51 protein-coding genes (1 of these 51 cut by a window edge) are annotated in these 57,099 nt (G+C 68.9%); 25 read left to right on the top strand and 26 right to left on the bottom strand.

Annotated elements, in window-relative coordinates; all coding sequences use genetic code 11:
- The 6 genes from IEW34_RS12300 to IEW34_RS12275 form a co-directional block, all read right to left on the bottom strand.
- Positions 1–456, bottom strand: the 5' portion of a protein-coding gene (locus tag IEW34_RS12300) for an efflux RND transporter periplasmic adaptor subunit (RefSeq protein WP_188609478.1). It extends 450 nt beyond the left edge of the window; the window shows 456 of its 906 coding nt (coding positions 1–456); its start codon is at positions 454–456; its stop codon lies off the left edge, out of view.
- Positions 453–662: a DUF1656 domain-containing protein gene (locus IEW34_RS12295; RefSeq protein WP_188609477.1), complete on the bottom strand. Its 210-nt coding sequence runs from the start codon at positions 660–662 to the stop codon at positions 453–455. Before IEW34_RS12295 ends, IEW34_RS12300 begins: the two co-directional genes overlap by 4 nt.
- Before the next feature lie 3 nt (positions 663–665).
- Positions 666–2,744 (bottom strand): FUSC family protein, encoded by a 2,079-nt coding sequence (locus IEW34_RS12290; protein WP_188609476.1) that lies wholly within the window; start codon positions 2,742–2,744, stop codon positions 666–668.
- Positions 2,741–3,220, bottom strand: a complete 480-nt coding sequence (locus tag IEW34_RS12285) for a MarR family winged helix-turn-helix transcriptional regulator (RefSeq protein ID WP_244641945.1) — start codon at positions 3,218–3,220, stop codon at positions 2,741–2,743. The genes IEW34_RS12290 and IEW34_RS12285 overlap by 4 nt, the downstream gene beginning before the upstream one ends.
- Positions 3,221–3,584: 364 nt before the next feature.
- A complete protein-coding gene (locus tag IEW34_RS12280; RefSeq protein ID WP_188609475.1) occupies positions 3,585–4,283 on the bottom strand; it encodes a Crp/Fnr family transcriptional regulator in 699 nt (232 codons plus the stop codon).
- Positions 4,284–4,429: 146 nt separating this feature from the next.
- Complete coding sequence (locus tag IEW34_RS12275) at positions 4,430–5,638, bottom strand: ABC transporter substrate-binding protein (protein WP_188609474.1); 1,209 nt, start codon at positions 5,636–5,638, stop codon at positions 4,430–4,432.
- Between the two features lie 249 nt (positions 5,639–5,887).
- Here IEW34_RS12275 and IEW34_RS12270 point away from each other — a divergent pair, with 249 nt between their 5' ends.
- Together IEW34_RS12270 and IEW34_RS12265 are read left to right on the top strand one after the other, a co-directional pair.
- Positions 5,888–6,667, top strand: coding sequence for an SDR family oxidoreductase (locus tag IEW34_RS12270; RefSeq protein WP_188609473.1), 780 nt, complete (start codon positions 5,888–5,890; stop codon positions 6,665–6,667).
- Between the two features lie 282 nt (positions 6,668–6,949).
- On the top strand, positions 6,950–8,602 hold the full coding sequence (locus IEW34_RS12265; RefSeq protein ID WP_188609472.1) for a long-chain fatty acid--CoA ligase: 1,653 nt from the start codon (positions 6,950–6,952) through the stop codon (positions 8,600–8,602).
- Between the two features lie 221 nt (positions 8,603–8,823).
- On the opposite strand, the gene IEW34_RS12260 is transcribed toward IEW34_RS12265, so the two are convergent.
- The 8 genes from IEW34_RS12260 to IEW34_RS12225 are packed head-to-tail and all read right to left on the bottom strand — an operon-like array spanning position 8,824 to position 15,500.
- Positions 8,824–9,687: a VOC family protein gene (locus IEW34_RS12260; RefSeq protein ID WP_188609471.1), complete on the bottom strand. Its 864-nt coding sequence runs from the start codon at positions 9,685–9,687 to the stop codon at positions 8,824–8,826.
- 23 nt (positions 9,688–9,710) lie between these two features.
- Complete coding sequence (locus IEW34_RS12255) at positions 9,711–10,577, bottom strand: VOC family protein (protein ID WP_188609470.1); 867 nt, start codon at positions 10,575–10,577, stop codon at positions 9,711–9,713.
- The gene (locus IEW34_RS12250; RefSeq protein ID WP_188609469.1) at positions 10,492–11,352 is read right to left on the bottom strand and encodes a TetR/AcrR family transcriptional regulator; all 861 of its coding nucleotides are present in this window, start codon (positions 11,350–11,352) and stop codon (positions 10,492–10,494) included. Before IEW34_RS12250 ends, IEW34_RS12255 begins: the two co-directional genes overlap by 86 nt.
- Complete coding sequence (locus tag IEW34_RS12245; protein WP_210324492.1) at positions 11,339–11,665, bottom strand: non-heme iron oxygenase ferredoxin subunit; 327 nt, start codon at positions 11,663–11,665, stop codon at positions 11,339–11,341. The genes IEW34_RS12250 and IEW34_RS12245 overlap by 14 nt, the downstream gene beginning before the upstream one ends.
- Entirely contained in the window at positions 11,662–12,459 is a 798-nt protein-coding gene (locus tag IEW34_RS12240) for an SDR family oxidoreductase (RefSeq protein ID WP_188609468.1), read from the bottom strand. Before IEW34_RS12240 ends, IEW34_RS12245 begins: the two co-directional genes overlap by 4 nt.
- 8 nt (positions 12,460–12,467) lie before the next feature.
- Entirely contained in the window at positions 12,468–12,965 is a 498-nt protein-coding gene (locus IEW34_RS12235; RefSeq protein ID WP_210324491.1) for an aromatic-ring-hydroxylating dioxygenase subunit beta, read from the bottom strand.
- Positions 12,966–12,976: 11 nt separating this feature from the next.
- Positions 12,977–14,269: an aromatic ring-hydroxylating oxygenase subunit alpha gene (locus IEW34_RS12230; protein WP_210324490.1), complete on the bottom strand. Its 1,293-nt coding sequence runs from the start codon at positions 14,267–14,269 to the stop codon at positions 12,977–12,979.
- Positions 14,270–14,288: 19 nt separating this feature from the next.
- On the bottom strand, positions 14,289–15,500 hold the full coding sequence (locus tag IEW34_RS12225) for an NAD(P)/FAD-dependent oxidoreductase (protein WP_188609466.1): 1,212 nt from the start codon (positions 15,498–15,500) through the stop codon (positions 14,289–14,291).
- Positions 15,501–15,763: 263 nt separating this feature from the next.
- Here IEW34_RS12225 and IEW34_RS12220 point away from each other — a divergent pair, with 263 nt between their 5' ends.
- Together IEW34_RS12220 and IEW34_RS12215 are read left to right on the top strand one after the other, a co-directional pair.
- Positions 15,764–16,810, top strand: a complete 1,047-nt coding sequence (locus tag IEW34_RS12220; RefSeq protein WP_188609465.1) for an amidohydrolase family protein — start codon at positions 15,764–15,766, stop codon at positions 16,808–16,810.
- The gene (locus IEW34_RS12215; protein ID WP_188609464.1) at positions 16,807–17,289 is read left to right on the top strand and encodes a hypothetical protein; all 483 of its coding nucleotides are present in this window, start codon (positions 16,807–16,809) and stop codon (positions 17,287–17,289) included. The genes IEW34_RS12220 and IEW34_RS12215 overlap by 4 nt, the downstream gene beginning before the upstream one ends.
- A gap of 77 nt (positions 17,290–17,366) precedes the next feature.
- Here the strand turns inward: IEW34_RS12215 and IEW34_RS12210 are convergent, their stop codons facing one another.
- From IEW34_RS12210 to IEW34_RS12195, 4 genes are read right to left on the bottom strand one after another with little or no spacing between them, the layout of a single operon-like run.
- Positions 17,367–18,080: a fumarylacetoacetate hydrolase family protein gene (locus tag IEW34_RS12210; protein ID WP_188609771.1), complete on the bottom strand. Its 714-nt coding sequence runs from the start codon at positions 18,078–18,080 to the stop codon at positions 17,367–17,369.
- A 14-nt stretch (positions 18,081–18,094) separates the two neighbouring features.
- Positions 18,095–18,556 (bottom strand): cupin domain-containing protein, encoded by a 462-nt coding sequence (locus IEW34_RS12205; protein ID WP_188609463.1) that lies wholly within the window; start codon positions 18,554–18,556, stop codon positions 18,095–18,097.
- Positions 18,541–19,110: an SRPBCC family protein gene (locus IEW34_RS12200; protein WP_188609462.1), complete on the bottom strand. Its 570-nt coding sequence runs from the start codon at positions 19,108–19,110 to the stop codon at positions 18,541–18,543. The genes IEW34_RS12205 and IEW34_RS12200 overlap by 16 nt, the downstream gene beginning before the upstream one ends.
- Complete coding sequence (locus IEW34_RS12195) at positions 19,107–19,868, bottom strand: SDR family NAD(P)-dependent oxidoreductase (protein ID WP_188609461.1); 762 nt, start codon at positions 19,866–19,868, stop codon at positions 19,107–19,109. The genes IEW34_RS12200 and IEW34_RS12195 overlap by 4 nt, the downstream gene beginning before the upstream one ends.
- A gap of 118 nt (positions 19,869–19,986) precedes the next feature.
- Here IEW34_RS12195 and IEW34_RS12190 point away from each other — a divergent pair, with 118 nt between their 5' ends.
- Positions 19,987–20,784 carry an enoyl-CoA hydratase-related protein gene (locus IEW34_RS12190; protein WP_188609460.1) on the top strand — a complete coding sequence of 266 codons (798 nt, stop codon included), beginning with the start codon at positions 19,987–19,989 and terminating at the stop codon, positions 20,782–20,784.
- A gap of 137 nt (positions 20,785–20,921) precedes the next feature.
- Here IEW34_RS12190 and IEW34_RS12185 read toward each other — a convergent pair whose 3' ends face one another.
- The 3 genes from IEW34_RS12185 to IEW34_RS12175 all read right to left on the bottom strand — a co-directional run bounded on the left by IEW34_RS12185 (position 20,922) and on the right by IEW34_RS12175 (position 25,004).
- Entirely contained in the window at positions 20,922–22,466 is a 1,545-nt protein-coding gene (locus IEW34_RS12185; protein WP_188609459.1) for a class I adenylate-forming enzyme family protein, read from the bottom strand.
- A 44-nt stretch (positions 22,467–22,510) separates the two neighbouring features.
- A complete protein-coding gene (locus tag IEW34_RS12180) occupies positions 22,511–23,668 on the bottom strand; it encodes an ABC transporter substrate-binding protein (RefSeq protein WP_188609458.1) in 1,158 nt (385 codons plus the stop codon).
- Positions 23,669–23,855: 187 nt separating this feature from the next.
- Positions 23,856–25,004 carry an acyl-CoA dehydrogenase family protein gene (locus IEW34_RS12175; protein WP_188609457.1) on the bottom strand — a complete coding sequence of 383 codons (1,149 nt, stop codon included), beginning with the start codon at positions 25,002–25,004 and terminating at the stop codon, positions 23,856–23,858.
- 174 nt (positions 25,005–25,178) lie between these two features.
- Between IEW34_RS12175 and IEW34_RS12170 the strand changes: the two genes are divergently transcribed.
- The 13 genes from IEW34_RS12170 to IEW34_RS12110 all read left to right on the top strand — a co-directional run bounded on the left by IEW34_RS12170 (position 25,179) and on the right by IEW34_RS12110 (position 39,003).
- A complete protein-coding gene (locus IEW34_RS12170) occupies positions 25,179–26,357 on the top strand; it encodes an ABC transporter substrate-binding protein (RefSeq protein ID WP_188609456.1) in 1,179 nt (392 codons plus the stop codon).
- A 31-nt stretch (positions 26,358–26,388) separates the two neighbouring features.
- A complete protein-coding gene (locus tag IEW34_RS12165) occupies positions 26,389–27,255 on the top strand; it encodes a branched-chain amino acid ABC transporter permease (RefSeq protein WP_188609455.1) in 867 nt (288 codons plus the stop codon).
- Between the two features lie 11 nt (positions 27,256–27,266).
- Positions 27,267–28,241: a branched-chain amino acid ABC transporter permease gene (locus IEW34_RS12160; protein ID WP_188609454.1), complete on the top strand. Its 975-nt coding sequence runs from the start codon at positions 27,267–27,269 to the stop codon at positions 28,239–28,241.
- A gap of 5 nt (positions 28,242–28,246) precedes the next feature.
- Positions 28,247–29,011, top strand: a complete 765-nt coding sequence (locus IEW34_RS12155) for an ABC transporter ATP-binding protein (RefSeq protein ID WP_188609453.1) — start codon at positions 28,247–28,249, stop codon at positions 29,009–29,011.
- Positions 29,004–29,717, top strand: coding sequence for an ABC transporter ATP-binding protein (locus tag IEW34_RS12150; RefSeq protein WP_188609452.1), 714 nt, complete (start codon positions 29,004–29,006; stop codon positions 29,715–29,717). Before IEW34_RS12155 ends, IEW34_RS12150 begins: the two co-directional genes overlap by 8 nt.
- Before the next feature lie 16 nt (positions 29,718–29,733).
- Positions 29,734–31,260 carry an acyl-CoA carboxylase subunit beta gene (locus IEW34_RS12145; protein WP_188609451.1) on the top strand — a complete coding sequence of 509 codons (1,527 nt, stop codon included), beginning with the start codon at positions 29,734–29,736 and terminating at the stop codon, positions 31,258–31,260.
- An 11-nt stretch (positions 31,261–31,271) separates the two neighbouring features.
- A complete protein-coding gene (locus tag IEW34_RS12140) occupies positions 31,272–31,484 on the top strand; it encodes an acyl-CoA carboxylase biotin carboxyl carrier protein subunit (protein WP_188609450.1) in 213 nt (70 codons plus the stop codon).
- Positions 31,485–31,595: 111 nt separating this feature from the next.
- Positions 31,596–33,131, top strand: coding sequence for a class I adenylate-forming enzyme family protein (locus IEW34_RS12135; RefSeq protein ID WP_210324489.1), 1,536 nt, complete (start codon positions 31,596–31,598; stop codon positions 33,129–33,131).
- Positions 33,132–33,183: 52 nt separating this feature from the next.
- Complete coding sequence (locus tag IEW34_RS12130; protein WP_188609449.1) at positions 33,184–34,563, top strand: acetyl-CoA carboxylase biotin carboxylase subunit; 1,380 nt, start codon at positions 33,184–33,186, stop codon at positions 34,561–34,563.
- A gap of 133 nt (positions 34,564–34,696) precedes the next feature.
- Positions 34,697–35,647 (top strand): hydroxymethylglutaryl-CoA lyase, encoded by a 951-nt coding sequence (locus IEW34_RS12125; protein ID WP_188609448.1) that lies wholly within the window; start codon positions 34,697–34,699, stop codon positions 35,645–35,647.
- The gene (locus IEW34_RS12120) at positions 35,647–36,753 is read left to right on the top strand and encodes an alkene reductase (protein WP_188609447.1); all 1,107 of its coding nucleotides are present in this window, start codon (positions 35,647–35,649) and stop codon (positions 36,751–36,753) included. Before IEW34_RS12125 ends, IEW34_RS12120 begins: the two co-directional genes overlap by 1 nt.
- Before the next feature lie 214 nt (positions 36,754–36,967).
- On the top strand, positions 36,968–37,681 hold the full coding sequence (locus IEW34_RS12115; protein ID WP_188609446.1) for a TetR/AcrR family transcriptional regulator: 714 nt from the start codon (positions 36,968–36,970) through the stop codon (positions 37,679–37,681).
- Between the two features lie 143 nt (positions 37,682–37,824).
- Positions 37,825–39,003, top strand: coding sequence for an epoxide hydrolase family protein (locus tag IEW34_RS12110; RefSeq protein WP_188609445.1), 1,179 nt, complete (start codon positions 37,825–37,827; stop codon positions 39,001–39,003).
- Between the two features lie 80 nt (positions 39,004–39,083).
- Here the strand turns inward: IEW34_RS12110 and IEW34_RS12105 are convergent, their stop codons facing one another.
- From IEW34_RS12105 to IEW34_RS12085, 5 genes are all read right to left on the bottom strand, one after another.
- Positions 39,084–40,514, bottom strand: coding sequence for a DUF1254 domain-containing protein (locus IEW34_RS12105; RefSeq protein WP_188609444.1), 1,431 nt, complete (start codon positions 40,512–40,514; stop codon positions 39,084–39,086).
- A 185-nt stretch (positions 40,515–40,699) separates the two neighbouring features.
- A complete protein-coding gene (locus IEW34_RS12100) occupies positions 40,700–41,056 on the bottom strand; it encodes an HdeA/HdeB family chaperone (protein WP_188609443.1) in 357 nt (118 codons plus the stop codon).
- Positions 41,057–41,214: 158 nt separating this feature from the next.
- Entirely contained in the window at positions 41,215–42,192 is a 978-nt protein-coding gene (locus IEW34_RS12095; RefSeq protein WP_188609442.1) for an AraC family transcriptional regulator, read from the bottom strand.
- A gap of 287 nt (positions 42,193–42,479) precedes the next feature.
- Positions 42,480–43,016 carry an NUDIX hydrolase gene (locus tag IEW34_RS12090; protein WP_188609441.1) on the bottom strand — a complete coding sequence of 179 codons (537 nt, stop codon included), beginning with the start codon at positions 43,014–43,016 and terminating at the stop codon, positions 42,480–42,482.
- 137 nt (positions 43,017–43,153) lie between these two features.
- Complete coding sequence (locus tag IEW34_RS12085; RefSeq protein ID WP_188609440.1) at positions 43,154–43,975, bottom strand: IclR family transcriptional regulator; 822 nt, start codon at positions 43,973–43,975, stop codon at positions 43,154–43,156.
- A 121-nt stretch (positions 43,976–44,096) separates the two neighbouring features.
- On the opposite strand from IEW34_RS12085, the gene IEW34_RS12080 reads away from it, so the two are divergent.
- From IEW34_RS12080 to IEW34_RS12050, 7 genes are all read left to right on the top strand, one after another.
- Positions 44,097–45,782, top strand: a complete 1,686-nt coding sequence (locus tag IEW34_RS12080) for an FAD-dependent oxidoreductase (protein WP_188609439.1) — start codon at positions 44,097–44,099, stop codon at positions 45,780–45,782.
- Between the two features lie 7 nt (positions 45,783–45,789).
- Positions 45,790–46,017 carry a DUF2783 domain-containing protein gene (locus IEW34_RS12075; RefSeq protein ID WP_188609438.1) on the top strand — a complete coding sequence of 76 codons (228 nt, stop codon included), beginning with the start codon at positions 45,790–45,792 and terminating at the stop codon, positions 46,015–46,017.
- 22 nt (positions 46,018–46,039) lie between these two features.
- The gene (gene maiA, locus IEW34_RS12070) at positions 46,040–46,672 is read left to right on the top strand and encodes a maleylacetoacetate isomerase (RefSeq protein WP_188609437.1); all 633 of its coding nucleotides are present in this window, start codon (positions 46,040–46,042) and stop codon (positions 46,670–46,672) included.
- Positions 46,673–46,704: 32 nt separating this feature from the next.
- Positions 46,705–47,685: an MBL fold metallo-hydrolase gene (locus IEW34_RS12065; RefSeq protein WP_188609436.1), complete on the top strand. Its 981-nt coding sequence runs from the start codon at positions 46,705–46,707 to the stop codon at positions 47,683–47,685.
- Positions 47,686–47,700: 15 nt separating this feature from the next.
- The gene (gene hmgA, locus IEW34_RS12060; protein WP_188609435.1) at positions 47,701–49,050 is read left to right on the top strand and encodes a homogentisate 1,2-dioxygenase; all 1,350 of its coding nucleotides are present in this window, start codon (positions 47,701–47,703) and stop codon (positions 49,048–49,050) included.
- Between the two features lie 2 nt (positions 49,051–49,052).
- Positions 49,053–50,363 carry a fumarylacetoacetase gene (gene fahA, locus IEW34_RS12055; protein ID WP_188609434.1) on the top strand — a complete coding sequence of 437 codons (1,311 nt, stop codon included), beginning with the start codon at positions 49,053–49,055 and terminating at the stop codon, positions 50,361–50,363.
- A gap of 400 nt (positions 50,364–50,763) precedes the next feature.
- Positions 50,764–57,099 (top strand): autotransporter outer membrane beta-barrel domain-containing protein (locus tag IEW34_RS12050; protein ID WP_188609433.1); only part of this gene is annotated, 6,336 nt, incomplete at its 3' end.

The raw sequence follows: 57,099 nt of genomic DNA, 5'->3' as shown, positions 1-57,099 counted from the left end.
GCGCGCCAGATTGAGCTTGGCGAGGTCTCGGTCCGCGAGCCCCTCGCGATAGGACGCGTCGGCCTGGGCGACGGCGGCCTGGGCCTGCTCCACCCGCTGGCGGGAGGCGTAGTCGCCGAGGTTCTGCGAGCGGGCCAGTTCGCGCTGGGCGAGGTCGAGCGACGCCTTGCGGCCGGTCAAGGTCGCCTCTGCCTGCTCGAGCGCGATGGTGAAGCGACGGCGATCGACACGGAACAGCGCATCGCCGCGATGCACCGTCTGGTTGTCGTGGACGAGGACGTCCTCGACCAGGCCGGCCACATCGGGCGCGATCTCGACCACGTCGGCGCGCACGTGCGCATCGCGCGTCCACGGCGCGTTCATGTAGTAGTCCCAGAGGCCGCGGCCGACGAACGCGGCGACTGCCACGGCAGCCAGGGTGACGAGAAGACGTCCGGTTCCGATGAGATATGTCATGGGATGAGCTTTGAGGTGTACGAGAACAGGGCGTCGAGAACGATGACGTAGACGGCTAGGTCGAACAGGGCGCGATGCCAGACCAACGCATAAAAGCCGGTGCGGGCGGCCACGGCGCGCAGGCCGCGCACGATGAGGTAGGCCGCGAGCATCAGGCCGAAGACACCGGGCAGATAGACGCCGTAGAGATCGAGCTCGAGCGGCATGGGCTATTCCGCCGCGACGGCAAAGGCGGGCGGGGCGTCGAAGCCCGTCCTTGTCGGGTCGTGACCGCCAGGCCCCGCCGCCAGCGGAAACAGCGCCCGTCGCAGACCCACCAGCGCGTCCAGTGTGGTCCGGGCGGCTTGTCCCTGACCGCCGGTGGCAGCAGCTTGCAGCGCCCGGTCGATATCCCGCAGCAGGTGATCGGGCGCGGCGGTCCGCCGGCCGCTGACGAGGCAGGTGCGGAAGAAGGCTGCGACGCCCCCGAGCACGGCGTCGATCCGGTCCCCGGCGTCGCCCGGTAGAGCGCGGCGCTCGCCCTGCAGGGCGATGATATTGTAGCCCGTGCGCAGGTCCGCCAGGCCGTCGACGGCGCCGGGGCCGCCGTCCGCTTCGGCAAGGCGGGGCGTCAGCTGCCCCAGTCGATCCAGCGTGCGGCTCGCCAGGGCGGCATGATCGACGCGGCGGGATCCCGTCGCAAGATCGGCGAGATCGGCCCAGCCGGCCCTGACGAGGCGGCGCGCCGCCAGCTCGGCGCCGAACGGCTTCGTGACGAGGGTCCAAAGCACGGCGAAAAGGAGACCGGCGACGATCGCCAGCCCGCCGTCGGCGTAGGATGTGAAGTCGGTGCCGTAGCGTCCCTGCAAGCCCAGATCGCCGGTCAGATTGGCGGCCATCAGAAGGGCGACCAGCGTCAGCTCGGGGCGCGGCATGAGCACGCCGATCAGCAGAAACGGCGGGGCCAGCACCAGGGCCAGTATCTCGATGTCGTTGATGCGCGGCAGAATCGCGAAGAGGTAGACGCCGGTCAGCACATAGGCGACGACCGTCCACGTCAGCATCATGCGCATGGATGGCGCCGGCCGGTCGAGGGCACCAAAGAAGCAGCACGCGATGGCGACGAAGGCCACCGCGTTGGCGCCGTCGGACCAGCCGCTCCAGATCCAGAGCAACCCTGCGACAAAGGTCGCGACGATCGTCGAGCCCATGGAGAACAGCATCAGGCCACGGTCGTAGTGCTGCTCACGCCCGATCACCGGCCGATGACGGAGCGACGGCCTGCGCCGCGTCGCGGCCCCCCCGGCAATCAGACGCTGGAGGGCGAGGCAGTCCTGCCAGAGGTCGACGAGCTCGGCGAGCCGCGTGACCAGGCTGGCGTGCACCAGCCCTTGCCAATCGGCCGCGTCGCGCGGCGGCTGTCGCAGCGCGGCGAGTGCCGCCCGCAGCCGGTCCGGCTCCTCGGCGTCGCTGGACGCGGCCGGCGCCTCGAACCACGCGGCTATCCGGTCGGTGACGTCAGCGAGATCGGGCGGCCAGGCGCCCGGCTCCAGGCGGAGGGCATGCATGCGGTCGGCGATGGAGGACAGCAACGGCAGCAGAAGCAGCAGGCGTCCGCGGAGCGCTTCGGCCTGGTGCTTGACGTCACGCGTGCCGGCGTCGTGGGACAGCTGGCTGATCATGGCGGTGAGCGGCGACATGTCGGCCGCCAGCTGCTGGCGGCCCAGCGAGGCCGCCGGTTGCGAGCCCTTCGCCCGCAGCACCTCCCGTGCCCAGCCGCCGGCATCCTTGAGCCAGCCTGCAATACGCGCGTCGAGGACCTGCCCGATACTCTGCGGCCACGCGATGGTACCGATCACGGCGGCGACGACGATACCGACGATGATCTCTTCGCTGCGCGCCACCGCCACATCGAAGATCGTATCCGGCACGCCGACGTTGGGCAGGGCAATCAAGGGCAGCGTGTAGCCGGCCAGCATGAACACGTAGTTGCGCGGGGTCCTGTCATGGAGGGCAATGAAGAGAAAGAGGCCGGTCCACGACGCGACCGCGAGCATCAGCAGCTCCGGCGCGTTGACGAGAAGCGGCACCATCACTACCGCCCCCGCCGCGCCGAGCAGGGTCCCGAACGTGCGGTCGAGCGCTTTCGATACCGTCGCCCCCGACATCGGGTTGGAGACCACGTAGACCGCCGTCATCGCCCAGTACGGACGCGGCAGGCCGCAGGCCAAGCCGATGCAGAGGGCCGAGATGGCGGCAGCGTAGGCCTTGGCCGAGAACAACCAGTCGCGCCGCGACGGCCAAGTCATACGGGAGGGTCCAGGGGCGGGAGTGCGAGCTGGGCGCGCGAATCCCCGGCCGCCCGGTCGATCGCCGCGAAGACCCTGAGCGTCGCGTCCAGATCGGCGTCGCCCACGTCCTTCAGGACACGCTCGCGCAGTTCGCCCAGCGCGGCCTCGATGTGCTCCGCCAGCCGCTCGCCGGCCTCCGTCAGCCAGACGGTATTGGCCCGCCTGTCGTCCGGGTCGCTGCGGCGCTCCAAGAGGCCGAGCGCGCTCAGCTGATCGAGCAGGCGCACGATCGAGGTCCCCTCGATGCCGACGTACGCCGCCAGCGTGACCTGGCGGACGCCGCCGCCGAGGCGCCGCACCCACAGGAGCGCAGCGCCGCGAGCCTCGGAAATCTCATGCTCTGCCAGCACCTCCTGGGCGAGGCGGCGCCATTGGCGACCGGCCTGCAGCAGCGTCGAGGTCAGCAGGAAGCGTGGGTCGACCGATTTCATCATGTCAGGATAATATGCATATAAATAATGCGCTTGCGACCTATTTTATTGCAATGCAGCAAGTACCCGTACGCGGGGCGCCGCTGGTCTCTGCTCGACAATTCGGGCCCGGGCCTGTGCGTCGCGCCTCCGGTCAAGGCCGGACAGGAGGGATCGACGGCTCGGGGCGATGAGTAGGGTCCAAGCCCGCAACCGCGCGCGCGGCGCCGCTACGTCAGCGCTGCGAGAGCCGGCCGATGGGACAGGACGACGGGTCTCGGCGAGGTTAGAGCGTTTTCGAGCGAAGTGGACGCCGGCTCGCGTGAAGAAAACGCGACAAATCAAACAGATAGAGCATTTCGGCGATTCGAAGAAACGCGGGAATGCTCTAGGAGAACGGCAGGTTGCCGTGGCTCGCGACGGCCGACAGGACGGTGCGGTTGCGTACGATCACGCGACCATATTCCAGGCCGATGAGGTCCCGGTCCTCCCAGTCGCGGAGCAGCCGGTTGATGGTCTGGCGCGAGGCGCCCATCATCGCGGCGAGCTCCTCCTGCGTGATGCGCGAGCCCGGCAGCTGCGGCGGCGCGGCATCGGCGCACATGTCGAGCAGCGCATGGGCGAGGCGGGCCGACAGCGGCGCGGTCTTCATCTCGGCCAGCATGTCCATGGCGCTGCGGATATGGCGGCAGAGCAGATGCGTGAAGTTGAGGATGTAGCGCGGCTCGTCAGCGATGATGCCGTTGAAGGCGGCCATGCTGAGCAGCAGCAGCCGCGTCGGGCCGACCGTCAGCGCATCCTGGAAGCGCGGCTGCTGGTCGAGCACCGAGAGGTGCCCGAACCACATGCCCGGCTTGAAGATGCTGAAGAGGACGTGCTTGCCGTTGGCGGTGTGCGAGACCAGACGGATCTCGCCCGAGATCACCGCGAATTGCCCGGTCGGCGGGTCGCCGGTGGCGAAGACGAGGGCATCGCCGCCGTAGTCGCGCAGCACCGCCTTCTGCACGATCAGGCCGCGCAGCGGCTCCGGCAGGCCATGAAACCAATCATCGGTTTCCAGAAGCGATCTGATGTCGTCGGTCGCCATGCCGCTGCCTGCCCTCCCCGCTGCTGATCATAGCAGGTGGCGCGAGAAAGACAGGGGCTGCACGAGCTGCTCGAAACCCGGCTCGCGAGAGCCTGAGGCGCCGGCGGCGGTCTTCGCGCCTGCGCGTCCCGAAGCGACGGGCGCGATCAGTTGCCGGCCGGCGGCTCGACGCGGATCAGTCCACCGACAGGCGTCCAGCCGGTGCCGTCGAAGCGCGCCAGTTGCAGCTCGTGATAGAGCCGGTAGTCGCCCGGCGTATTGCTCACCCGGATGCCCGGCAGCAGCATGGGCAGCGAGACGTCCTTCAACGTCGTGGCCTGCTTCAGGAGGTTTTCACGGCTGAGGTCGTCCTTGCACCGGTCGAGCACGATGGCGGTCAGCTGCGCATTGAGATAGCCCGAGATGGCCATGGCATCGAAGGCGTTCTGCGCCGGCGCCCACTCCTTCATGAATGCCAGGAAATCGACGACATCCTTGTCCTTGTCCCAGGCCGGGTCGCCGACCTGCTTGTGGAAGACGGCGGTCATCACGCCGGTCGAGGCGGCGACCCCGGCGGGCACCAGCGTTCCCTGGATGGAACTCGCCGGGCTGGCGAGGTACTGCGACGGCGACCAGCCGATCGAGTGCGCCTTGCGGATCACCTGGGCGGCAAATTTCGGGGTGGTGAACTGCATCAGCACGGTGGCGCCGGCGCTCTGCAAAGCGAGCACCTGGGAGTCGACGGTGGGATCGGTCAGCGCGTAGCTCTGCTCGCCGACGATCAGCGATACCTTCGCCCCGAGGGTCTCCTTGAAGCCTTTCAGGAAATCGCGGCCGTAATCGTCGTTCTGATAGAGGATACCGATCCTGGCATCCGGCCTCGTGTCCAGGATGTGCTTGGCGTAGACGCTCGCCTCCATGTCGAAGGTCGGGTAGAACGGCACGGTCCAGGGAAAGTTCTTGGGATCGTTGAAGCGGCTGCCGCCGGCCGATATCAGCACCTGCGGCACTTTCTTGTTGTTCATATACTTCTGCACGGCCGCATTCGGCACGGTGCCGACGGTGCCGATCTCGGCCAGGACATCGTCCTCCTCCACCAGCTTGCGTGTCTGCTCCACGGCCTTGCTCGGATTGTAGCCGTTGTCGAGCGACAGGACGGTGATCTTACGCCCGTTGATGCCGCCCTTCTTGTTGATCATGTCGAAATAGGCGGTCCAGGCCCGCCCATAGAGTCCAAAGCCTGATGCAGGTCCGCTGTAGGGGATCGTTTGTCCGACCTTGATTTCCGTGGCGCTGGTGCCTGGACCGTAGGTCGGCCCGGCCAGCGCAGCCGTCGCCCAGAGCGATGCGGTCGCGATCACGGTGAGATGGCGCATGGGGTTCCTCCGCTTGATTGGCTGCCGTAGCGGCGAGGTCACGGCGCGCGCCAGGCGCGGACCGTCGCGACCGGCCGGGGACGTGGCATCCCTCTTTACAAGCAGGATGGACTGTCTTTTAATTCGACGCAACGGCTCAGTTGCGAACAGCTCCAGACTGGGCGACCGCCGGCCCGAGGCGCCGGCGCGCGACTTTGGCGGCGCCGGCCATGGCGCCTTCACGCGGCTGACAAGGGATGGAAACAAGCGATGAATTTTGGCCTGGAGGGGCGCAGAGCCCTCGTGTGTGCGGCGAGCAAGGGCCTGGGCAAGGCGAGCGCCATGGCGCTGGCCGAGGAACGCTGCGACGTCGTCATCGTGGCCCGGACGCCGGCCACGCTGGAAGAGGCCGCCGATGACATCGAACGGCAGGCCGGCCGGCGCCCGCGCACCGTCGCCGCCGACGTCACCACGCCCGAGGGGCGCGCCAAGGCGCTGGCCGCCTGCCCCGACCCCGACATCCTCGTGAACAACGCGGCGGGGCCGCCGCCCGGGGACTTTCGCAAGTGGTCGCGGGAGGACTGGATCAGGGCCCTCGACGCCAACATGCTTTCGCCCATCGAGCTGATCAAGGCGACGGTCGACGGCATGATCGCCCGGCGCTTCGGCCGCATCGTCAACATCACCTCGCACGCCGTGAAGGAACCGATCGACATCCTCGGCCTGTCGAACGGCGCGCGCTCGGGCCTGACCGGCTTCGTCGCGGGCCTCGCCCGCAAGACGGTCGCGCACAACGTCACGATCAACAATCTGCTGCCGGGCACCTTCGACACCGACAGGCTGAAATCGAACCTCGCCGCGCTGGCGGCGAGCCGCGGCCGTGCGGTCGACGAGACCGTCGCGCAGGTCAAGCGCGACAACCCCGCCGGCCGCTTCGGCGATCCCCTCGAATTCGGCTCGACCTGCGCCTTCCTGTGCAGCGTCCAGGCCGCCTACATCACCGGGCAGAACGTGCTGATCGACGGCGGAGCGTACCGGGGCACGTTCTAGAGCGTTTTTGAGCGAAACGGACGCCGGTTCGCGTAAAGAAAACGCGACAATTCAGACAGATAGAGCATTTCGGCGATTCAAAGAAACGCGGAAATGCTCGAAGCGGCCGCACGGCCGGCCGGTGCGCTTCACGATTGGGTGGAACCCACCCCATCGCCGAGAAACGCGCCAGATTCAAAGAACTGGAGCATGTCTTCGCAATTGTATGAGCTCCATCCAATTGCGAAGCGCTCCGGGCGCAACGACGCCCGGACGGAAGGCCAACACGCAAGGGAGGCGATCGTGCAAGGGCTGATGATGGACACACCGTTGCTGGTCGGCGGCATTCTGCGCCACGCGGCGACGGTTCACGGAAGGACGGACATCGTCGCGCGCACGGTCGCAGGCGCGGTCCACCGCTATACCTACCGAGACGCCTATGCGCGCTGCCGGCGCCTGTCGGCGGCCCTTCGATCGCTCGGCGTGGCGAGCGGCGACCGCGTCGGCACGCTGGCCTGGAACACCCACCACCATTTCGAGCTGTTCTACGGCGTTCCCGGCATCGGGGCGGTGCTGCACACGATCAACCCGCGCCTCTATGACGAGACGATCACCTATATCGTCAACCACGCGCAGGACAGCTGGATCTGTATCGATGCGGCGACCCTCGCCCTCGCCGAGCGGCTGGCGCCGGCGCTGCCGAGCGTGCGCGGCTGGATCTACATGGACCCGGCGAGCGATCTGCCCAAGACGTCGCTGACCAACGTCCACGCCTATGAAGCGCTTCTGGCCGCCGCAAGTCACGAAGCGGAATGGCCGGAGTTCGATGAGCGCCAGGCCGCCACCATCTGCTATACGTCCGGCACCACCGGAGCACCCAAGGGCGTCGTCTACACCCATCGCTCGCTCGTCCTCGCCGCGCTGCTGATGAGCACCGCCGACATGATCGGCGTGCTGCGCTCGGGCGACAGCGAGGCGGCGATGCCGATCGCGCCGCTGTTCCATGCCAACGGCTGGTTCATGCCGTTCACGGCGCCCATGAACGGGCAGAAGCTCGTTCTGCCGGGCCGCCATTTCGAGGCCGCGGCCCTCGGCGAGCTCATCGACGGCGAAGGCGTGACGGCCGCCGCCGCGGTGCCCACCGTGTGGTTCGGCCTGGCCGACCACTGGCACGGCCGGGGCGCCGGGCCGGCGTCGCTGCGCATCGCCCTGGTGGCGGGGAGCAAGGCGCCCCGCAAGCTGGTGGACGAACTGGCTGCCCTCGGCATTCCGGTCGGCCAGGTCTGGGGCATGACGGAGGTCGCGGGCTTGCGTTCGACGCTGCCGCCCGGCGCCGCTACCCGGCCGGCCGAGGAGCAACTGGTCTGGCGCATGCGCCAGGGCCGGATCGGCTATGGCACGGAGCTGCGGCTGCTCGACGACGACGGAGCCGAGTTGCCGTGGGACGGCGAAGCGGCGGGACACCTGGAGGCGCGTGGGCCCTGCGTTGCCGCCGGCTACTACAAGGACGCCGCGCCATCGACCACGGGCTGGCTCTCGACCGGCGACGTCGCCCGCATTTTTCCCGACGGCAGCATCGACATCGTCGATCGTTCCAAGGATGTGATCAAGTCCGGCGGCGAGTGGATCAGCAGCGTGACGGTCGAGAATGCCGCCCTCGACCATCCGGCCGTGCTGCAGGCCGCCGTCATCGGCGTCGAGCATGCACGGTGGCAGGAGCGTCCGCTGCTGCTCGCCGTGCTGCGGCCGGGTATGGAGACGCAGACGAGCGCCGACGACATCCTTGCCCACCTGCGGACGCGGCTGGCCAGCTGGTGGGTGCCCGACGCGGTGAGCTTCGTGGACGAGTTGCCGATGACCGCCACCGGCAAGGTCCGGAAGGCCGAGCTGCGGGAGCGTTATGGGCGCCCCCCAGTCGCCGACGGCGCCCCGGCGCAGCGCGCGGCGCTGGGCTGAGCGGTCACGTTCCGAGCCGTCATGGCCGGGCTTGACCCGGCGCACCCATCCGAACGTCATGGTCGGGCTGACCCGACCATCCATCTTCTTGGAAAACCTGCGAGCGTCCGCTGGCCTCTACAGCTTATTTACTTAGGGGATGGATGGTCGGGTCAGCCCGACCATGACGTGCGAGGGCACGACTGGGCAAGCTCGGCCATGATGGGGCGGCCCCGGCGCCCTCACGACGGCGGCAGCGGGATCGCGCCGCCCGGCTTGGACCCCCACATGCAGAGGCTCGAGGGCTCGAAGCCGAACTGGCGGGGGCGGTGGCTGGCCTCGTCCTCGATCGCGTCGACGCCGACGGAATATTCGAACACCATGTTGTTGGGCCCGAGGAAGTAGAGGAAGCGCGCCCCCGAGGTCGGGTGCCGCCCCGGCCCGAACACGATCGGCACGTTCTGCTCCGCCAGATGGTAGAACGAGCGCAGCACGTCGTCGTTGCTGGCCACCTGGTGGTTGATGTGCTGGATGCCCGGCCCCGAGGCCGGCGCCAGCGCCATGGTGTGGTGGATGGCGTTCACCCGCATCAGGGCGATGTCGCCGATGCGGTCGCTGACCCGGGCGTTGCACACCTGCGTCCAGAACCGCTCGTCGCGACGGGGATCGGTGGTGTTCAGCCCGATGTGGCTGAAGCCGGTGATGCCGGCATCGCGCGTCGGGAAGTAGCGCCGGCCGCTGCGGTCCGGCCGCACCACCAGCTCGATCTGGTTGCCGGTCGGGTCCTTGAAGGCGATGAAGGCCTTCACCTTGCGCGCCGCGCACTCGCCGGCCGTGCCCGCATGCACGCCGTGGCCGAGCCCCTCCAGCGTGCCCGCCGCGGCGTCGAGCTGGCCTGCGTCATCGATCTCGAAGGCCACCGTCTGGTCCTGCGGATCGCCTTCCACATAGCAGAGCGTATGGGCCCGGTCGTCGGAGCGCAGGTAGAGCGCCTTGGCGCTGCGCTCCGCCACCTGCAAACCGAGGCAGCGGGTGGCGAACGCCTCCGCCTGCTCCAGGTCCGGCGCGCCCAGCCGCGCATAGCTGACGTCCTTGAGCTCGATCATCGGAGGGTCTCCTTGCTGTGCGCTCATCCGGCCGCACCGGCGAGCTCGGGCACCTCGCTCGTGCTGCCCCAGGCGCACAGCGAGCCCGGCTCGGCCGCGAACTGGCGCGCCCGGTGCCGGCCCCGGTCGATGGTGGCCATGCCGTGGCCGTAGGCGAAGATCTGCTCCCCCGGCCCCTGGAAGCGCACGAACACCTGGCCCGACGCGGCCTCGCGCCCCGGCCCGTGCAGGACCCGCACCTGATGCTCCTGGAGGAAGTAATGGCTCTGCATCACCGCATCGAAGCTCTCGACGGCGTAGGTGACGTAGACGATGCCGGCCCGGGCAGCCGGATAGAGCGCGATGCGGTGATGGGCCTCGTCGAAGCCCAGATAAGTGACCTCGCCGGCCCGGTCGCTCACCGTGGCGCCCAGCAGCGCCGTCCACAGCGCCGTGTCGCGGGCAAGGTCGGTGCTGCGCAGGCCGACGCAGGCGAGGCCGGTGATGCCGGCATCGCGGCTGCCGAAGTAGCGCCGGCCGCTGACGGCAGGGCGCAGCACGAGGTCGACGGCGATGCCCTCGCCGATGGCGCAGATCAGGGCGCGGCGCACGAAGCGGCGCTCGCACTCGGCTGCCGAGGCCTCGCGGCAGCCATAGCCGGCCTGCTCCAGGGCGGCGGCGGCGGCGCCCAGCGCTGCCTCGTCCTCCAGTTCAACACCGAGGCTCGCGCCCCGCTCGGTGGACAGCGCCAGCGTGTGGGCTCGCGCGTCGGAGCGGAACACCACGTCCCCGCCCCGGCCCTCCCCCCGCTGCAAGCCCACGATCTCAGTCGCGAAGCGGGCGCTCGCCTCGAGGTCGTCGGTGCCCAGGCGAACGTAGCACAGCTGCACGATCCGGATCGGGTCCAACATTTGTCTCCTTGTCCTTGCCCGGCCGCTTGTCGGCCTGCCGCGGGCCGAGATGCGAGGCGAGGTATTCGCCGACGATCCTGCGCCAGACCTCGTAGAGGTGGCTGAAGCGCTCGGGATCGTCCTCGATGAACGTGCGGACGGAGAAGCCGCGCACGATACTGAGGGTCAGCGCCAGCACGTCCTCGGCGAGCTTGGGCGGCACGCCGGCCGCCACCAGCGCCTCGCACCACGCGGCCTCGACGGCGAAGCGGTTGTCGCGCGAGAGCTGGTAGGTTTCCCGGCGCAGTTCCTTGGCTTCGCCGTCGCCCATGCTGATGGCGAGCTGGACGAAGAAGAAATCGCTGAAGAAGAAGTCGTGCGCATCGGCGATGATGGCCGCGACAGCGTCGTCGGGGCCATGCGCGGCGCCCGCCCGCCGCCGGCTCTGCGCGGCGGCCTTCTCGTTGAGGTGGCGCAGCGTGGCGACGATGAGGTCGTGCTTGGTCGGAAAATGGTGGAGCTGCGCACCGCGCGAGACGCCGGCCAGTTCCGCCACCTCGCTGGTGCGCAGCCCGCCGTAGCCACGCTGCCGCAGCAGCCGGATGGCCGCATCCAGCACCTTCTTTTGCGTCGACTCGCTGCGCTCCGCCTGCGTGCGCCGGGGGCGCGGCCCCTGCCCCGCTCGCTCCGCCTTCGCCGCAACCTGAGCCGGCCGGCTGCGCCCGGAGCGCGGCGCGTCCACGACGACACCGCTCTGGGCCTGGGTCTTGGGACGGGTGAGCTTAACCTTGGACATACACATCCTCGTCGACGACTTCGACCGCATAGGTCTTCAACGGAATGGTACACGGCATGGCCGTGGCGCGGCCATTGGTGACGTCGAACGTGCCGAAGTGCCACGGGCATTCCACCGTGCAGCCCGTGAGGATGCCCTCCTCCGACAGCGAGGCCTCGCCGTGCGTGCACAGATCCGCCGTGGCGTAGATGCGACCGTCCACGTTGTAGACGGCGAGCGCCGTGCCGTCGGCCAGTGTCGCGGGACGGATCTCGCCCGGCGGATAATCCGACATCTTGCCGATACACGTCTTGTCCATCGCCGCGACCGTCATTGCATGGTGCTGCCGCCGTTGACGCTGATGACCTGACCGGTCACGAACGACGCCTCCTCCGAGGCCAGATACGCCACCATCGAGGCCACTTCCGCCATGGAGCCCGGCCGGCCGAGCGGCACCACGCTGACGAACTTGGCAACCCATTCCGGCACCGTCCGGCGCGCCGCCGTCACCTGCGGCGTCTCGATGATGCACGGCGCCACCACATTCACGGTGATGCCGTCCGCCGCGAATTCGCGCGCCAGGCCCGAGGCCATGGCGTGCACCCCGCCCTTGGCGGCGTTGTAGGCGGCGTGATCCCACAGGCCGTTGCGCACCGAGTCGGCGCCGATGTTGACGATGCGGCCGTAGCCCCTGCCCTTCATCTGCGGGACGGCATGCCAGGTGCACCACAGCGCGGTCCACAGGTTGCGGTCGATCGTCGTCCTCAGGGTCTCCGGCGTATGGCTGAGGAACGGCTTGATGATGCCGCCGCCGGCGTTGTTCACCAGGATGTCGAGCGCGCCGTGGGCCTCGATCGTGGCGGCGACGATACGGCCCGCGGCCTCCTCCTGTGCCAGGTCGCCGGTCTCGACGACGGGGCGGCCATGGCCGGCATCGGCGATGGCGGCGGCCACGTCCGCCACCGGCGAGCCGGGCACGTCGGCGAGCACGAGCTTCGCCCCGTCCGCCGCCAGCCGGTGGGCGATGGCCGCGCCGATGCCGCCGGCCGCCCCGGTGACCAGCGCCACCCGGCCGGCGAGCCTGCGGCCGTCGGCGGCGGCCGCTTCGTTGCGTTGCGTCTCGGCCATGGCGTCCCTCACAGCACGATCGAGATGCGGCCGCTGGGCCTCAGGCTGTCGCTGTCCAGCACACAGCGCTTGGAGCGGATGCGCAGGCCGTCGGCGGTGACGACCAGCTCGTAGTAGGCGGCTCCGACGTAGAGGTCGGTGACGCCGTCCTTGGTGCGGTAGGTGGCGAACACCGCCTTGGCGTCGACCTGGTCATCCTGCTGGGCGAGGACACGCACGTTGCCGATCAGGCGGCGCGTCTTGGAATGCGGGAACTCCGCGTGGGCCGTGCGCTTCATCAGCCGCTTGACGCGCTCGCCCAGGCGAAAGCGGTCGTCGGCGATGTAGAACAGGCTCTCGTCCGAGCGTGCGTCGGCCGGCAGGTCGGTGCACGGCACCTCGTAGGTGGCGTCGTCGGTGAACAGGCCGAGCCACTCGGGCAGGCGCCACTGGTCGAGCAGGTCGGCCTCGCTGAAGAGGAAGTCCTCCACCTCGGCGCGGCTCACACGGGTCATGGTCGCAGACATCTCATCCTCCCTCACGCGGCGGCCTGGGCCTTGTTCACGGTCGGCGGCGGGAACATGCGATTGTTCCATTGCGTCCAGAACGCCCGCATCTGCAGCTCGTCGTCGTAGGACGGACGCGCCTTGCCCATCCCCTTGGAGATGTCATTCCATTGGGCTTCCTTGTTGTTGGCGAAGCCGCGCTGGCAGTGCTCCAGCGCCTCTGCATCGTCGGGCGTGGCAAAGCCGCCCGGTCCCAGGAACTCCAGGAAGTTGTAAAGTCGGAACTTGCGCGCCCAGGCGGTCTCTTCGTTGGGCGCAACCGCCCAGGCATTGATCGTCATGTAGTCGGGCGCAACCGGATAGTAGGTGCGCACGGTGGTCGCCATGATGTCGTTGATGACCAGGTTCGGGAAGATGAACAGATTGCGGTTCATCTTGGCGATACGGTCGGCCCGCGCCTCCCCGTAATCGGCTACGAGCCTGGCATAGAGCCTGTCGATCTCCCGGCGGCCGTCCTCCCCCCAGGCCGGGATCCACTGCGCGACGGGCCGCCCCCACGGCGCACCGTATTCCAGCACCGCGTGTCCGTTGCCCAGGTCGATGCCGAAGCCGCCCATGCGCCCGCCCGTGAGCCCGTCGGTCGTGTTCATGAGGTAGTCGAAGTAGGTCGCGTGCGTCGTGGTGGCGTGGTAGCCGTCGATGCTGTTCTCGGTCAGCAGCTTCCAGTTGGCCCGGATCGAATACTCCTGGGTGCCCGCAACGATCGACATGCCGGACGCCGATTGGTCGCAGACGATGTCCAGATACTCCTTGGCGCCTGCCAGATATTCATCGAGCGGAACGACATCCCGATCGAAGCAGACGAAGTTGAAGCCGCGGTAGCTCTCGAAGCGTGGCACCGGCGTCATGTTCGACGACTCGCGGGCCTTGAAGCCCTCCGCATAGGAGGCCTCGCCCGGCTGGCTGCGCAGCCGGCCGTCGGCGCCGAACACCCAGCCGTGGTAGAAGCACTGGAACGACTTGGCGCTGCCCTTGCGCTCGCGGCAGACCTGCGCGCCGCGGTGCGGGCAGGTGTTGAGCAGCGCCCGAAGCTCGCCCTTGCTGTCGCGGGTGAACAGGATGCCGCGCCCGGCCACGGTGCGGGTGATGAAATCGCCCGGCTTGGCCACTTCGGACTCGTGGCCGAGGTAGAGCCAGCAATGCTCGAAAATCCGCTCTTTCTCCGCCTGCCAGATCTCCGGATCGACGAAGTTGCGCCGTGCGACCTTGAAGAACTTTTGCCCCTCGTCGACCCATATGGCGGGTTGTTCGCTTCGTTCCATCATCCCTTCCTCCCTTGTCTTCTTAGGCCTTGAGCGATTGGCGCAGGTCATAGGCCGGGTTCTGCCAATCGGAGAGCGCGATCCGCTTGCCGGCCGCGACCAGCCGGCGCAGGACGGCCATATCGCGCGCACCGTTCACAGTGATGCCGCCGACGATCTCGTCTCCGGCGAGGCTGAGCACGGCAAAGCGGCCGGAGGCGGGATCGCCGCGAACGAACTCCTCGCCGGCACCGGGATCGCCCACCACTTGGACATTGGCGTCGAACTGGTCGGACCAGAACCACGACGGGACGTCGTAGGACATGGCCTCGCCGGCCATGGTGCGGGCCGTCGCGATCGCCTGGTTCTGCGCGTTCGCCCAATTCTCCAGGCGCAGCGCGCGTCCGTGGCAGCGGCTCCATTGCAGCGCCACGTCGCCGGCGGCGTAGATGCCGTCGGCCGCGGTGGCGCCCGTGGCATCGACGCCGATTCCCTGACCGTCGCCGAGCCCGAGGGCGCGCGCCAGACCGAGCGCCGGCTCGACGCCGACGCCGATCAGAACGATATCGGCGGCGACGGAGCTGCCGTCCGACAGGTCGACACCGCCGCTGGTCTGGCCCATCGCGGTGACCCCGCAGCGAATAGCGACGCCGCGGTCACGATGCAGTTCGTCCATGAACCGGCTGAGTGATGCGGAGCCCACGTGCGGCATGAGGCGGGGAGCCGCCTCGACGACGGTGACGGTGCAACCGCGGCCCACCGCCGCCGCCGCCACCTCGAGGCCGATGACGCCGCCGCCGATGAGCACGACGCGGCGGCCGGGGGCCAGGGCGCAGCGCAGCACCAGGGCATCGTCGAGATCGCGGAGATAGAGGACCGGCAGCGGCCCCTCCTCCAGCGGCTCGAGCCGCCGCGGTCGCGTGCCCGTCGCGATCAGCAGCTTGTCGAACGCGTACTCGCGGCCGTCGGCGAGGCCGACGCGGCGCTGCCCCAGGTCGCCGTCGACCGCCGCAGCACCGACGACCAGATCGATCCCGAGCGCCGGCCAATCCGCGTCCGGCCGCATGAAGGCCGGAGCCGCCACATCGTCGAGCAGGATCGCCTTGGAGAGTTGCGGCCGCTCGTAGGGGGGGTGCCGCTCCTCGCCGAGCAGCGTCAGCGGGCCGCGGTGCCCCGCAGCGCGCAATGCCTCGGCCGCGCGGCCGCCGGCCTGGCCGGCGCCGACGATCAAGATGCGAGCGTCCGACGCGGTCACGGCCCGGGCTCGCGGCCGCGGCCGAGCCGTCGCGCGGCCGCCTCTGCCGAATAAAAAGCTCCTGGATCGGTATCCCGGTCTCGACCGGGGGCGGCCGGACGCATATCGTCCTCTCCCTGGCGGCTTCGAAACGGCCTCTGCAGCGTGCCTTGACGATCATTTAAAAGCAGTCCAGCTTGTTTGTAAAGAGGAGCTCGCCGGTGCCCGCACGGTTGCCGCCGCAGCTCCACGGAGATCCCACCGCGGATCCCAGGGAGGGCGTCTTGGGCCGGGCCATCGATGTTCACACCCACGTGGTGCCGCGGCTGGCCGCGGACGCCGCGCGCAGCCGGCACTGGCCGTCGGTCGAGGTGCGCGATGACGGCGTCGCCGCCGTCGTCATCGCCGGCAAGGTCTTTCGAATCATCGATTCCCGCTGCTGGGACGTGCCGCGCCGACTGGGCGACCTCGCCGAGGAGGGCGTGGAGGCGCAGGTGCTGTCGCCGATGCCCGAGCTTCTGTCGCACTGGCTGGAGCCGGCCGAGGCGGAGGATCTGGCCACCATCGTCAACACCGACATCGCGCGCATGATCGCGGAGGCGCCCGGCCGCTTCGCGGGCCTCGGCATGGTCGCGATGCAGGACACCGTCCGGGCGATTCGGGGCCTGGAGCAGGTCAAGGCGCTGGGGCTCGGCGGCATCGAGATCGGCACCCACATCGCGGGCGTGCCGCTCGGCGACGCGTCCCTGCAGCCGATCTACGAAGCGGCGCAGGCACTCGACCTCGGCGTCCTCGTGCATCCGCTGCACCCGGGGGGGCTCGACCGCATCGGCGGCCCGCCGGAGCTGGCCGCGGTCGCCGCCTTTCCCCTGGAGACCGCGCTCTCCGCCACCTCGCTCCTGACGAGCGGCACGATGTCCCGTTTCCCCGCGTTGCGCGTGATGCTGAGCCACGGCGGCGGCGCCCTGCCCTGGATCCTGCCGCGGCTCGACCGCGGCTTCGCGCTCGGCGGCGCCATGCGCAAGACAATGCCCGACAAGCCCTCGGTGCTGGCCACCCGCTTCTGGTACGATACGGTGCTCTACGACGGCGCGGCACTGCGCTTCCTGGCCGACGCGGTCGGCGAGGAGCAAATCGTGGTCGGCTCGGATTATCCGTTCGCCATCCGCCAGCCCGAGCCCGCCGCCTTCGCCGAGGCCGCGCTGGGCACGCGCCCCGCCATCGCCTGGGACAACGCCCTCGCCTTCCTCGGCCGGGCCGCCGGGGGAGCCCTGGCCGCCGCCGTCACGACCGCAACGCCTTCGCAACGACAACAGGGGTCATACACTTGAGCGACTGCTGCTCCCTGCCGCAAACAAGCCTGCTCGGGCCGGTGCCGCCGCGCACGCCGGGGCGCCCGGACGCGCAGGTGCCGAACGACCTGGCCGACGGCCCGGTCAAATACGCGCGCGTCCCGCACATCTACTTCTACGAGGCGGCGCCGCAGGATCACGCCGGCTTCGGCCTGCTCGACCTCGAGATCTCGCTGCAGCGACGGCGGGACGGCCCGGCCCGGGTGGAGCTCTACTGCATCGGCGACGGCTACCAGAGCGGCCACGGTTCGAGCGGCGGGTCGCCGCTGGTGATCGAGCTGCGCGCCGGTGAGCGCGTCGTCGCTGCCGTACGGTGGCCCTATCCGGACGTGCTGAACGGGCACATGGATCCCATGACGTTCGAGGCCGCCGTCGACTTGTCGGAGGCGGACTTTGCGGCGATCGACGCGATCTGGATCCCGCCGGCGCGCGCACTCGTCGAGGCCGAGCTGGCGTAAGAGGCTAAGGCCGCCCCGCCGTCATGGCCGGGCTTGGCCCCGGCCACGGCGGCTGAGAGGCGTTTCGGGCTTCGCCTTCACGTGTCGATCGCGACCGGGCGTGGGCCGATCCTGATATCGATGTCGCTCAATCCGGCGACGCCGCCGGTGACCGCATCGCCCGCAACCAGAGGGCCGACGCCGGCGGGCGTCCCGGTCATGATCAGGTCGCCGGGCCGCAGCGCCATGGAGCGCGACAGGATCGCGATGATCTCCGGGACGCTCCAGATCAGATCGGCGATATCCGCGTCCTGCCGGATGTCGCCGTTGACCGCGAGCCAGATGCGGCCGCTTGCGGGATGGCCGACCCCCTCGACGGGATGCAGCGGCGCGATCGGCGCCGAGCGGTCGAAGGCCTTGCCCCAGTCCCAGGGGCGGCCGCTGTCCCGCGCGGCGATCTGCAGGTCGCGGCGCGTCAGATCGATGCCGACGCCATAGCCCCAGACCAGGTCGAGGGCCTCGTGCGCTGCCACCTCGCACCCGGCCCGACCGATCGCCACGACAAGCTCGATCTCGTGGTGGAGGTTTGCGGTCTCGGGCGGATAGGGCACCGTCGTGCCGTTGCGGACCACAGCATCGGCCGGCTTGGTGAAGAAGAACGGGGCCTCGCGATCGGGATCCTTGCCCATTTCCCTGGCGTGGGCAGCGTAGTTGCGACCGACGCAGAAGATGCGGCGGACCGGAAAGCGGCCGCCCTCGCCGGCGACGTCCAGGTAGGAAACGGCCGGCGGCTCGACGACGAAGGCATGCATGGCAGCGGACCCGATCAAGCTTTGGCTTTGGCGTGGGCGGCGGCGGCCGCGGCGATCTCGGCGAAGCCGGCGAGCGCCTCGTCGGCAACATCGGGCAGATTGATGACGATGTTCTCGGGCGTGCGCGTGGTGAGCCAGACGAGATCGTCCTCGGCACTCAGGTTGACCTCCACGTGCGGCATGAACGGCGGCACGAAGACGAAGTCGCCCTCCGCCATGTCGATCCATTCGCCATAGTTGTCGCCGTAGTAGATCCGGCCGCGGCCGTGCAGGACATAGCCGCCGGTCTCGGCCTCACCGTGGTGATGGGGCAGCGACCGGAATCCCGGCTCGTTGCTGACCTTGCCATACCAGAGCCGGGTCGCCGGCGTGTGCTGGCGGCTCACGCCCGAGACGCGGACGGCGCCCCCGGACTGGGCCGTCTGCGTGTCGAGGTGGTCCTTGCGGGTGACGATGGGTTTCACTTGTTCGGCCATGCCGACCTCCCCCCGGGCTGCGAGCGGCTGGCCGCTCCATTAACTAACAAACAACCGTTAATTTGGTGCTGGATGTTGTCAAGCCTGACGCTGCCGTCGGGGGCGGCGCCATAGCGCGCGCACAACCCGCCGAGCCCGGCGAGGAAAATGCGCTCGACGCGCCGCCGCGCGGCGCCGTCGTCGACACCGTCGGCCGTGAACGTCGATGTCCATACGACACGGCAGTGCGTGCCGCCGGCCCACGGCCCGACCGAGAGCGTCGCCTCGTAGCGGCTCACCGGCAGAGGTCCGGCGTCGATCACGTAGCGGCAGGATTGCGTCTCGGCCGCGGTCAGCCGCTCGCGAAAGGTGCCGGCAGCCGTGCGGCAAACCCGGATCGCGCCGATCCCCTGGCCCGTCAGCGTCACCGCCTCGATGCCCGGGAGCCAGGCCGCCACCCCGCCGAAATCGCCGATCAAGGCCCACACCTCGGTCGCCGGCGCGGCCAGGATGCAGACGGCGCGCACCGCGAGGCACTCCCGCGGCGGCTCGCAGGCGTCGAGACGGCCGGTCATTGCGCGAGATAGCCGCCGTCGACCGGCAACGTTGCGCCGGTGACATAGCTCGCAGCCGCCGATGCCAGAAACACCGCGGCGCCGGCGAGTTCCGCCGGCTGGCCCACGCGGCGCATCGGCGTATGCGCCAGCAAGGCGGCCATGCTCTCGGGGCGCGCGCGCGTCGCCTCCGTCATCGGCGTCTCGATGAAACCGGGCGCGATGGCGTTGACGCGGATCCCATCCCGCGCCAGCTCGACCGCCAGCGCCTTGGTGAGTTGGAGGACGGCGCCTTTCGACGCCGTGTAGGCGGCCGAGTTCGGCGTGGCGATGAAAGACTGGATCGAGCCCAGGTTGATGATGGCACCGCGCGTCTCGCGCAGCGCCGGCAGGAAGGCGCGCACCATGTTGTAGGTGCCGTCGACATTCACCCGAAGTGTCCTGTCCCAGGCTCCATCGGCGTCCGCCTGGTCGACCGGCCCGCGCACCAGGATGCCGGCATTGTTGACGAGGATCGACACCGGCCCCTCGCGCCGGCCGATCGTGTCGGCGAGCGCCCGGCAGGCTGCCCGATCGGTGACGTCCACAGCCGCGGCCCATGCGCCTCCGCCGGTGCGGACGATCTCCGCCGCCGCCGCCTCGGCGGTCTCGCCATTGACGTCGACGACGACCACCCTGGCGCCGGCCGCGGCAAGCCCCGCGGCGATGGCGCGGCCGTTGCCCTGACCGCCGCCGGTCACCAGCGCCAACCGGCCGGCAAGCGAGAACGAAAGCTCCATCGACGTGTTCCTCCTGGCTTCGCGCCGGCACGATCACGGATGTCCGACGCCGCCATATTGCTCCGGGTTGTCGAGTTAAGTAAACTGACGTTTGTTAGTTTTACCGAGAGGCTTCGCAATGCCGCCCCTGAGCACCATCGAATTCGACGTCGACGCACGCGGTGTCGCCCGCCTGACGCTCGCTCGCGCCGAGGCCCACAACGCGATGAACGGCGTCATGTACGACGAGGCGCGCGAGGCGGTCCGCCGCTGCGATACCGACCCCGGCATCCGGGTTCTGGTGCTCTCCGGACAGGGCGTCACCTTCTGCTCCGGCGGCGACTTGAAGTACCAGCGCGCCCAAGCGGCGCGGCCGCAGAGCGAGCGCCTCGCCGAGGCCAGCAAGCTTGCCTTCTGGCTGCGCGAGCTCGATACCCTGTCGAAGCCGGCCATCGGCCGCATCAACGGGCCCGCCTACGCCGGCGGCCTCGGGCTGATCGCCGTGTGCGACATCGCCATCGGCGTCGACACCGCGCAGTTCGCCATCACCGAGGCCCGCCTGGGGCTGCTGCCCGGCATGATCTCCCCCTATGTCGTGCGGCGCATCGGCGTGCCCGCCGCGCGGCGGCTGTTCCTCACCGGCCGCCGCATCTCCGGGGCGGAAGCGGCACAGATCGGCCTGCTGACCGAGGCGGTGCCGGCGGGCGACCTCGACGAGGCCGTCGCCCGCGAGATCGACATGATCCTGCAATGCGCTCCGGGCGCGCTGGCCGCCAACAAGCGGCTGATCGAATACGTGTCGACCCACACGTCGGCCGACAACATGATCTATACGGTCGACCGCGTGGCCGAGATGTGGGGCTGGGAGGAAGCCGCCGAAGGCATGCAGAGCTTCATCGAGAAGCGCAAGCCCAGGTGGCAGTCGGCGAGCAGCTGACACCGTCTGATCCTGCGCCGGACGTGTCTTTGTTGGATGGATGGCCGGGTCAAGCCCGGCCATGACGCTGGACATCTTGCGCCTTACCCTCATGCCGTCATGGCCGGGCTTGACCCGGCCATCTATCCACTTTCAAACTACTTGATCTCCGGGCGGTCCCGCAGCTCGCGCTTCACCACCTTGCCGAGCGCATTGCGCGGAAACTCGTCCAACGGCACGACCTTGGCCAGACGCTGGGTCTTGGCGAGCCGTTCGTTGGCCCAGGCTTTCAAGGCTTCGCTCTCCGGCGCCGCATCTCCCCGCAGGATGACGAAGCCCACCGGGGTCTCGCCCCAGGTCGGATGCGGCACGCCGACGACAGTGGCCTCGATCACATCGGGATGCGCGCTCAGCACCGCCTCGATATCGGACGGATAGATGTTGAAGCCGCCCGAGATGATCATGTCCTTCTTGCGGTCGACCACATAGAGATAGCCGTCCGCGTCGAGCCGGCCGACATCGCCCGAGCGGATGAAGGTGCGGCCGCGCTGGTCACGCCAGATTGCCGCCTCGGTCTGCTCCCGATTGCCGTGATAGCCGCGCATGGCCCAGCCGCCGTAGAAGGCGATCTCGCCGGCCTCCCCGCGCGGCGCATCGCGGTCGTGCTGATCGAGGATGCGGATGTCGAAGCCGGGGTTGGGGCGCCCCACCGAGGCCGGCCGCTCAGCCATCTCCTCCGGCGTGATGATCGTCGCACCGCCCTCGGAGTAGCCATAGAGTTCGTGCAGGCAGGGGCCGAGTTGGTCCTGGATGCGGCGCTTCACGTCGGTGCCCATGGCGGAACCGGCGGTCAGGCACATGCGCAGCGAGCCGAGGTCCGCCCGCCGGAAGGCGGGGTCCTCCAGGATACGGATATACTGGGTCGGCACCATGAAGGTGTGGGTGATGCGCCGCGCCTCGATCAACTCAAGGCACGGTCCGACTGCGAAGCTCGGCATGATCTCGATTTCGCCGCCGCTCAGCAGCGCCGGCCACAGCGTGATCCAGGTGCCGTTGGAGTAGATCGGCGTCGTCAGCAGGGTCCGCGCCGTGGGCCCGAACTTCATGGGAATGGCGTAGGTCAGCCCCATGATCTGGCGGGCGCGGTGGGAATAGGCGACGCCCTTGGGCAGCCCCGTGGTACCGGAGCTGTAGCTGATGTTCATGAGGTCATCGAGGTGGAGCGCCACCCCCGGCTCCGCCGAGCTCGCCTGCGCCAGCAGAGCCTCGGTGGAGCCGCACCCCTCCTCGTCGCCGCTGGAGAAGACCCCGCCCGGCCGCACGGTGACCAGCCGCTCGCGGATCGTCCGGATCACCCCGGCGAAGCCAGGGTCCGTGAACAGCCACAGGGCGCCGGAATCGTTGATCAGGCCGGCGATCTGCTCCGGTGCCAGGAGCGTGCTCAACGGCACCACGCAAGCGCCGGCCTTCATCGCGCCGCACAGCAGCACCAGGTGCTCGACGGTGTTCGACATCACGAAGGCGACGCGGTCGCCCTTGCGCAGGCCGAGCCCGGTCAACGCATGGACCATCCGGTTCATCTGCGCGCCGAACTCGCCCCAGGTCAGCACCTCGTCGCCGCTGGCGATGGCGCGCTTCGCGGGCGCGAGACACGCGTGATACGACCAGATGTCGGGGAGCGTATTCTGGGGAATGTCGAGCATGCCTTGCTCCGATGCGCTTTGACCGAAATCGCACGCGGGTTGCGCTATTCCACCACCCGCCACCGTCCCTGCTCGTAACGCAGCATGACGAGCGGCTTGGACTCCAAATCGAGTCCGCCGTGGCTGGTGGGGGAGAAATGGAACCGACCATTTGCACCGGTGACCTGCACCGTCTCGATGGCATCGCGCAGGGTATCACGCGTCAACGGCCCCTTGATCGACTTGACCGCCTGCTCCAGGATCAGCGCCGCGTCGTAGCTGTGCTGGGCGAAGTTCTCCGGGGCCTGACCGTACTTCGCCTTGTAGTCAGTATAGAGCTTTTGCACGACGGGCTTGGAGGGATCGGAATCCGGCAGGCTGTCGGGCACCAGCAGGCGGAACGAGGAGATGTAGACGCCCTCCGCCGCGGCCCCGACATTGGCGACGAGGGCATTCGATGCCGCCCCATAGCCGACGATGATCGGCACGTCGTAGCCGACCGCCCGCGCGTTCTTCAGCAGCACCGTTGGCCCCGGCAGGGCGCTCCACACCACGATGGCGTCGGGCTCGCGCTCACGCACCCGCAGCACCTGGGCGGTGATGTCCGGATCCTGCCGATTGAACTCCTCGGCGGCGACGACATCGATGCCGTAGGTCGGGGCGAGCTCGCGCAGGATGCGGGTGCCCGACTGGCCGTAGCCGTCGGCCGCGCTCATCATGGCGAGCTTCTTGAACCCATTGCGCTTGGCATAAGCGAGTACGTGCGAGATCGCCACGCGGTCGACAGGGCAGGAATTGAACACGTATTTGAGCGGCGGGCTGACGATGGCCTCGGTGCCGCCGTGCGCGATCATCGGGGTCTGCAATTCATTGGCGATGGGAATGGCGGCAAGGCTTTCGCCCGAGCTTGACGGCCCGAACAGCACGTCGACCTTGTCCGATTCCACCAGCCGTCGCAGCTGCTGCACGCCCTTGGTGCTGTTGCCCTCGGTATCGTAGGCGATCAGCTTGACCGGACGGCCGGCGAGGCCGCCCGCCTTGTTCCAGTCCTCGACCACCATACGCAGCGCCCGCTCCTCGGGGATGCCGAGAAACGAGGCCGAGCCGCTCATCGGATAGATGGCGCCGATGGTGATCGGCTCGGCCGCCGCCGCAGCGCCCGGCGCCAGCAGCAACGAGGCAAGTGCCGCAAGGCATAGGCGCCTGGATTTCAGATTTGTCATTATGTCCTCCCGCAGTTCTTGAGCTATTTTTATGGGCGATGCCTGCCGCGTCATGGCCGGGCTTGACCCGGTCATTCATCAACTCAAGTAACATTATGTCGACAGCACCGGCTGAACGGTTCTCTCCTCAGTGGATGGGATAGCCGGGTCAAGCCCGGCTATGCCGCCAGGGTGGCGCGCGCCTCCGTCAGAATCCGCGCCCGAAGCCGAAGTAACGTTCCGCGATCAGGTTGCGGCACATCTCGTCGTTCAACGGCGCGAACGAATACAGCCGGTGATCGCGGTAGTAGCGCTGCATCGGGCTCGCCGTATCGAAGGCGGCGGACGCCAGGATCTCCATGCCGACGTCGGCGGAGAGCTTGGCGGCATTGGAGGCCGCGAGCTTGGCCATGGAGCTCGCCACGTCGACCGGCTCGCCGTTGTCGTCGCGCACCGCCGTCGCCAGCAGGAAGGTCCAGGCAAGCTCGACGGTCGTCGCCACGTTGGCGAGCTTGTGCTGCACCGCCTGCAGCTCGGCCAGCGACTTGCCGAAGGCCTGGCGCTCGCGCGCATAGTCGGCCGCCACCTCCATGGCGCCCTGGGCGATGCCGATCGCCACGGCCGCGGCGTTGATGCGTTCGGAGTTCAGCGTCGCCAGCACCTGGCGGAAGCCGCGGCCCTCAGTACCGATCAGGTTGGCGGCAGGAACGCGCACGTCGTCGAAGAAGACCTGGCAGGTGTCGTAGCCGTTGATGGCGAAGGTGTCGATCTCACGGGCCGTGATGCCCGCCGCCCGGCTCGGCACCAGGAACATGGACACACCGTCGGTCTTGCCGGGCGCGGTTCGCGCCAGCACCACGTAGAAGTCGGACGTCGTGGCGCCGCTGATCCACATCTTTGCGCCGTTGATCACATAGTCGCCGCCGTCGGCGCGGGCCGTCGTCTTCATGGCGCGCAGGATGTCGGTGCCGCCGCCCGCCTCGGTCAGACAGAACGACGCCTTCTGGCGGCCGGCGGCCAGCGGAGCCAGAAAGGCCCGCTTCTGCTCGGCAGTGGCATTGTCCTTCAACAGCCGGGTGACCAGGAACTGCACGACGCAGAACACCGCCATCGAGGTCGCGCGGTTGGCCAGCGCGCGCAGCGCAACAACCTGTTCGATATTGGTGCCGCCGCTGCCGCCGTCCTCCTCCGCCACCCCGAGCCCGAGAACACCAAGTTCGCCGAGCACCCGGTAGAGCTCCGCGTCGAAGGTCTTGGCGGCGTCGAGCTTCTGCGCGCGCTCGACGGGCGACGTCTCGACGATGGCCCGGTTGATGACGTCTTGGAATGCGATTTGTTCTTCCGACAGCGAAGTCATCACCAATACTCACCTGCTATGCGGGTAGCGATACCAAATCGCTACCGTCGGTCGGGACCGGCTCCTGTGGGACCGGTGGCGAAGCCGCCGTCCGCGGTCGCAAAAATGCGTTTGACAAGCGCCGCCGTCAACAACTAACTAACACCTGTTAGATAAAAATATGGGGAACCGCTCATGCGCCCTTGGCTCGCCCTCCGCCCGCTCCGCCGCCCTGCCATCGCCGTCGCCGTGTCGCTCGCCGGCGCCGCAGCCATGGGTTCCCCCGGACAGGCCGCCGAATCGATCAAGGTCGGCGCCGTCTACGCGACATCGGGGCCAGCCGCATTCTTGGGCATCCCCGAGGAGCGCGGCCTGCGGCTCGCCGCGGAGGAGCTGAACAAGGCCGGCGGCATCGCCGGCCGCAAGGTCGAAGTCATCGTCTACGACACCGAAGGCAACGGCACCAAAGCGTCGCAGCAGCTGCGCCGTCTCATCGATTCCGACAAAGTCGACGTCGTCTTCGGACCGTCCAGCTCCGGCGAGAGCCTGCTCGTGCTGCCGATCGCCAACGAAGCGAAGACGCCGATCATCATGCACGCGGGCACCGAGAAGGTGTTCACGCCGACGACGCCCTACGGCTTCAATACACCGCCGTCGGACCGCATCGTCGCTGCCGATCTATTGGCCAAGCTCAAGAAGCGCGGCATCACCAGGATCGCGCTGATGTCGTCGGCCGACGGCTTTGGCCAATCCGGCGCGAACGTACTGCGCGAGCTCGCCAAGACCGACGGCATCGACATCGTCCGGCACGAGGAATTCAACCGCCAGGACACCGACATGACGGCGCAGGTGCTGCGCGTCAAAGCCTCCGACGCACAGGCGCTGCTGATCTGGAGCGCCCTGCCCGGGCCGAGCATCATTCTCAAGAACGCGGCCGCCGTCGGCTACCAGAAGCCGATCTTCAACAGCTACGCCGCCGCCAGCCGCGACCTGCTCCAGCAGGCCGGCCCTGCGGCCAACGGCACCTACGTCACCTCCATGCGGCTGCTGGCGCCCGACACGCTCAAGGCGGACGACCCGGTCCGCCCGGTCGTGCAGAAGCTCTATGCCGACTACAAGGCCAAGTATGGCGACGCGCCGGCCACCTTCGCAGCCCACAGCCACGACGCCCTGATGATCGTCAAGGCGGCCGCCGAGAAAGTCGACGGCGAACTGACCCGCGACAAGCTGCGCGACGCCATCGAGACGGTCTCGATCACCGGCGCCAACGGCATCTTCCAGTTCACGCCCGACAACCACGGCGGCCTCAACCAGAACTCCCTGTCGATGGTGCTGATGCAGGCCAAGGACGGGCAGTGGGTGGTGGCCGAGTGAACGCGACACGGCCGGAACGGCGGCATCGCCCATGATCACCCAGATCGTCATCTCCGCCCTGTCGCTGGGCGCGGTCTACGCGCTCATCGCCATCGGCTTCACCATCGTCTTCGCGACCAAGCGGATCATCAACTTCGCGCACGGCGAGTTCGTGATGTTGGGCGGCGTGCTGGCCGTGTATTTCTCGCAGACGCTCGGCCTGCCCATGGCGGCGGCGCTGCTGGCCACCGTCGTCTGCGTCGCCGCCATCGCCCTCGTCCTCTACCTGCTGGTGCTCGACCAGAAGGCCGGCGATCCGCTGGCGCAGGTCATGATCACGCTGGGTCTCGCCATCGCCATCAAGGGCGCGGTCGAGGTGACCATCGGCAAATCGACGCTGTTCCTGCCGCCGCTGTCCAGCGCCGCCACCTGGCCCGTGTTCGGCATCTTCATCAGCCCGCAGGCGGCCTGGATCGTGCTGACGCTCGTGGTGCTCTCGCTCGGCCTCGCCGTCGTGCTGCGCACCACCTGGCTCGGGCTGTCCATGAGGGCGGTGGCGCTCGACCCCTACGCCGCCGTCCTGATGGGCGTCGCCCCGCGCTGGATCGCGGCCTCGTCCTTCGCCATTGCCGGCTTCTTCGGCGCCGCCGCCGGCGCCCTCGTCGCCCCGATCGCCTCGGCCAGCTACGACAACGGTTTGTTCCTCGGTCTCAAGGGCTTCGGCGCCGCCATTCTGGGCGGCATCGGCAGCCCCATCGGCGCCGTCGTCGGCGGCCTGATCCTCGGCCTCACCGAGGCCCTGTCCGCCGGCTACCTCAGCTCCGCCTACAAGGATGCGATCACGTTGTCGCTTCTCTTCGTCGTGCTCATGCTGTTCCCCCAGGGGCTGCTCGGCGGCCGCGCCCTGAAGAAACTGTGACGGCGGCCCCGATGACCCATGATCGCCTCATCACCACAGCCCTGCTCGTGCTGTTCCCGATCGCCTTCCTGGCGGCGGGCAACTCCTTCCACGAGTCGTTGCTGATCTACACCGCCATCAATGCCATCGCGGCCATCGGGCTCTGCCTGATCTTCGGCCTGGCCGGGCAGATCTCCCTCGCCCAGGCGGCCTTCGTGGGCATCGGCGCCTACGCGACGACGCTGGCGACCAACAGGCTTCATCTCGACAGCACACTGGCGATCGTCGCCGGCGGACTGGTGGCGATGGCGTGCGGCTGGCTGGTCAGCCGGCCGCTGTCACGGCTGCACGACCACTACCTGGCCATGGGCACGCTCGCCTTCGGCATCATCGCCTACATCCTGTTTGCCAACCTCTCGAGCCTGACGGGCGGGCTCGATCCCGGCGTCACCATCGCCCGCTTCAAATTCGTGGGCAACGAACTGCCACGTTCCAACGACCTGTTCTGGGTGTGCTGGGCGTTCCTGGTGATCGCGGCGTTGATCGGCTCCAACGTCACCCGTTCGAAGGTCGGCCGCAGCCTGCGCGCCATGAAGATGTCGGAGTTCGCCGCCGCCGGCGTCGGCATCGACTGCGTGCGCACCAAGGCCCTCGTCTTCTCGCTCGGCGCCATGCTGGCGGGCATCGCCGGCGGCCTCTACGCCAATTTCGCGCGCTCCTTCAACGCCTCCTCGTTCGGCTTCTCCTATTCGATCGACGTCCTGGTCATGGTCATCGTCGGCTCGCTCCAGCGCATATCCGGCGCCATCGTGGGCGCGCTCATCGTAACCGTGCTGCCGCTGCTGCTCGATCGGGCCGAGGACTACAAGACCCTCGCTTTCGGCGTCCTCATGGTGCTGGTCGTCAAGTTCGCGCCGCAGGGCCTGGTCGACGGCCTGACGCAGATCGCCTCGCGCCTGCGCCTCCAGATCACCGCCCTCCGCAGGCGGCCGGCGCAGGCGAGGTGAGCACCATGCTGTCCATCAACGGCGTGTCGAAATCCTTTGGCGGCGTGCATGCGCTGCGCGACGTCCGCATGGCGATCCCGGCCGGCGTGATCACCTCGGTGATCGGCCCCAACGGTGCCGGCAAAAGCACGCTGATGAACGTAATTTCAGGCTATGCGACGCCGTCCGCCGGCGAGGTGCACCTCGACGGGGCCAGGATCTCCGGCCTGCCGCCACATCGCATTTGCGCCATGGGCCTGGCGCGCTCCTTCCAGAACCTGCAAATGTTCGTCGACATGCCCGCCTGGGAAGTCGTCGCCACCGGCTTCTACCGGCACCAGAGGGCGAGCCTCCTCGCCGACCTGCTCAATCTGCCATCGAGCCGTGCCGAGGAGCGGACGGCCGAGGCGGACGCGCGCAAGCTGCTGCAATTCCTCGATCTCGATCCGGTCTGGTGGCAACGCCGCGCCGGCGATCTCTCCTACGGCCTCCAGCGCAAGCTCGAGATCGGCCGCGCGCTCGCCACCGGCCCGCGCCTGCTGCTGCTCGACGAGCCGGCCGCCGGCCTGAACACCAGCGAGACGACGGCGCTCGGCCAGCTGTTCCGCAAGATCATCGCGATGGGCGTGACGCTGGTCCTGGTCGAGCACGACCTCGATCTGGTCATGGCGGTCTCCGACAGCATCTACGTGCTCGACGCGGGCACGGTCATCGCGCGCGGCGGCGGCGAAGAGGTGCGGCGTGATCCGCTCGTCATGGCCGCCTACCTGGGGCTCGACGCCGATGCCTGACCCGGTTCTCGAGATCAAGGGCCTCAGCGCCTACTACGGCGCGTTGCGGGCTATTCGCGACATCGATCTCAGCATCGCCGCCGGCGAATGCGTCTGCCTGATCGGCCCCAACGGCGCCGGCAAGACCACGTTGCTCAAGGCGATTTCAGGGGTGCTCGAGCGGACCGAGGGCGAGATCTCCTATCTCGGCCGCGCCGCGACGCACCTGACGCCGCGCCAGCGCATCAGCAGCGGACTGATCCACGTTCCCGAGGGCCGGCTGGTGTTCTCGACGCTGTCCGTCGCCGACAACCTGCGCATGGGCGGCTACGCCAAGCGTGGTGCCGACCTCGGCGAGCGCATCGACAAGGTGTTCGAGCTGTTTCCGCGTCTGCGCGAACGCAGGCGCCAGCCCGCCGGCAACCTCTCCGGCGGGGAGCAGCAGATGCTGGCGATCGGCCGCGCCCTGGTGGCGCAGCCGACGCTGCTGATGCTGGACGAGCCGTCCATGGGACTGGCGCCGGTCATCGTCGCGGAGATCTACCGCGAGATCCGGCGGCTGCGCGAGATGAACGTCACCGTGCTGCTCGTCGAGCAGAACGCCCGCCTGGCGCTGGAGGTGGCGGACCGCGCCGTGGTGCTGGGGGCCGGCGTGGTGCGGCGCCAGGGCTCATGCCGGGACCTCAGCCAGGACTCCGACGTTCGCCACATGATTTTCGGCGATTGAGATCAAGGAACCTCCGATGGACCTCTACGACGACTTCAAGCAGCGGGAGGCCTGGGCTCTCGCCGGAGGGCGCAATGCCGAGAAATCGGCCAAGCTGCTCGAGGGCAAGATCTTCGTGCGCGACCGGCTCGACCTGTTCTTCGACAACGGCCTGGAGATCGAGGACGGGCTGCTCGCCGGGGCCGAGAAGCGGGTGCCCGCCGATGCTGTCGTGACCGGCATCGGCAAAGTCGACGGCCGCATGGTGGCGATGATCGCCAACGACATTTCGGTCAAGGCCGGGTCCTGGGGCTACCAGACCATGCTCAAGATCACGCGCATGCAGGAGCGGGCGCGCGAGCTGAAGATTCCACTGGTCTACTTCGTCGACTCCGCCGGCGCCCGCATCGATGAGCAGAAGCAATCCTACCTCGGCCGCACGGCGTGGGGGAACATCTTCTATAATCTCGTGCAGCTCTCGGGCGTCGTGCCGCAGCTCTGCGTGCTGTTCGGTCCCTCGCCGGCCGGCGCCGCCTACATCCCCGGCCTCTGCGACACGGTGGTGATGGTCGACAAGAAGGCGACCGCCTATGTGGGCTCGCCGCGCATGGCCAAGATGGCCATCGGCGAGGACATCAGCGAGGAGGACCTGGGCGGGGCGCGCATGCACTGCACCCTGAGCGGCCTCGGCGATATCCTGGTGCAGTCGGATGCCGAGGCGATCGCCGTCGCCAAGACCTATCTCGGCTATTTCCCCGGCTCGTGGTCGCAGACGCCGCCCATCGCCGCAACGGCCGCGCAGGCCGCGCCGCCAGATCTGGAGGCGCTGCTGCCGCGCGACCAGAACGTGCCGTTCGACATCAAGACCCTGATCCGCGCGCTCGCCGACGACGACTCGTTCCTGGAAAGCAAGGAACTCTTCGCCAAGGAGATGACCACGGCCTTCATTCGCCTGGGCGGCCGGCCGATCGGGGTCGTCGCCAACAACTCGAAGTTCAAGGGAGGCGTGCTGTTCAACGATTCCTCCGACAAGGCTGCCCGCTTCATCTGGCTCTGCAATGCTTTCAACATCCCGTTGCTGTTCCTCCAGGACATCAGCGGCTACATGATCGGCAGCTCGGTGGAGAAGACCGGCATCATCCGCCACGGCGCCAAGCTTCTCTCCGCGGTCTGCGAAGCCAGCGTTCCCCGCATCGCGGTCATGGTGCGCAAGGCCTATGGCGGCGGCTTTCTCGCCATGTCGGGCGCGCCGACCAAGCCCGACGCCATGCTCGCCCTGCCCACCGCGATGCCCGCGCTCGTCGGCCCGGAGGCGGCCGTCAACGCCATGTACTTCAACCAGATCGCCGAGCTGGCACCGGCCGATCGCGCCGCCTTCATCAAGGCGAAGCGGGACGAATATGCGCGGGACATCAACGTCTACTCGGCAGCTGCCGACAGCTTCGCCTCCGAAGCCGTGGTCCATCCCAACAAGCTGCGGGATGAACTGATCAACCGCTTCGCGCTGTATGCGCTGAAGCCGACGCCGGCCATCGAGCGGCGCAACGCCGTCCATCCGGTCTGAGGAGCCTTTACATGAAGAAGATTGCCAGCCCGATGGCCGGAACCGTGTGGAAGATCGTCAAGGCACCCGGCGACGCTGTCGACTACGGCGACACCGTGATGATCCTCGAATCCATGAAGATGGAGATCGCAGTCGAAGCCGACAACCGCGGCACGGTCGCCAAGATCCTGGTCGAAGAGGGCGAGGTGGTCGATCAGGACACCCCGCTGATCGAGCTGTCGTGAGCGCGACGTCGCTCGTCGGCTGCGGCACGCCGGCCACTCAGCCAATCTATCGAGACTTGGCGCGTTGCAATCCATAGAAGTTATGCGGCCGGCTCATCTGGGAGAGATCGCTTGACGACTGTCGTTTCACAGCATGTCGCTCGCAATGCCCGCAAGTTCCCCAGCCGGGTCGCGCTCATCGACGAGCATCGCTCGATGAGCTACGCCGAGCTCGACGCGTCCGCCAACCGGCTGGCGCACTTCCTGCTCGCCCGCGGCATCGCGCCGGGCGACAAGGTGGCGATCCTGGCCAAATCGAGCCTGCGCTGGGTCGTCGCCATGCTCGCCACGGCGGCGGTGCGGGCCACATGCGTTCCGGTCAACTACCGCCTGACCACTGCGGAGATCCTCGGCAACCTCGAGGATGCGGAATGCCGCTTCGTCTTCGCCACGGCGGAGCTTGCCGAGCAGCACCTGGCCGGCCGCATCGACATTCCGATCGCCCTGCTCGACGGCGGCCCGGGGCCTGACAGCTATGACACGATCCTGGGCCGGGCCACCGACACACCGCCGCCGTCCAGCCCGAGCGACGACGATCTGGCGCTGATCATGTTCACCGGGGGCACCACCGGGCGTTCCAAAGGCGTCATGCTGCGCAGCCGCCAGGTCTTCTGGAATACCGTGCACGAGGCCCTGGACACCGGCATGGACGAGTTCAGCAACACCGTGCTGGCGACGCCGCTGCACCATGCGGCCGCCCTCAATTGCTGGCTGCTGCCCCATCTTTATCTGGGTGCCCGCTCGACGATCCTCGGCGACTACTCGGCCGACCGCATGGTCGAGATGATCGACCGGCACGGCGGCACCAACGGCTTCACGCCGCCGTCCATGGCGCGCGAACTCTGCCTTGCCGCCCGCGACGAGCCGGCGCGCATGCGCACCTTCCGCAGCTGGTACGTCGGGGGCGGCGTGCTCTCGGGCAAGGACCGCGAAGAGATGCACCGTCTCGTCCCCGGCATGAAGATCTTCTACCAGTACGGGCTGACCGAAGCCGGCGTCATCGTCACTGTACTGAAGGAAGAAGACTATCATCTGGCACCCGACTCCATCGGGCGGCCCTTCCTCAACTTCGAGGTCAGGATCGCGGCCCCCGACATGAGCGATGCGAAGACGGGGGAAGAGGGCGAGATCCTGGTACGCGGACCGTCGGTCATGGAGGGTTACTTCAAGCGGCGGGACGCGACGCGCGACGCATTCCATGACGGCTGGCTCCGCACCGGCGACGCCGGCGCCATGGACGCGGGCGGCTTCGTCTATTTCCGCGACCGCATCAAGGACATGGTCAAGACCGGCGGCCTCAACGTCTACTCCCAGGAGGTCGAGCGGGCGATGCAGCGGCATCCCAAGATTCGCGAGGTCGGAATCATCGGGCTGCCCAGCGACAGATGGGGCGAAGAGGTGACCGCGGTCGTCGTTCTGCGCGATGGCCAAGCGGCATCGACCGACGAGCTGATCGCCTTCGCCAAGCACCATCTCGCCGGCTACAAGGCGCCCAAGAAGGTGATCTTCGTCGACTATGCCGATATGCCGATCAACTATTCCGGCAAGATCATGAAGCGCGAGCTCAGGACCTGGATCGCCGCGCGCTATCGAGGCTCGGCCACTTGACCGGCATTCGTCGCGATATAAACTAACAATTGTAAGTTAACGGATCAATCCCATGCACAAGCTGCTCGTCGCCAACCGAGGCGAGATCGCCTGCCGGATCCTGTCGTCGGCGCGGTCGATCGGCCTCGCCACCGTCGCCGTCTATTCCGACACCGATGCGGAGGCCCCGCACGTCGCCCTGGCCGACGAGGCCCGCCGGGTAGGGCCTGCGCGCGCCCAGCAATCATATCTCGACCAGGATGCGATCCTGGCCGCCGCCCGCGACACGGGGGCGACGCTCATCCATCCGGGCTACGGCTTTTTGGCGGAGAACGCCGGCTTTGCGGCCCGCTGCGGTCGCGAAGGCCTCGTCTTCGTCGGGCCGCGGCCCGAGACGATCGCCGCGATGGGCGACAAGGAGCAGGCGCGGGCCCTCGCCCGCGCGGCGGGCGTTCCGGTGCTGCCGGGGACCGACAAGCTGCCGCCGGACGAGGCGACGGTCGCCGCCGCGGCGGCCAGCATCGGCTTTCCCCTGCTGATCAAGGCCGCGGCGGGCGGCGGCGGCATCGGCATGCGGCTCGTGGAGACGCCGGAGGCGCTCGCGGCCGGCATCGCCGCCACGCGTGGCCTGGCCGAGCGGGCGTTCGGCAGCGGCGCGGTCTATCTCGAGCGCTACGTGCGGCGCGCCCGGCACGTGGAGGTGCAGGTGTTCGGCTTCGGCGACGGTCGGGCCGTGCATCTGTTCGACCGTGACTGCTCGCTGCAGCGCCGCCACCAGAAAGTGATCGAAGAGGCTCTGGCGCCCGGCCTCGGCGAGACCACCCGCGCCGCCATGGCGCAGGTCTCCGTCGACCTAGCCGGCTCCTGCGCCTACGACGGCGCCGGCACCATCGAATTTCTCTACGACGACGACACCGGCGGCTTCTTCTTCCTGGAGATGAACACCCGTATCCAGGTGGAGCACGGCACCACCGAGCTCGTCACCGGCGTCGACCTGGTGGCGGCCCAGTTGCGCCATGCCATCGGCGAGGACGTCGCCGCCGAGCTCACGCAGGACCAGATCCGCCACGACGGTCACGCCGTCGAGGCGCGCGTCTATGCCGAGGATCCCGCGCGGCGCTTCATGCCGTCGCCCGGCACCATCACCGGCCTCGTGCTGCCGCACGGACCGGGCGTGCGTGTCGACACCGGCTGCCGCGCGGGCTCGGTCGTCACGCCCTTCTACGACCCGATGATCATGAAGGTGATGGCGCACGCCGCCTCGCGCGATGAGGCCATCGACCGGCTGATCGGCGCGCTCGGCGATCTGCGCATCGACGGACTGACGACCAACGTCGGCTGGCTCAGGGCCGTGCTCGACCACCCCGCCTTCCGTGCCGGCCGCTTGAGCACCGATTTCCTCACGGCCCATCAAGCCGAGATCGAGCAGCAACAGGCCCGGCAGGCGGCCTAGAGCGTTTTCGAGCGAAGTGGACGCCGGTTCGCGTGAAGAAAACGCGACAAATCAAACAGATTGAGCATTTCGGCGATTCGAAGAACGCGGAAATGCTCTAGGCGGCCTGCCGCCCCGAGCCAAGGAACGCATCATGTCCGATCTTCCCAAAGCCGTGCGGATCCACGAGGAGGGCCCGCGCGAAGGCTTCCAGATCGAGCGGGCCTCGATCGCCACCGCCGACAAGGTGCGCTTCATCGAGGCGCTGGCCGAGACCGGCGTGCCGCAGATCGACTGCATCTCCTACGTCAATCCCGAACGGGTGCCGGGCATGCGCGATGCCGAGGCGGTGGCGGCGGCCATCCGGCGGCGCCCCGGGGTGCGCTACACCGGGCTCTGGCTCAACACCCGCGGGCTGGAGCGGGCCTTGCGTGCACCGCTCGATCTGGTGGGGGCCATCCGGGTGACGGCTTCGGAGACGTTCAGTCTCAAGAACACCGGCATGACCATCGAACAGACCTTCGCCGAACAGCGGCGCTGGCTGGCGATCTACCGCGAGCATGGCATCGCCACCGAGTGGGGCTATGTGATGACGGCCTTCGGCTGCAATTTCGAACGCGAGGTGCCGATCGCTCAGGTGCTGCGCATGGTCGCCGGCTTGCTCGATTTGGCGAACGAGCATGGCATCGGGCTGAAGGGCGTCTACCTCGCCGACACCGTCGGGCACGGCACGCCGCTCTCCATGGAGCGGCGCATCGGTGCCGTGCGCGAGCGCTGGCCCGACCTGAGATTGGGGCTGCACCTGCACGACACCCGCGGCACCGGCATGGCCAACGCCTATGCCGCCCTGCGGCTCGGCGTCGACCAGTTCGACAGCTCCTGCGCCGGGCTCGGCGGCTGCCCGTTTGCCGGGCACAAGGGGGCGGCCGGCAACATCTGCACCGAGGATCTCGTCTACATGTGCCACGAGATGGGCATCGCCACGGGCATCGACCTCGCCAAGCTGGCCGCCTGTGCGCAGATGGCCGAGACGATCGTCGGCCACCCCCTCCCCGGCAAGGTGATGCGCTCGGGCGCCGCAGCCGCCGCCGGCTCGCAGCACTGATGGCCGCCGCCGCGTCGCGACTGTTCGAGCCGATCGAGGTCGGTGCCTGGACGCTGCGCAACCGGATGGCGATGGCACCCCTCACCCGCTCGCGGGCGGACAGCGAAGGGCTGCCGTCGGATCTGCATGCCACCTACTACGGCCAGCGGGCCGGCGCCGGCCTGATCGTCGCCGAGGCAACCCAGATCAGCCCGGAGGGCCAGGGCTATCTGCGCACGCCCGGCATCTACAGCGAAGCCCAGATCGGGGCGTGGCGTCGGGTGACGGATGCCGTGCACCGGGGCGGCGGCACGATCGTGCTCCAGCTCTGGCATGTGGGGCGCATCGCCCACCCGGCCAACCGCATCGTCGCCGCCCCGCCCGTCGGACCTTCGCCGATCGCGGCCGCCGGCACCATCTTCACCCCGGACGGCCTCGTGCCCTTCCCCACACCGCGCGCACTGGCGACCGACGTATGCGCGCGCGTGGCGGACGACTATGCGGCGGCGGCCCGCAATGCCCTGCGGGCCGGCTTCGATGGCGTCGAGATCCACGGCGCCAACGGCTACCTGCTGGATGCCTTCCTGCACGACGGCTCCAACCGCCGCGACGATCGCTACGGCGGCTCCGTCGAAAACCGGACGCGGCTGCTGGTCGAGGTCGTGGAGGCCGTGGCGGCGGCCATCGGGGCGGACCGCACCGGCGCACGCCTGTCGCCGTTCGGCTCGTTCAACGATGCCAGCGACAGCGACCCGGCGGCGCTATTCGACCACGTCATCCGGCGCCTGGACCGGCTCGACATCGCCTATCTTCACGTCATCAAGCCGGAGGTGTCAGGCGACCGAAGCGCCGGCCCGGACGGCAGCGTTGTCGACGTGCCGCGCTTTGCACGCCAGCGCTTCGCCGGCCGGCTGATCGTGGCCGGCGGCTACGACAAGGCCGCGGCTGAACGCGAGCTGGCCGCCGGAACCGCCGATCTCGTCGCCTTCGGCCGGGCGTTCATCGCCAATCCGGATCTGCCGGAGCGCCTCAAGGTCGGCGCCGCGCTCACCGCCGCGGACCGGACGACCTTCTACACGCCCGGTCCCAAGGGCTACATCGACTACCCCGCCCTCGGCGGGGCGTGAATGGCTCTGGTGTGCATACGCGTGGCCACGAGCGCAGGGCGAGGCCACCAGCGGTGGCCCGTGGACAGCGCCGCGCACCCTGCGCTACAGGAGGACGAGGGCTGCCGCGGTGCGCGGTCGCCAGGCCCCACGCGGCGCGGCGGGCAGCTGGCGGCGCGGCGCCTTTTTTGGCTTCAGCAGATGCAGGCTACATTCCGGAGAGCGATTCTCGCACGTGCCGACGAACATCTCGCCGTGCAAAGACAGAGGACAGTTGATGCGGCGGGTCGGGTTTCGCAGGGAAACTACTGCTAAGCTAATTCGCCAGGCGGCGGTTTCGATGATCGCGCAGTATGGCTTCAAGGCCGCCAGCTTGCGCAAGGTTGCCGAAGAAGTCGGCATCCAGGCGGGTTCGCTCTACAATTACATCAGCAGCAAGGACGAATTTCTGTTCAACCTGCTGAAGGAGCATCTCGAGCTGATGCTGGCCGACTTCGAGCGAGAGTGCGTCGGGATTGCCGACGTGTCGCAGCGGCTGAGCAAATTCATCGAGCTGCATATCCGATTCCACACCGAGCAGCAGGAGGAGGTCATCATCGGAAACCTCGAGCTGCGCAGCTTGTCGCCCGCCGACCGCGCCGTGATCACCGGCATGCGCGACCGCTATTCGGCGATCCTCACCGATCTCATCAGGCAGGGCGTCGACGAAGGCCTGTTCAAGGCCGAGGATCCGCGCGTCACCACCTTCGCCGTGCTCTCGCTGCTGTCCGGCGTCTGCTACTGGTACCGCGAGGACGGCCGTGTCTCGCAAGCCGACCTCATCAAGCTGCACGTGGACATGGTGTTCCGGCTCCTGGGTGTCGGCGCGGCTCAGGATGCCGCCCCGCAACCGACGGCCCGCCCCAGAAAGCCGGTGTATGTCCGCCGCCGGCGCTACGGCGAGCGCTAGGCCCGTCCGGGATCGGACGGACCCTTCGGATTAAGCGAAGAGCTCCAGGTCTTGCGTCGGGCGCGAAGGGCGCCACGGCGGCGACGGACCGGCGATCATGGGCTAAGCTGCCGCGACGCCATCGACCGACAGCGGACACCTCCATGAGCCTCGCCACTTCGACCACCCCTTTCCGGATCGCCGTGCCCGACGCCGATCTCGCCGCCATTCGCGAGCGGGTGCGCGCCTACGACTGGTCGGCGCTGCCGGACGCGGGCGGCTGGAGCGCCGGCACCGACCTCGCCTTCATGCGCGACATCGCCGCCTATTGGCTCGACGGCTACGACTGGCGCGCCGAGGAGACGAAGCTCAACCGCTTCGCGCAGTTCAAGGCCAAGGCCGACGGGCTCGACGTGCATTTCATCCATGTCCGCGGCTCGGCTGGCCCCGACGGGCGCAAGCCGCTGCCGCTGCTGCTGAGCCACGGCTGGCCCGGCTCGTTCTTCGAGTTCCTGCATATCATTGAGCCCCTGGCCCATCCCGAGCGCTTCGGCGGGGATGTCGCCGACGCCTTCGACGTGATCGTGCCGTCGCTGCCCGGCTACGGCTTCTCCGGTCGGCCCGAGCGGCCCATCGGGCCGCGCCGGATCGCCGTCTGCTTCAACGCGTTGATGACCGACGTGCTCGGCTACGACCGCTACATCGCCCAGGGCGGCGACTGGGGATCGTCCATCTCCGGCTGGCTCGGCTACGACCACGAGGCGTGCATTGGCGTGCACCTCAACATGGTGCCGGCGCTCAGCCCGCTGATGAAGCCGGACAGCGAGGAGGAGAAGGCCTATGCCCAGCGCATGCGCACCAGCATGGACGCGGAGGCCGCCTATCTGCGCCTGCAGGGCACCAAGCCGCAGACGCTGGCTTTCGGTCTGATGGACAGTCCGGTCGGTGTCGCCGCCTGGATCATCGAGAAGTTCGCCGCCTGGTCCGACCTGCCGCGCGCAGCAGACGGCAGCCCGGACCTGCTGGCGTGCTACAGCCGCGACCAGTTGCTCACCAACGTCATGATCTATCTGGTGACCAAGAGCTTCGCCACCGCCGCCTGGCTCTACCGCGGCCGCCTGCTGGAAAGCCCCAACCGCCTGCCCGCGGGCCGGGTGGAGACGCCCACCGGCGTCGCCGCCTTCCCCGAGCCGGTGTATCCGCCGCCGCCGCGGAGCCTCGCCGCCAAGGGCTACAACCTCGTTCGCTGGACCGACATGCCGCGTGGCGGCCACTTCGCGGCGCTGGAGGAGCCTGATCTGCTCATGGGCGAGATCCGCGCTTTCGCCCGCACCCTGCGCTGACCCACGCGCGGCATCGCCCGGCCGGCAGCGAAAGGGGCTCGCCTGGAGCCCCTCTCTCAGTCGATCACCGGCTCCGTCGGTCAGCTGACCTTCTTGACCGGCGGTATTGTCCACGAGCCGTCGATGATCGAGGGGGCGGTCTCCTCCGGCCAGTACATGCGCAACATCAGCAGGAATTTGCCTGCAGGTGCCGGCAACCAGTTCGACTCCTTGTCGGGGCCGGGCGAGTCCTTCTGGATGTAGAGGTCCACCGAGCCGTCCGCATTCGGCTTCAAGTCCTGGCGGGGGCTGACCGAGTAGCGGTTGATCGGGTTGGCGACGAAGAAATACTTGCTGTCATACATGGTCAGCGACCAGAAACCCTCCACGGGCGGCAACTGGCCCTTGGCGAAGTGCATGACGTATTTGCTGGACCCGTCGTAGTCCTCACCAGTGGCCGCCTTGAGCGACGTCGGATAGACCGCATCCTGCGGCCGGTTGGCGCCGAGGCCGATCGCCGTAATCAAGGCTCGCATGAGATAGTCGGTGCCGTAGAGGCCCGTCTTAGTCGTGAAGTTCCAGCCGTTGATGTGCTGAACGGCGTCGTTCACCTTGAACTGGAGCATGATGCGATCGAAGGCGATCGAGGGAACGCGTCGCACAAAGTCGGCCTTGAGCTTGGACTTGTCGAAGTCTTGGCCCGGGACGAGGCCGATTTTGGCGAAGCGCCCAACGGCCGCGGCGTCCGACCATGACGGGGGATTGTCCTTCATGAGCTGCGCAAGCAGCGTGAAGTACTCCACCGCATCCATGCGGTTGACCTGTTCGCGAACGGCCGTCTTCATGTCGATCGAGGCATCGACCTTGCCCGGCGAAGGCGTGTAGTCCTTGCCGTACGCGCTCAGCGGCGTCACCTTGAACTGATCCTGGAGGGCATGAACCGCCGCGTAGTCCTCCGGCGTCCCGGTGCAATAGATGCGGCCGAGGAGCCATACGATACTGGTCGGCGACTTATACTGCCGCACGCCGGCGGGAAGCGTGCCGGACCAGCCGGGCCCGGTGACGGCGAAGGTCTGGGCGCCGGTACCGGTGGTGCGCGAGCCCGGCACGTCGAAGACGGTCGTCCAGCCGTCAAGCATCGGCAGCAGGAAGTAGCGTCCCTTCATGTCGGGCACGCTCACCACCCACGGCTCCTTGCTGACGTCGAACCACGTCGTCGTATAGAGCGTGTCGGCATTCGGCGCCGTCACGTCCCGAAACGAGGCATCCGGATAGTGCCGCATCTTGACCAACTGCCCCATGGGGGCCCGCGTGCCCTCCGGCGCAGCCACATTGGTCATGACACGCCGGGTCATCTCCATGGTGACCAGCGGGTAGCCGAAGATATAAGCGTCCGTGGCCAGCCAGAAATCATCGAGCCCTTCGCCCAGGTCCGCCAGGTCGGCGCCCCAATCGGCCCGGGCGGCCCCGCCGATGCCGCCAGCCAGAACTCCGAGGCTGCCGAGCATGGCCATACGACGCGTGATGTTCATCGTTCCCTCCTGAAGCGCTCTGCCCGAACGCGGGCGGGCGACATTACCCTCAAGCCCAGGCTGAAGTAATCGTGAAAATCGCAGGTGTACTTGCACGACGCGCGGCGGAGCACGCGGGTCGACCGCCGCCGCGCTCGCGGCAGAGCCGCGCTTCGGCCGGTGGCGCGGCTCAAGTCAGGCGCTTGCTATCTCATCTCGATGCCGAGCTTGGCGCGCTCATCCTTGAAGACGTGGGCGATGGCCTCGATGATCTTTTTGTCTCGGTTTGCCTTGCAGTAAACGATGACCTCGTGCTCGATCAGCTTGCCCTTGCGGATATCGGCATAGTGCTTGTGCGCCAGGCCGTTGTACCAACCACTGTACCAGGTGGTCAGGGCATCGGCATCCTCCTGATAGGTATCGGCGAGTTGGGCGCACGTCAGTGTCTGCACGTCGAGGAACCCGTTGGCGTCGGCATAGGACGCGAGAGGGACTGGCGCCTGCGCGGCGGCCACCGATACGGTCGCGAGGAACAGGGCAGCGGACAGCAGCGATCGGCTCATTCTCGAACATCCTCCACTTGGCGAGCACACTGGCCGCCAATGCGACAGTCCGAGCCGCCGCGTTTGACGGATTTTGCCGGAAGCTTGACGGAGCGGGCCCGCGAGCGGAACCGTCCGGGGAATTTTCGTTTGCGTCTCGTGGCGCCGACGGCCGAACGTCAGCCGGCAGCCATCCCGCCGGAGGAGCGCGCGTAGCGGAGCCGCCACTCGCGCGGCGTCATTCCGGACCAGCCCTTGAAGGCCCGGCTGAAGGCGCTGGCCTCCGAAAATCTGACGATCGCCCCGATCTCGGTCGCGCTCATCGCCGTGCTCCCGAGGAGATGACGGGCCAGATCGAACCGGACCTCATCGGCGATACGCTTGAAGGTGGTGCCCTCGGCCGTCAGCCGGCGCGCGAATGTCCGGCGGCTCATGCCGAGCATCCGGCAGATCTCATCGAGCGAGCCCAGGCTCGTCAGCAGCGCCGCGCGCAGCAACCGCCGCGTTTGCTCCGAAACATTGTCGACTTCTTCGCGCTCCAGAAGCTCGACCTGCTCCTCCAGCATTCGTCGCAGCGCCGGGTCGGCCCGGGGGATCGGCGTGGCGAGGCAGCTCTCGGGAAAATAGAGGGCGTCGCGATCGGAGCCGAAGGTGACCGGAGCGTCGAAAAACCGCTCGTATCGAGCCGGTGACGCCGGGCGCGGCCGCGTCAAGGTGACTTCCAGCAGCGTCCACTGCGCCCCGCACAGTGCCCGCATGATGTTGAGCGCCGTCGCAAGGGCGCCGTCATGGATCTGCGCCGTCGCCGGCAGATGAGGCTCGTGGATGGCATATCCGAGACATGCGGTGCCGTGCTCGACCACGAGGAACGGCGCTGCCCCGCGGTCATGATGGTGGAGGTAGCCCACGAGATCGGTCAAAGCCGTCCGCACGTCCGGAGCCTGCTGGAGCAGAAAGCCGACGAGACCGAGATTGGAGGCGGAGGCGGCTTCGCAGACGAGGAGGCCGAAGTCGTCCCGCGCGACGGCGGCCGCGCAGCGCGAAATGAGTCCGCAGAAGGTCACGAATGGCAGCGCATGGTCCGGATCCGAGAAGACGTCCTCGGCAACGCCTTCCGCCGCCAGCAGAGGGCCAAGATCGACTCCGAACGAAGCCAACACGTCCGGAACCTTGATCGCCACCCCGACGCGAATGTGCCCCGGCGGCAGGCGCCGACCAAGCCCTGCTCGGAATGGCCGCGAAATAGGTCGCTCCGGCGCGTTCATGATGGTCTTCGTCTTGACTCTGGGGGCGCGAGCCCGATGTCGCGACATGTCTAGGATCCGGCAGAAAGCGTCAAGCCCACGTTGCCGCGATGCGATCTTGGTCCTGCATTCATGGCTGCGGCAGCGTCGACCACAGGCGGCGGCGCCCGTGCGACGAAAAGGCGAGAGCCGCCGAAGACTCAAGCGGTGGGTGGACCGCTGGGCTCCTTGGTCGTTCCGTGGTGGACGACCCCGATCCGCTCAGAGCGAGATCCGTTACTTCGACCGCGCGCTGGGGATGGCTTCGACGACTTGGGCTTGCCCCGCTTCCCGGCAAACTCCTTGGCGAACTGACGGATCAAAGTGCTCAGGTCCGGCTCGTCGATCAGAAGGGCCGCATCGTCGGGCGGAAACCAGCGCATGCGGCGATCCTTCATGTCGCGCCAGCGCTTGCGGAGCCTGGTGACGGCAAGGGGGTAGACGGCGACCTCACACAGCTCGTAATGGCCCTTTCCGCGCTTCCAGTAGCTGTAGACCCCGATGGGCTGCTTGCCGACTTTGCCCTTGAGGCCGGCCTCGCGGCGCGCCCGTTTGGCGGCGGCGGCGTGCTCCTTCTTTTTCTTCTTCGGCCAGCCCTTGGGAATGATCGCCCGTCGCGTCTCCTTGGACGTGATCAGGAGGATCTTGACGCCCCTCTTCCTATGGTAAGGTAGCGCTGCAACCTGCCGCTTCTGCATCCGCGAGCCTGATCCCTTCGCCTGCCACGTGCGACGGGCGGCATACCTCACATGCCGCAGCCGACGCGCGCAGCACACGCTGCCGCGTGGCTACCATGATCTGCCAACAATGAAAGCTTGTGACTGCCGGGGACGCTTCACCGCCCGTGCAGGTCGGCCCCGAGGGATCGCACCGCCCCGGTCATCAGCGCGGCGACCGGTCCTTGCGGTGAGACGTCGAGGCGACCGACGCGCGCGAACACGGTGAGCGCCAGGCGCATCCGGCCGGCGGCGTCGAACACCGGGGCCGAGACCGCCGCCAACCCGCCGTCGCCTTCGGCGGCGACGGTGGCGAAGCCCTGGGCGCGAATGGCATCGGTCAGGCGCTCGAGTTCCGTCCGGCTCGTCGGCGCACCGCGACGGCCGACGGACCGGCTCTGCGCCAGCTCGCGGCCGATCAGTGGCGCCAGCCGTTCGGCCTCGCCGAAGGCGCAATAAACGAGCCCGGCGGCCGAGAAGGTGAGCGCACAGACGTGTCCGAGCGGCACCGTGCTGGCGAGCTCGTGGCGAGCTTCCACCAGCCGCACCAGGGTGGGCCCGTGGCTGCCCCAGACCGCGGCCGCCGCGGTCTCGCCCGTCGCTTCGACGATGGCGTTGAGCGTGCGCTCGGCGCGCTTGAGCACGTCCGAGCGGCCGAGCGCAACGACGCCGGCCCGCAAGGCCAGCGGCCCGAAATCGTAGCGGCTGGTGGCCGGATCCTGCTCGACCAGGCCGGCGCGGACGAGGCTGACGAGATAGCGGTGCGCCTTGGCCGACGGCAGGCCGGCGGCGCGCGCCAGATCGGCGAGCCGCGCCGGCCCGGTCGTCTCCGACAACGCCCGCAGCAGATCGCCGGCGACCTCCACGGAGTTGACGCCGCCCTTGGCCGCCGGCCCGGCCGCATTCCGCACCGGCACGACGTCCGCGACCGCACTTGACATCGCTTACTCTCCCGGATCAATCTTACGCATAGAAGACTATATTACGCATTATGTAGCAAGCGCGAATTGAGGCCGGCCGCGGACAACGGCCGGATCCGTGCCGCGGCCGGGGAAACGCACCATGAGGAGCGCAGTGTCCGCGCCCGACTACCGCAACCTGACATTCGCTTACGCTCGCTCGCCCGACCAGGACGCGCCGCGGCCCGCCCGCCATCCGGTGGTCGTTGTCGGCGGCGGGCCGGTGGGCCTCACCGCAGCCATCGATCTGGCCCGGCAAGGCATCCCGGTCCTGCTCCTCGACGAGGACGACCGCTTGTCGACCGGCTCGCGCGCCATCTGCTTCGCCAAGCGCACGCTGGAGATCTTCGACCGGCTCGGCTGCGGCCAGCGGATGGTCGACAAGGGCGTCACCTGGAATCTCGGCAAGGTCTTCTTCCGCGACGAGCCCGTCTACAGCTTCAACCTCCAGCCGGACGCCGGTCACCAGCGGCCGGCCTTCATCAATCTGCAGCAGTATGTCGTGGAAGGCTACCTGCTGGAGCGCGCGGCCGAGTTCGCCAACCTGGAGATCCGCTGGAAGAACAGGGTGACGGGCGTCTGCCAGGACGATGATGGCGTCACGCTCGAGATCGCCACGCCGGAGGGCGATTATCGCCTGCGCTGCGACTGGCTCATCGCCGCCGACGGCGCGCGCAGCGCCATCCGCGGCCATATCGGCCAGAAGAGCTCCGGCCAGACCTTCCGCGACCGTTTCCTCATCGCCGACGTGCGCATGACGGCCGACCTGCCGACCGAGCGCTGGTTCTGGTTCGATCCGCCCTTCCACCGCGGCCAGTCGGTGCTGCTGCACCGGCAGCCCGACGACATCTGGCGCATCGACTTCCAGCTCGGGTGGGACGCCGACCCCGAGATCGAGCGCGACCCGGAGCGGGTGATTGCGCGGGTGCAGGCACTCTTGGGCCCCGACGCCGCGTTCGAGCTGGACTGGGTGAGCGTCTACACCTTCTCGTGCCTGCGCATGGACCGCTTCCGGCACGGCCGCGTGCTGTTCGCCGGCGACAGCGCCCACGGCGTGTCGCCCTTCGGCGCCCGCGGCGCCAACGGCGGCATACAGGACGCCGATAACCTGGCCTGGAAGCTCGCCCTCGTGCTGCGCGGCCTGGCGCCGGAGACACTGCTCGACAGTTACGACGGCGAGCGCATCGCCGCCGCGGACGAGAACATCCTCAATTCGACCCGCAGCACCGATTTCATCACCCCGAAGAACGAGGCGAGCCTCGCGTTCCGCGACGCCACGCTGGAGCTCGCCCGGGACTGCGGCTTCGCACGGCGGCTGGTGAACAGCGGCAGGCTATCGACACCCAGCACCTATCGCGGCTCGCCGCTCAGCAGCGCTGACACGGGCCCGTTCAGCGGGGCGATGGAGCCCGGCGCCCCGGCCGCGGACGCGCCGGTGCGCACGGCAGGGCGGGACGCTTGGCTGCTGCGTGAGACCGGCAGCGGCTTCACCGGGCTCTACTTCAGCCCCGATGCGCCGCCGGCCGAGACGCTGCGGGCGCTCCGGGCCGCGGCCGGCGGCGCGCTGCCGCTCGCCATCCTGGTGTTGACGCCGGCCGGCGCCCAGGTGCCGGCGCTGGACGGCATGACCGTGCTGGAGGATGCCGCCGGTCTCGCGGCCGACCGCTACGACGCCCGGCCCGGGACGTTCTATCTGCTGCGGCCCGATCAGCACGTCTGTGCGCGCTGGCGGCAGTTCCATGGCGAAGCCGTACAGGCGGCGCTGGCGCGCGCCACCGGACAGGGGTGAAGAGGCCATGCTGACCACCGAGCTCAACATTGCCGATCCCGACGGCTTCTACGAAGCGCTGATCGGCCTCCATCGCGACCTGACGGCCGAACAGAGCCGGCTGGTGAACGCCAAGCTCGTCCTGCTGCTCGCCAACCACGTCGGCGACCGGACCGTGCTCGACGAAGCCATGGCGCTGGCACGGCGCGGCCTCGTCCCGAGTGGCGAGGACCGCGCCATGCACGCCGTCGCCTGATGCGAAGGGAGCGGAGACGGCCATGATCCTGCACGGCTACTATCGCTCGACGGCGGCCTGGCGCGTGCGGATCGCGCTCAACCTGAAGGGGGTCGCGACCGGACACGCCTTCCATCACCTGCGCCACGGTGGCCAGCGGGCGCCGGCCTATGCACGGCTCAATCCGCAATGCCTGGTGCCGGCGCTCGAGCTCGGCGACGGCGCCGTGCTCACCCAGTCGCTGGCCATCTGCGAGTGGCTCGAGGAAACCCATCCCGATCCGCCATTGCTGCCGGGCGACGCCTGGCAGCGCGCCCGCATCCGCGCCTTCGCGCACGCCATCGCCTGCGACATCCATCCCGTGCAGAACCTCAAGGTGCAGGAGCGCCTGCGCGCGCTCGACGTCGCCGATGCGGAGGTCACCGGCTGGGCGAGCTGGGTCATCGGCGAGGGGCTCGACGCCTGCCAGGCGCTGCTCGCCGGCGCCCCGGGGCCGTTCTGCTTCGGCGCGGCGCCGACGCTGGCGGACCTCTGCCTGGTGCCGCAGCTGTACAACGCCCGCCGCTTCGGCTGCGAGCTGTCGCACCTTGCGCGCCTGCTGGCGGCCGAGACCGCCTGCAACGCGCTTGCCCCCTTCGCCGCCGCCGCGCCGGACCGGCAGCCGGACGCGGAGTAGATCCGGCTCCGGCTGCCCTGAAAGGACCGACCATGTCAGGTTTCGCCAGCACCGCCGACCTTGCCGACAAGCAGGTCTCGTTCGAAGAGCTCGGGCCCGGCCTCTACGGCTATACGGCAGAGGGTGACCCCAATTCCGGCGTCGTCATCGGCGACGACAGCGTGCTGGTGGTCGATGCCCAGGCCACGCCCGCCATGGCCCAGGACGTGCTGGCGCGCATCGGTGCCGTCACCGACAAGCCGGTGCGGCACGTGGTGCTGAGCCACTACCACGCGGTGCGCGTCCTCGGCGCCTCGGCCTACGGGGACGCCACGATCATCGCCTCCGACGCCACCCGCGACCTCATCGTCGAGCGCGGCCAGCAGGACATGGACAGCGAGATTGGCCGCTTCCCGCGCCTGTTCCGCGGCAAGGAGAGCATCCCCGGCCTCACCTGGCCCACCCTCGTCTTCCACAAGCGTATGACCCTCTGGCTGGGCGACCGCGAAGTCCAGATCATCCACATCGGCCGCAGCCATACGGCGGGCGACACCGTGGTGTGGCTGCCCAAGGAAAAGGTGCTGTTCGCCGGCGACACCGTCGAGTTCGGCGCCACGCCCTATTGCGGCGACGCCCACTTCACCGACTGGCCGGCCACGCTCGCCGCGGTCAAGGCGCTCGGCGCCGAGCGGCTGGTGCCCGGGCGCGGGCGCAGCCTGATCGGCCGTGCCGAAGTCGACGAGGCGATCGCCGGCACGGCCGCCTTCACCTCTGACCTCTTCGCCATCGCCAAGGCGGGGGTGGCCAAGGGCGCTTCGCTCAACCAGATCTACGACGTGGCCATGGAGGCCATGCGGCCCAAGTATGGGCACTGGGTCATCTTCGACCATTGCATGCCCTTCGACGTGAGCCGCGCCGTCGACGAGGCCAAGGGCATCGAGCACCCGCGCATCTGGACGGCCGAGCGCGACGTCGAGATGTGGCAGGCGCTCGAGGAGGCCAAGGCGGCCAAACCCGCCGAGGCGCGATCGTAAGTGCTGGAGGCCCCCATGAACGTCACCGTGCGCCCCGCTTTCGCCGCCGGCTCGGCGGCCGGCGGCAATGACCTCGAATACCTGTCGGGCTTCGGCAATGGCTTCGAGACGGAGGCGCTGCCCGGCGCCCTGCCGATCGGCCGCAACTCGCCGCAGCGTTGCCCCTACGGCCTCTATGCCGAGCAACTGTCGGGCTCGCCGTTCACGGCACCGCGCACCACCAACGAGCGCTCATGGCTCTACCGGATCCGGCCGACGGTCGCCCACTGGGGCGAGTTCCGCAAGGTCGACAAGGGCCTCTGGCGCACGGCGCCGGCGGCCGAGGTGGACACCCCGATCGCGCCGCTGCGCTGGGATCCCTTCCCCATCCCCAACGAGGCGCTAAGCTTCATCGACGCCGTGCGGACCATTACGACCGCCGGCGACGCCGGCAGCCACGCCGGCATGGGCGCGCACGTCTACCTGGTGACGCGCTCCATGGAGAACGACTATTTCTACAATGCCGACGGCGAGATGCTGTTCGTGCCGCAGGAGGGCGAGCTGCGGCTCGCTACCGAGTTCGGCCGCATCGACATCGAGCCCGGCGAGATCGCCGTCATCCCGCGCGGCGTCAAACTGCGCGTCGAGCTCAAGCGCGGCCCGGCGCGCGGCTACATCTGCGAGAACTACGGCGGCGCCTTCACCTTGCCCGAGCGCGGCCCCATCGGCGCCAACTGCCTGGCCAACCAGCGCGATTTCCTGACACCCGTCGCCGCCTACGAGGACCGGGACGCCCCCTCGCGCCTGTTCGTGAAATGGAGCGGCGCGCTATGGGCTGCCGACATCGCGCATTCGCCGCTCGACGTCGTCGCCTGGCACGGCAACTATTACCCCTACAAATACGACCTGCGCCGCTATTCGCCGGTCGGACCGGTCCTCTACGACCACGCCGACCCGTCCATCTTCACGGTGCTGACGTCGCCGTCGGAGACGCCCGGCACCGCCAACGTCGACTTCGTCGTCTTCTGCGACCGCTGGCTGGTGGCGGAGAATACCTTCCGGCCCCCCTGGTACCACATGAACGTGATGAGCGAGTTCATGGGGCTGGTCTACGGCCAATACGACGCCAAGCCCCACGGCTTCGTGCCGGGCGGCATCTCGCTGCACAACACACTGCTGCCGCACGGGCCCGACGTGGAGGCCTTCGAGAAGGCGAGCTCCGTCGAGCTCAAGCCGCACAAGCTGGAGGGCACGATGGCCTTCATGTTCGAGACGCGCTTTCCCCAGCGGGTGACGGCGTTCGCGGCCAACGCCGCCGAGCGGCAGACGGGCTATGGCCGCTACGGCCAGGAGCTGCGCAAGACCTTCGATCCGACCCGGCCCTGACCATGGCTCAGATCGACGAGACCCACGATCCGGGCCGCCGCAGCTGGGTGGCGTCGGCCGACGGCCATCCGGACTTCCCTGTGCAGAACCTGCCGCTCGGCATCTTCACGCCCCCGGACGACAGCGGCCCGCGGGCCGGCGTCGCCATCGGCGACAGTATCCTCGACCTTGAGGCCCTGGCCGACACCGGGCTGCTCTCCGGTGAGACGGCGCGCGCCGCGCAGGCGGCCGCCGGCGCGGCCCTGAACGGGCTCTTCGCCCTCGGCGCCGGGCCGCGGCGGGCGCTACGGGCGCGCCTGAGCGAGCTCCTGACCGACGGCAGCGGTGCCGCCGACCAGTTGCGGCCCCTGCTGCATGAGGCCGCCCCTTGCACGCTGCATCTGCCAGCCCGCGTCGGCGACTACACCGACTTTTACGTCGGCATCCATCACGCCACCAACGTCGGCAGGGTGTTCCGCCCGGACAACCCGCTGCTGCCGAACTACAAATACGTGCCGATCGGCTATCACGGGCGCACCTCCTCGCTGGTGCCGTCAGGGACCGCACTGCATCGGCCCCACGGCCAGCGCAAGGCGCCGGACGAGGCCGCACCAAGCTTCGGCCCCTGCCGCAACCTGGACTTCGAGCTGGAGCTCGGCATCTGGATCGGCCCCGGCAATGCCCTGGGCTCGCCCATTCCCGTTGCCGAGGCCGGCGAGCACATCGCCGGCTTCTGCCTGCTCAACGACTGGTCGGCGCGCGACATCCAGGCCTGGGAATACCAGCCGCTCGGGCCCTTCCTGGCCAAGAACTTCGGCAGCACACTGTCGCCCTGGGTGATCACGCCCGAGGCGCTCGCCCCGTTCCGCACAGCGCAACCGCCGCGCCCCGCGAGCGATCCGGCGCCACTGCCTTACCTTGCCGACGCGGATGACCAGCAGACCGGGGCGCTGGCCCTCGATCTCGAGGTTTATCTGACGACGCCCCTGCTGCGCGAGAGCGGCCACGCGCCGGTCCGCCTGAGCCAGAGCAGCACCCGCCACATGTATTGGACGGCGGCGCAGCTGGTGGCCCACCAGACCAGCAACGGCTGCAACCTCCGGCCCGGGGATTTCCTCGGCTCCGGCACGATCTCGGCCCCGGAGCCGACGGGGCTGGGGAGCCTGCTGGAGATGACCCAGGGCGGCAGGGCACCGATGCGCCTCGTCACCGGCGAGGAGCGCCGCTACCTGGAGGATGGGGACGAGGTGATCCTGCGCGCTCACGCGCGCCGTGACGGCTTCGTACCGATCGGCTTCGGCGAGTGTTGCGGCATGGTGCTCGCCGCACGCTAGAGCGCTTCGAGCGAAGCGGACGCCGGTGCGCGTGAAGAAAAGGCGGTAAAACAAATAGATAGTGCATTTTCGCGATTCTAAGAAACGCGGAAATGCTCTAACGGCAGCCGCGTTGAGCTGATCGAATGCGTCCATCCGGACCGAGATCCGCTGTCGGTGGCCCCAGCGACGAGGTTGCTCGGACAGCTGCGGAATTTGCTGTCGTCCGGTAGGAACACCGGGCGCCAGGAGCTGCACTATTAGATTTTGCCGGCAAATACGCCGCTTCATCGAGCTCTGCTGCCGGTTCATCGACTTCGCGTTGACCTGCCCGAAACCATGTTGCTACCGCCCGGTGTGGGGAACCAGGGCGGCTGTCGCGCGCGGCTTCGCGTTCCTGGTAGCATGGGGGCATCACGACATGACGAACGTCCTTGCGAGCCGCAGGGCGCGGCGCCTGGAGATCGGCGCCGGTCGCGCCGGCCTGCTGTCGTCCGCGTCGCTGGCAGCGCTTCTGGCGGCGGCACCCGCCTTCGCACAGTCCGCGAACTGCTCGACGCCCTCGTCGTCCCACGCGTCGTGCACCATCGGCTCAGGCACCTATACGTCGTCATCCCCGCTCCAGGGCGAGGGCGACGGCTCGGGCGACCGCGGCCCCGATTACACGCTCACCAACAACGGCACGTTCAGCATCTCCAGCAGCCAATGGTGGGGGCTCTACCTCACCAGCACCGGCCACGACGGCTCGTCGAGCGACGCCGACGGCGGCGACGGCGGCAATCTGGTGGTCACCAACAATGGCAGCATCGCCATCGGCGGCACGTCGAGCGACGCGATCTACGGCCTCTACGTCCGCAGTCACGGCGGCGACGGCAAGGAGCCCGACGACAACGGTGCCGATGGCGGACGCGGTGGCGATGGCGGCCACATCGGCGACGGCGCCAGCGGTGATGCGGCCCTCGCCGTCAAAGTCGTCAACAACGGCTCGGTGAGCATCACCCAGCGCCTGCCCGACGGCGGCGTCGGCATCTTCGCCGAAGCCCGGGCGGGCCAGGGCGGCGACCAGAACGATGCCATCACGGGCAACCAGAAGGGCGGCAACAGCGGCGACGCCAAGGACATCTCGCTGACCAATGCGGGCGATGTGAACCTGGGTAGTGCCGGCAGCTTCCTCGCCGGCAACAGCTTCGCCTACGGCATCGCGGCGCAGTCGCGCGGCAACGAGGGCGGCGACGACAACGGCGCCGGCGGCACCGGCGGCAACATCACCATCGGCAACACCGGCACGGTGGGGGTCTACTGGAACGGCGGCGACGGCACGCCCGGCGGCGTGCGTGGCATCTATGCCCTGAGCTCGGGCGGGGACGGCACCGATTCCGAGGATCCCAGCGATGGCGGCGGCAAGGGCGAAGCCGGCTATCAGGTGCAAGTTACCTCGTCGGGCAACATCACGGTGCAATCGCAGAGCCCGGTCGCCGGCCTCTCCGGCGGCATCGTGGCGATCAGCCAGGGCGGCGACGGCGGCAAGGGCCCGAACAGCAACAAGGGCGGCAACGGCGGCAACGCCGGCGACACCTCCGGTGGCGGCTCCGGCCTGACCAGCATCCTGCTGCAGGGAAGCGGCGTCGTCAGCGCCGTCGGCGACAACGTGGCGGGGGTCGTCGTACGCAGCAAGGGTGGTGCCGGCGGCGATGGCGAGGATGGCGATCGCAACAGCTCCGGCGGCAACGGCGGAGACGGCGGTGCCGTCCAGGTCACGATGCTCGACAGCGCCTCCATCGCAACGAATGGCGCCGCCGGCTATGGCGTGCTCGGCCAGAGTGTCGGCGGGTCCGGGGGCGACGGTGGCGACAACACCGCCCTCGTCGGCCAGACCGGCGGCGGTGGCTACGGCGGTAACGGCGGCAGCGTCAGCTTCGGCTCGACCAGCGACACCACGATCACCACGATCACCACGCACGGTAACTTCTCGTCGGCGATCGCCCTGCATTCGATCGGCGGCGGCGGCGGCACCGGCGGCGACTTCGTGGCCATCCTGGGCGGCAGCGGCGGCAACGGCGGCAACGGCGGCGATGGCGGCGCCGTCAGTGTCGGCAGCAGCGGGCTGATCCAGACCTACGGGGCCGTGTCCCACGGCATTCTCGCCCAATCGGTCGCGGGCAGCGGCGGCACCGGCGACATCCCCGTCGGCGTGATCCTCGAACTGGGCGGCGACGGCGGCAGTGGCGGCAACGGCGGGGCGGTCGACGTCAGCAACTTCGGCACGATCCTGACCCGAGGGTTTGGCTCCCGCGGCATCGTCGCCCAGTCGATCAGCGGTGGCGGTGGCGATGCGGGCACGCTCGGCGGTGGCAAGCTGACCATCGGCGGCTCGGCGGGCGGCGGCGGCGATGCCGGCGACGTCACGGTGGTTCACAGCGGCGCGATGCAGACCGGCGGCGACGCCGCCACCGGCATCCTGGCCCAGTCCATCGGCGGCGGTGGCGGCAGCGGCGCCGGCACCTTCGGCATCATCTCCGTCGGCAGCGACGGCGGCGCCGGCGGCAATGGCGGCAACGTCGATGTCGGCCTCGCCGGCAGCGTCGTCACCTCGGGTGCCTGGGCGAACGGCGTGACCGCCCAATCGATCGGCGCTGGCGGTGGCGATGGCGGCAACACGCTCGACTTCAGCGTCCTCATTCCCGCCGTCGGCGTCGGTGGCAGCGGCGGCAGCGCCGGCAACGGCAACGACGTCAGGGTCGGCAACATCGATCCCGCCAGCGGCGCCGGCACCGGCACGCCTTACATCGCAACCTCGGGCGAGCACGCCTACGGCATTCTGGCTCAGTCGATCGGCGGCGGCGGCGGCAGCGGCGGCAACGCCATCGGCGCCGGCGTCCTCAATTTCCTGAGTTTGCAGATCGGCGGCGACAGCAGTGGCGGCGGCGACGGCAACGACGTCCGGGTCGGGTTCAAGAACCTGACCATCCTCACCCAGAATTCCGATTCCATCGGCATCGCCGCCCAATCGATCGGCGGCGGCGGCGGGGTCGGCGGCTCGGCCTACGCCGCCGATGCCAATCTCGTCTTTTCATCCGGGGTGGCCCTGGGTGGCAAGGGCGGCGGTGGCGGTGCGGCCGATACGGTCACCGTCGATCTCACCGACAGCGCGATCACCACCGGCCAGTCCTCCGACCCCGCCGCAGAGATCTCCGACTCGATCGGTGTCCTCGCACAATCGGTGGGTGGCGGCGGAGGCACCGGCGGGCGCGCCATGGCGGCGGCGATCGCCCAGTCGATTCCCGTCTATGTGCCTGTCTCGCTGACGGCCACCGTCTCGGTCGGCGGTAGCGGCGGCGGCGGCGGCAACGGCGACAACGTCGACGTCAACTTGCGCGGCAACACGTCCGTCTCAACCTATGGCGACGGCTCGCACGGCATCGTCGCTCAATCCATCGGCGGCGGCGGCGGCTACGCCAAGAATGCCTGGACTTACGCCATGACCTCCGGCCTCGGCGCCGGCGTCTTCGGCGGCGACCTGTCGGTCGCAGTCGGCGGTGATGGCGGCGAGGGCGGCAACGGCGCCCAGGCGAACGTGAACCTGTACGACCAGGCGGCGGTGACCACGACGGGGAACCAGGCCCACGCCATCCTCGCCCAGTCGATCGGCGGCGGCGGCGGCAACGGCGGCGTCGCCAAGGCGAAGGCCTCCGGTTCCTTCGGCTTTTCGGCCCTGACGGGTAAGATCGGTGTCGGCGGGTTCGGCGGCGGCGGCGGCGACGGCGGCGACACCACGGTGACGGCCGGGGTGGACACGCAGATCGCGACCAGCGGCGCCACCTCCTACGGCATCGTGGCCCAGTCGATTGGCGGCGGCGGCGGCACCTCGACGGGCATGTCGGCCGGCTTCACCGAGAAGGTCGGCTTCGGGGAGACGATCACCGTGTCGATCTCGGACACGGTGACCGTCGGGCTGACCGGCGGCGAGGGCGGCAAGGGCGGCACGACGAAGGTCACGACGGCGGGCCAACTCGCCACCACCGGGGCCGGCTCGATCGGCGTGGTTGCCCAGTCGATCGGCGGCGGCGGCGGCATCGGCGGCTCGGTGGTCGGCAATGCCATCGCCGGCAGCAACATCCTTTCGGCGCTCGACATCATCTGGCAAAATTACGACTTCACGGTCAGCATCGGCGGCAGCGGTGGCCAGGGCGGCGACGGCGGCGAGGTCGAAGTGACCCACGCCGGCACCATTTCGACCCAAGGCCATCACGCCATCGGGCTGCTGGCGCAATCGATCGGCGGCGGCGGCGGCTTGGGCGGCACCTCGACGATCAGCGATGCCAAGACCACGGCGTCGCTGAACGAGGTCGTCGGCGGTTCCGGCGGCGACGGCGGTCGGGGCGGCGCGGTGACCGCCAATTTCGACAGCAACAACAACAACAGGATCGAGACCGCGGGCCGGCTCGCGCACGGCGTGGTGCTGCAATCGATCGGCGGCGGCGGCGGCATGGCCGGGGATGGCTCCACGAGCGCCAGCGGGCGCCTCGTCATCGGCGCCACGGGAGGGGGCGCCTCGGGAGACGGCAATCGTGGCGGCACAGTCTCGGCAACCGGCTGGCTCAACGCCTACACCCACGGCACGGATGCGATGGGTCTCGTCGCGCAATCGATCGGCGGCGGCGGCGGCATCGGCTCCCAAAGTGCCAGCAACGACATCGACAACCAGCTCGGCGTCGCGCTGAACCTGGTGGTCGGCGGCAGCGGCGGCGCCGGCGGTGACGGCGGCGACGTCTCGATTGCCAGCGGCTTCAATCTCGCGACGGACGGAAAGCGTGCGCACGCCATTGTGGCGCAGTCGATCGGCGGCGGCGGCGGCATGGCGACGGTCGGCGACCGCGGCAACATCCTGTCACTTGCCCTCGGCGGCGCCGGCGGAGTGGGAGGGGACGGCGGCACCGTCAACGTCGCCCCGACCGCCGGAACATACATCACCACGACGGGAGCCGGCGCCTACGGCATCATCGCCCAGTCGATCGGCGGCGGCGGCGGCCTGGGCGGCGATACCAGCGGTCCCCTGGCCTTCGACCGGCCGGGAGCCGGCGGTGTCTCGCACGGCGGCGGCGGCACAGTCGGCGTCAGCTTCGACGGCACCATCCAGGTGTCCGGCACCAACGCGATCGGCGTGTTCGCCCAATCGGTCGGCGGCGGCGGCGGCCTCGGCGGCGACGCCGGCGGCGCCTTCGCCGGATCGACCGGCAACGGCGGTAGCGGGACGGGCGGCAACGTCACAGTGAACCAGAGCGGCGCGGTCTATGCGCTCGGGTCCGGAGGCGTCGGCATCTTTGCCCAGAGCCAAGGGCCCAGCGGCAACGGCCAGGTGCAGGTCGACGTCGCCGGAACGGTGAAGGGCGCGAGCGACGGCAGCGGTGCCGGCGTGCTCGTCTCCGCCGGCCGCAACAACGCGCTCACGGTGCAGTCGTCGGGCTATGTCAGCGGCAACGGCGGCGCCGCCGTCCGCTACGTGGGCGATCGCTCCACCGCCGCCGGCAGCGTGCTCGACGTCTACAACTACGGCACCATCGACGGCGACGTGCTGCTCAACAACACCGACAGCAACGCCGCCGGCACCGTCTACAACTACTCCAACAACACGCTGAACGCCCGCCTGGTGGAAGGCAACGTCGTCAACACCGGCACCGTCGTCATCGGCGGCCGCGACACCGTCGGCACAACCCGCATCACCGGCAACTTCGCCCAGAGCCGCGACGGTACGCTGCGCCTCGATGCCGACTTCGGCGCCGGCCGCATCGACCATCTGAGCGTCGCCGGCAATGCCGAGCTCGACGGCCGCGTCGACGTGCGCACCGGCAACCTGCTGCCGCGCCGCCTGGCCTTCCTCGACGTCGGCGGCATCGCCTCCGGCACCCTCACCGGCATCAGCCGCAACGTCTTCGACTTCAATGTGGCCCGGGAGGGCAATTCCTACACGCTGGCGGTCGATGCCACCTTCAACCGGCCCGAATTCGGCTTGGGGGGCGGCGACGGCCAGGTCGCCGGCCACCTCCAGCAGATCTGGAACGCCGGCGGCGGGGCCTTCGGACCGGTGTTCGCGGCATTGGCCGCGGCCGACCTCGGCGCCTACACCGGCGTGCTCGGCGCACTGCGCTCGGAGACCATCAACGCCCCTGCCGCCGAGAACGTGGCGCTGACCCAGCAGCGCCTCGACCGGGCCATGAGCTGCCCGGTGTTCCAGACCGGCACCGCCTCGCTGCGCGAGGGCGAGTGCCTGTGGGGCCAGGCCGGCGGCCAGCGCTTCAACCAGGGCCGCTTCGACGGCGCCGGCGGCTACAACGACACGGTCTACACCTATGCCCTGGGCGGCCAGAAGCGGATCGCCCCCAACTGGTTCCTGGGCTTCGCGGCCGCCTACGAGGACAGCCGCATCGCCGATGCCACCGGCAGCCGCGTCAAGATCGACGGCCAGAGCGGCTCGGCCGGCCTCAGCCTGAAGTACGAGATCGGCAACTGGCTGTTCGCCGCCGCCGTCTCCGGCAACTACGGCAGCTTCGACAGCACCCGCATCGCCAGCTTCGCCGGCATCGGCGGCGTCGCCTTCGGCACGCAGAACCTCTACGGCTTGGGCGGCCGCCTGCGCGCCGCCTACACCTGGGACCTGGGCGGGTTCTATGTGAGACCCTTCGTCGACGCCGACCTCGTCTACACCAACGCCGGGTCCTACAACGAGATCGGCGCCGGCCTGTTCGACCGGCAGGTCGCC

The organism is Chelatococcus reniformis (genome assembly GCF_014640075.1).
GTDB classification, from domain to species: domain Bacteria; phylum Pseudomonadota; class Alphaproteobacteria; order Rhizobiales; family Beijerinckiaceae; genus Camelimonas; species Camelimonas reniformis.
This window is presented reverse-complemented; position numbering and strand designations above follow the sequence as displayed.

What these genes read in the sequence shown, in the direction of transcription:
- IEW34_RS12295 (WP_188609477.1), bottom strand. Translation starts at nt 662, where the DNA reads ATGCCGCTCGAGCTCGATCTCTACGGCGTCTATCTGCCCGGTGTCTTC.
- IEW34_RS12290 (WP_188609476.1), bottom strand. Translation starts at nt 2,744, where the DNA reads ATGACTTGGCCGTCGCGGCGCGACTGGTTGTTCTCGGCCAAGGCCTAC.
- IEW34_RS12285 (WP_244641945.1), bottom strand. Translation starts at nt 3,220, where the DNA reads ATGATGAAATCGGTCGACCCACGCTTCCTGCTGACCTCGACGCTGCTG.
- IEW34_RS12280 (WP_188609475.1), bottom strand. Translation starts at nt 4,283, where the DNA reads ATGGCGACCGACGACATCAGATCGCTTCTGGAAACCGATGATTGGTTT.
- IEW34_RS12275 (WP_188609474.1), bottom strand. Translation starts at nt 5,638, where the DNA reads ATGCGCCATCTCACCGTGATCGCGACCGCATCGCTCTGGGCGACGGCT.
- IEW34_RS12270 (WP_188609473.1), top strand. Translation starts at nt 5,888, where the DNA reads ATGAATTTTGGCCTGGAGGGGCGCAGAGCCCTCGTGTGTGCGGCGAGC.
- IEW34_RS12260 (WP_188609471.1), bottom strand. Translation starts at nt 9,687, where the DNA reads ATGATCGAGCTCAAGGACGTCAGCTATGCGCGGCTGGGCGCGCCGGAC.
- IEW34_RS12255 (WP_188609470.1), bottom strand. Translation starts at nt 10,577, where the DNA reads ATGTTGGACCCGATCCGGATCGTGCAGCTGTGCTACGTTCGCCTGGGC.
- IEW34_RS12250 (WP_188609469.1), bottom strand. Translation starts at nt 11,352, where the DNA reads ATGTCCAAGGTTAAGCTCACCCGTCCCAAGACCCAGGCCCAGAGCGGT.
- IEW34_RS12245 (WP_210324492.1), bottom strand. Translation starts at nt 11,665, where the DNA reads ATGACGGTCGCGGCGATGGACAAGACGTGTATCGGCAAGATGTCGGAT.
- IEW34_RS12240 (WP_188609468.1), bottom strand. Translation starts at nt 12,459, where the DNA reads ATGGCCGAGACGCAACGCAACGAAGCGGCCGCCGCCGACGGCCGCAGG.
- IEW34_RS12235 (WP_210324491.1), bottom strand. Translation starts at nt 12,965, where the DNA reads ATGTCTGCGACCATGACCCGTGTGAGCCGCGCCGAGGTGGAGGACTTC.
- IEW34_RS12230 (WP_210324490.1), bottom strand. Translation starts at nt 14,269, where the DNA reads ATGATGGAACGAAGCGAACAACCCGCCATATGGGTCGACGAGGGGCAA.
- IEW34_RS12210 (WP_188609771.1), bottom strand. Translation starts at nt 18,080, where the DNA reads ATGCATGCCTTCGTCGTCGAGCCGCCGGCCGTTTCCTACCTGGACGTC.
- IEW34_RS12205 (WP_188609463.1), bottom strand. Translation starts at nt 18,556, where the DNA reads ATGGCCGAACAAGTGAAACCCATCGTCACCCGCAAGGACCACCTCGAC.
- IEW34_RS12200 (WP_188609462.1), bottom strand. Translation starts at nt 19,110, where the DNA reads ATGACCGGCCGTCTCGACGCCTGCGAGCCGCCGCGGGAGTGCCTCGCG.
- IEW34_RS12195 (WP_188609461.1), bottom strand. Translation starts at nt 19,868, where the DNA reads ATGGAGCTTTCGTTCTCGCTTGCCGGCCGGTTGGCGCTGGTGACCGGC.
- IEW34_RS12190 (WP_188609460.1), top strand. Translation starts at nt 19,987, where the DNA reads ATGCCGCCCCTGAGCACCATCGAATTCGACGTCGACGCACGCGGTGTC.
- IEW34_RS12185 (WP_188609459.1), bottom strand. Translation starts at nt 22,466, where the DNA reads ATGCTCGACATTCCCCAGAATACGCTCCCCGACATCTGGTCGTATCAC.
- IEW34_RS12180 (WP_188609458.1), bottom strand. Translation starts at nt 23,668, where the DNA reads ATGACAAATCTGAAATCCAGGCGCCTATGCCTTGCGGCACTTGCCTCG.
- IEW34_RS12175 (WP_188609457.1), bottom strand. Translation starts at nt 25,004, where the DNA reads ATGACTTCGCTGTCGGAAGAACAAATCGCATTCCAAGACGTCATCAAC.
- IEW34_RS12170 (WP_188609456.1), top strand. Translation starts at nt 25,179, where the DNA reads ATGCGCCCTTGGCTCGCCCTCCGCCCGCTCCGCCGCCCTGCCATCGCC.
- IEW34_RS12165 (WP_188609455.1), top strand. Translation starts at nt 26,389, where the DNA reads ATGATCACCCAGATCGTCATCTCCGCCCTGTCGCTGGGCGCGGTCTAC.
- IEW34_RS12160 (WP_188609454.1), top strand. Translation starts at nt 27,267, where the DNA reads ATGACCCATGATCGCCTCATCACCACAGCCCTGCTCGTGCTGTTCCCG.
- IEW34_RS12155 (WP_188609453.1), top strand. Translation starts at nt 28,247, where the DNA reads ATGCTGTCCATCAACGGCGTGTCGAAATCCTTTGGCGGCGTGCATGCG.
- IEW34_RS12150 (WP_188609452.1), top strand. Translation starts at nt 29,004, where the DNA reads ATGCCTGACCCGGTTCTCGAGATCAAGGGCCTCAGCGCCTACTACGGC.
- IEW34_RS12145 (WP_188609451.1), top strand. Translation starts at nt 29,734, where the DNA reads ATGGACCTCTACGACGACTTCAAGCAGCGGGAGGCCTGGGCTCTCGCC.
- IEW34_RS12140 (WP_188609450.1), top strand. Translation starts at nt 31,272, where the DNA reads ATGAAGAAGATTGCCAGCCCGATGGCCGGAACCGTGTGGAAGATCGTC.
- IEW34_RS12130 (WP_188609449.1), top strand. Translation starts at nt 33,184, where the DNA reads ATGCACAAGCTGCTCGTCGCCAACCGAGGCGAGATCGCCTGCCGGATC.
- IEW34_RS12125 (WP_188609448.1), top strand. Translation starts at nt 34,697, where the DNA reads ATGTCCGATCTTCCCAAAGCCGTGCGGATCCACGAGGAGGGCCCGCGC.
- IEW34_RS12120 (WP_188609447.1), top strand. Translation starts at nt 35,647, where the DNA reads ATGGCCGCCGCCGCGTCGCGACTGTTCGAGCCGATCGAGGTCGGTGCC.
- IEW34_RS12110 (WP_188609445.1), top strand. Translation starts at nt 37,825, where the DNA reads ATGAGCCTCGCCACTTCGACCACCCCTTTCCGGATCGCCGTGCCCGAC.
- IEW34_RS12105 (WP_188609444.1), bottom strand. Translation starts at nt 40,514, where the DNA reads ATGAACATCACGCGTCGTATGGCCATGCTCGGCAGCCTCGGAGTTCTG.
- IEW34_RS12100 (WP_188609443.1), bottom strand. Translation starts at nt 41,056, where the DNA reads ATGAGCCGATCGCTGCTGTCCGCTGCCCTGTTCCTCGCGACCGTATCG.
- IEW34_RS12090 (WP_188609441.1), bottom strand. Translation starts at nt 43,016, where the DNA reads ATGCAGAAGCGGCAGGTTGCAGCGCTACCTTACCATAGGAAGAGGGGC.
- IEW34_RS12085 (WP_188609440.1), bottom strand. Translation starts at nt 43,975, where the DNA reads ATGTCAAGTGCGGTCGCGGACGTCGTGCCGGTGCGGAATGCGGCCGGG.
- IEW34_RS12080 (WP_188609439.1), top strand. Translation starts at nt 44,097, where the DNA reads ATGAGGAGCGCAGTGTCCGCGCCCGACTACCGCAACCTGACATTCGCT.
- IEW34_RS12075 (WP_188609438.1), top strand. Translation starts at nt 45,790, where the DNA reads ATGCTGACCACCGAGCTCAACATTGCCGATCCCGACGGCTTCTACGAA.
- maiA (WP_188609437.1), top strand. Translation starts at nt 46,040, where the DNA reads ATGATCCTGCACGGCTACTATCGCTCGACGGCGGCCTGGCGCGTGCGG.
- IEW34_RS12065 (WP_188609436.1), top strand. Translation starts at nt 46,705, where the DNA reads ATGTCAGGTTTCGCCAGCACCGCCGACCTTGCCGACAAGCAGGTCTCG.
- hmgA (WP_188609435.1), top strand. Translation starts at nt 47,701, where the DNA reads ATGAACGTCACCGTGCGCCCCGCTTTCGCCGCCGGCTCGGCGGCCGGC.
- fahA (WP_188609434.1), top strand. Translation starts at nt 49,053, where the DNA reads ATGGCTCAGATCGACGAGACCCACGATCCGGGCCGCCGCAGCTGGGTG.